Origin of the sequence: Paraburkholderia sp. EG287B (genome assembly GCF_040965595.1) — a bacterium.
Taxonomy (GTDB): domain Bacteria; phylum Pseudomonadota; class Gammaproteobacteria; order Burkholderiales; family Burkholderiaceae; genus Paraburkholderia.
Map to the genome: position 1 here is coordinate 1 of NZ_JBFRCG010000023.1, position 57,671 is coordinate 57,671.

Here is a 57,671-nt window from a genome sequence, read left to right on the forward strand (position 1 = left end):
TCCGACTCCCAGTAGCGAAACCGGCTCCAGCAATGGGGCTTTGAAAGGCTTGAGCGGTATGCGGCGAAAGTCGCACGTACCGTTCTTAGGGGAGGACGCGACGGCAACGTCGTGTCCTTACCCGACCGAACCGGAAGACATCGCTACTTCAATTGCAGCCGATCAGGAGCGTTTGCGGGCAGTGCGTTTCCGCGACGCTTCGGGCAACACATGGGACGGCAAAGGCGCTCCGCCACAATGGGTGGTTCAGGCAATCAGTGCCGGCCAGTCTCTTGAGCATTTTGCGATTGACGGCGCGTCGAATCGCGACGCGGACAAACGCACCGGCGCCGACTGGCGCAATGACCCGTTTGCCGGCTCGAGACTGGCCACAATCAAAACAGAGGACGTGAGCGCCTGAGAGCCGAAGCAATCCGGACCAGGGATCCGACGTCAGCTTCCTTGCTCCAGATGCCTGGACATTCACTTGACGTGACTCTCGCCCACTGAGGAATAGAGCTTCAGGCATGGAACGAACGGTTATGTGCCACGCTTCCCGCACAAACTGGCCAGTCACTGAAAGTTACGCACCGTAGACCAATCGAAGAGTTGCTTCACCTGGGACATGACGGCGCGCGAAGCACCTGTTTGCTGAAAATGAGCCCGTCGCGGGGAAAGCTGAAACCACCGTTGCCGGAATCTGGTCGCTTCTCCCAACCGGGTCCAGCAGACTCGTCGCCAGGGTACGCGACATTGCGAGATCCTCATCGTTTGGCACAATGGCCCACGCGAGCGTGACGAAGTCGCCCAGACTGCGGCATTCATGAAGTGCCGGAATCCAGACATGTCAATCGCAGACACAGCCATGAAACGCTATTACCACTCAAGTCGCGGTCGTCCCTCCCCCTTCGCCCGAACGTGATTCACGATACATTCAGTTATCCTTCACAGCGGGCATCGATGTGCCGCACGAAAGAAAAACGATAGCCGCGAAACCACCCGGTGCACGCAGGAACGGCCAGCGGAGAGCGGATTCTCCTTCGGAAACGGCTCTACTCTCTTGTCAATACATGAGAAAGCTGGCACAAAAAGGGCCGTTCATATAGATGGAGTTTGACCTGGCGGCGCAAAGCCCGGCCTGGACAAAGCGGCTAGACTATCTCGGTGAAAAGCTGATATGAGCGAATCCCTGAAGAAGCCCAAGCCGGATGTGGCGTCCCCGCCGACCGTCGTGGTGCATGTTTCGCGCTCCAGCAGGAAAAAGGTCGTGGTCACTTCCGGGACGAAGGCGCAACTGCGCAAGCGGGCGCAGACATCGACGCGAAGTGCATTTCCCGAGCTGCCCGAGTGGCGGCTTGAGCGCTGATCAGACAACGGGCTGCAAGGCCCGTTGTGCTTGCTGCGCCTTCCCCCCATCAGCAAGTGCAAATGTGACGCGCACCAGGGCGCGTCCTCCGCGAGACGTCATTCCTGACCGGCGTCGACCTGTTTTCCGGCCAGCCACCGACCGTTGCCCGATCTGCCGGTTGCCAGAGGGCGCTGCCCGATCTGCCGCCCCTCCGGACCGTCGGCAGCTTCATGCTCCGATACTCGTCGGCACTGGCCGAACTCCGTTTCAACCACAAGCCATTCCACAGCTTTCTTATGCTGCCTTGAGCGGGTGCTCTTTCAGGTAGGTTTTTAGCGCGTCATTCATGCGCGTCTGCCAGCCTGCGCCGGTCGCACGAAACGCCTCCAGAACCTCTGCGTCATAGCGCATCGTGACCTGCTCTTTCGGATTCTCCTTCGGCGGGCGGCCCATGCGCTTTTGCATGACTTCAGCGAATGGACGCGCCCTGGCGAAATCCGCAGCCGTCCATTCCGGGTTGTCCGGATCGGCCTCGATTCCGCGCTGGATTGCCGCTTCCTCAGCGGCGGTGTTGCGTGTCAGCTTAGCTTTGCTCATAAGCGTCAATCTCCGTGTTACTCGCCTTGCGCAGGCTGATGATGCGCATGGTTTCGTCGCGGGGCGTGAAAACCACGCTATACATCCTTCCCCCTAACAGGGCAATGCCCCTGTACCGATCCTCTCCGTACTCGTGCCGCATGTCCTGGACCACCAGCATCCCATCCCAGTCGAGCCGCGCAGCCTCGGCGAGCGATACGCCGTGCTTTTCCTGGTTCGACGCGTCCTTCGCAAGGTCAAATGTGATTCGCATGCAACTTATTGTAGTGTCGAAAAATAGGAGCATGCAAGGACTTTTTGGAGTTACAGAAAGTGTGCCCTGGCGCAAGATCGCATTTCAACATGATTTGAATACGAAGCAGTCCCGCGCGACTTTTGCGAGCAGACCCGATACGAAGACTGTATATATACAGGTATTTATTGGGGCGCCATGGCGCTGCCGCAACTGAACCTCGAGGCGATACACCCGGATCTCTGGGCCTATACCCGTGCTGTACATACTTTGTAGCTTGAGGGCGTGGAAGCGTTTTCTGGCTTCAGAAACACATAGTTCTGCGGAGCGCGGTCAGCTGCCGAGAATTTCGCGAATCGCTCGTGCAAAGCCGACATCGAAAACCACGCGGCCGCGTTCGTTCACGATCTCGCCATGGCTGCCCTCACGTAAGCCTTGTCGTTCCAGTATTCGGCGGAGACCGCCTTTTCCAACGCTTCGCGTTCCGAAGGCGTGAGATGCGCATCGAGGCCGTTTGTCGCTCCTGGCCCCAAGATGGCCGCCCACGGGGCGCGTACGCCGATTGGACGCCTGTCCACGATGATCTGGGTTCTGGTCTTCAAGAGGTTCACCTCGGCCTTGAGGCTCCGTCACAAACCGGGCGGCATCGAACGCAGTTGCGATTACCTCCCGGGACGGGAGCATGCTTCGCGTTGCTGAGAGAGGTACCAGGCAAAATCATCGGGCCGCCGTTTTGGCATCCACCGATTGCTCGATTCTCCATCGAGTGACTGGTGTTCCCGCCCACGTCGTAGATAGCCATACGGAAGCGGTGAATGCACGCTCTCATCACGCTTCGGCAAGCCGTTGCCGGATCAAGCTGCGCTGACCGGCACGTTGTTCGTGCCGAAGACCGGCAGCCGGTGGCGAGATCTGCCAGCGGCGATGGGATGCGGCTCCGGCGTCCGTCGCTGGCGCAGGCTGTCCGATTTCCAGGGGCTCAGTCCCGAGGTGCCGCCGAGCGAAGCAGCGCACCGCCTGCTCTTCGTCGATAGGATGTTGCCGCCCAGCTAAAAGCACTAAGGCGGTACCGCCTGGGATTCACGCTGCCCACCTCGGCCTGCAACGGCCATGCATGCCATGATGCGAGGCAGACCAGGCCGGCCCCATGCGCTCGCACCCATCCGGCCATATTCCCCACTCGGACGAAAGAGAATGGCAAATAGAAGTGACAACGTGAAAGATTGCCCGCACGCCGACCAATGGTTGCACGATCACCCGGATGTTGCAGAAAACCTCGGGCGAATTGTGGAGTTCATGTCGAGACGCTATGCGGGGAACAGCAAGGGCTACATCAACCGGAACGAAAAATTCGTGGAATACCGCTTTAGTCCGGTCGAGGGGGAGCGGCAATTCGGGTTCGCCCAGCTCCTCGCGCGTCAGAAGCACGTGGTCGTGCGCTTCTTTACGCCCAGACTGAGAAAGCGGGGCCCCGGGATCCCCAAGATGCTAAAAGGTGCGACGGCGGACCAGATCAATTACACCCTGGATTTTCAGGTCACAGCCGAAACAGACCTCGATCATCTGGACGCCTTTTTGCGTACGACTGTCACGTTCTCCGGCAAGGGCAAATCATCAACCGGCAAGCGAACCGCCGCGCCCGCACAGCCCACGGCACCCGCGAACACGAGCCGGCGGGCGAAGCCCCTCTCCGCGGCGGAGGCGATCGCGCAGGCCGACACGCTGGCACAGCAGGAGCGGGCCAAGCCCATTGGCCCGGAGGAGGATGCCCGCGTACAAGAACTGCGCACAGTCTTTCTGCGGCGCGGACAAGCGAAGTTTCGCAAGGCCCTGCTCAAGGCCTACGAGAAGCAGTGTGCCATCACAGGCTGCGCCATGGAGGACGTGCTCGAGGCGGCCCACATTAAGCCATACAAGGGTGAGGCCACACACCGGGTAGACAACGGCTTGCTGCTGCGTGCGGACATTCACACGCTCTTTGATCTCGGTCTGCTGTGGATCAATTCACGCAGGCAGGTCGAAGTCGCGCGGGAATTGCGCGGTACCGAGTATTGGAGTCTCCACCTGACGTCCCTGCGATCGCCGAAGGATCCCGCGTTGCAACCACATGCCAATCACCTGAAAGATCACGCGGCGTACGCCAAAGAGTTACGCGCAGCACGCCGCTGACCTTGCTCTGGTAGTCGACTTGTCGAAAAGGCGTCACCGTGCCGCGGTGGATCAGAGTCACCCAGCCGCTGCAGCAGCAGGCGCGACAACTGTCACCGTCAACGGACCCCGGAAGGACGACACTCGCCGCCAAGGTGATCGACGTGGATCGCGGGAACGACGTCATGGCCATGGACCCGCCCGAAAGCGGGCAATACGAGTGGAAGTCAGGTCTACGGATATGAACTTGTTTCGCTATGTCAGATTCAATCAGATGCCCTGCATCCCATGTGGGACAACGCTTTTCACGCGGTCAGAGTGATTCACGTGATGCCTTAGAGTCGACAACATCCGGCGGGGGTGTGGCCAGACACCCCAGTCCTTACCGAGTCGCCGCGAGCCTGCTTGCAGCCCCTCAACCATGCGGTCGAGCCAAAGCGTCAGGCCATACGACTCACCGACGGCCAGTCGCTAATCTTTCTTGTTGCGCCTGCTCTGGGCGGCTGGACGGTTGCAGCAGTTCAACGGTTGTCGCGTCCGCAGATCTCGCCGCGCCGGAGACTTATGTCGTACCTGGCGCCTGGTAAAGGCGCAATTGCGAAGCAGGAGTTCCGTTTTTGCAGCCAAAGTCGGACTTATCCAGGACTTTGTCCAATTTGGCCGGGACCGTGAGGCACGTGGGCTATCAAGTTGAGTGCAAAGTCCTGGTTAAGTCCTGGTTTTCTTCCGACTGATTTGCGAAGGACAGCCGATGACAATTGTTTTCCAGGCAATCGAGGCGAACTATCGCGCCGCGCCGGACATCACCGATGGATGCTCATAGATGAAATCGGTCTGGACCCCGGACGATCCGCGCTCGTCACACGCAACACCGGCCGCACTGCTCCTCTGCTGCGTCGCGTAGTACGGCTTTCTGCGCAACGGGGCTTGACAGGTCCCACGACTTGGTCCACCATCCGTCTCGCATATCCGCCTCTATAGGCATGAAGTCCTGATCGATCCCATGAAGTTGCACGCGCAGGGCCGTTCGGCGCGTGCCCGTAGTCACAGGTTTGCCAGAGCGCGCTCATGCGCGATGGCGCAGTGTCACCACCAGTGCGCATACTCAGCACTGGCAACTGACGCTTATCAACAGAAACCGCAAGCAGAGTTTTTTTGATCTGCTCCTGCGCGTCCTCGCTCCGCAACTCCAGCAGTTTCACCTGGCTTTTGGCCGGCACCCTTGCAAAGCAGGCTGTTATGAAGCCGTGCTCGCCACGCGATTCGCACAATCAACCCGAAAACCCGCGCCCGGACTGCCTCGCCGCAGACGCTCCAGGCCAGATCGCAGCATAGCGGCGAGGAGCGGGTGCGCCCACTCCGAGGGGCCCTACAGCCCCGATCTCTCTCCGAATTACTTGAACGTCCATTGGTCGCCAGACCCGCCTGGCGACTGTTCACAACGTGGCAGCGGGCAAACCCCTTTTCGTCAGGATACCGAAGTGACACTCGAGCTTGTCATCGAGCAGCTGGCGACGCGCTACGCCGTGTTTCCAGTTTCTCCAATCCCGCTACGTCGCAAAGGCTCCGCCCTCGACGAGCACCTGGATTACATGCGGCGCTTCACGTTGCGCCGTGTCTACTCGGAAAATCCCAGGCAATACAGTCTTCGACGGCTTGCCAAGGAGATCGAGCTTAAATCCGGCCGCCGGTTTAGCGCCGATGCTGTCAAGGACGCGCTCGTCCGGCATAAGCTCTATCAATTGTGGAGATAGCTGCCTATGCGAATTCAGGACCTTGCTCGCGACGCGGTTGCCGGCATTACAGTGCACGGGGCGTCAAAATCCCAACTGGGTCCCCTGAACCAGTTCGCGGTACGTAGCCTGCTCACCGAACGCGCCTACCGCGACGCTTACGCTGGCTATCTTCGGTGGCTGCGCGCCAACCGCATTCAACTGGACCATGTTCACACCAGGGGAATGATGCTCGAATGGCTTGATGATCTAAGTGAGACGACCGGGCAAAAGTCAGTCGACCGTGCCCGGCAGGCACTTCAGAAGATATTCTCGGTGTCGCTCCCTCATGTAGAGAGCTGCCTGCCGGAGCGAGTTCATGGGCGCGCCTACATATTCGATGACGTGCGTCGGGTGCTCGCCAGGCAAACGACCCGGCACCAGCTAGCCACCCTGCTCGCGTTTGATGGTGGCCTCCGCGCTCACGAATGTCTTACACTCCGCGAGCGCTGGCGCGCGGGACCATCCTCGCATCGCACGTGGTCCACTGACAGATTCAAGGGTAGATCGGGCTACGTAATATTTATAGTAATTGGCAAGGGAGGGCTTCGTCGTGAGGTGGCAATCTCGCTCGAATTGGCCACGGAACTGCGCAAGTACGCACGACCAGAGCCAGTCATCGTGTGCGACCGCGGTGTTGACTACATCAGCCACTTTGACATCCCCGGCGGACAGCGGCTCTCCTCATCATTTAGTCGCGCTAGCATGCTCGCACTCGGCTACAGCAACGGGCTGCACGGCCTAAGGCACAGTTTCGCCCAGAACCGTCTCAAGCAATTGCTGTTAGTTCTGGAGCCCAGACGTGCCCTTGAAGCCCTGTCAAACGAGCTCGGCCATTGGCGAGCTTCGATCTCATTGGTCTATCTGATGGGAGGGTAATCGTGAAGAAACCTCCACAGCCTCCTGGACTTCGTCCCAGGAAATCAAAATCTGGCCAGATCTACTACTACCTGAAGATCGATCCAGCGCTACGCGAAGTTCCCCTGGGCAAGAATTTGCAGGCTGCACTCGCCGCGTGGCAGCAGTATCGGATCGCCCGCCACATGAGGGAAAGCCAGCTGTCTGGAATCCTGAAAATCATCGGCTGTTTCCGGCTGGCCGAAATTCCAGTGCGCGATGGCGAATCCCAAATCATCCTCCTGAAACAGGTCGGCGCACTTGAAGATTACTTTTTGAAGCAAGGTAATCCTGGACTCAGCTCACCCATGCCGGATTCACGCGCCTATCTTGAATATCGTGGGGCGAATTTCAGACTTCGAGCCGGCGGGGAGGTGCGCCTGTTTGTTCACATCTGGTCGTGGGCAGCGCGACACTCGCTCGTTGTCGGGCCATGCCCTTGGACCTCGGATCCAGTAACAGACAATATCAGGAAGGACACTCAAAGGGAAATTGGTGATGCGCTGCGCTACTACGCCAGTTACCATACCACTGCAGTGGCGGCGATTCCCCAATGCATTGCTGGCACGCCAGGCGGCGCCCCGGTGATCAGTGATAATGACGCCCTTGAGTGGGTGCGAGCTATCGCGAAAATGCTGCAAGACGACGGAAGAAAAGACCTGGCGCGTGCTGTGAGGAAGCTCACTGCGCGCGAGTTGCGCGCGTTGCTGGCGACGTCTCACGAAGCCGGAGCCGGGAGTGGACAGCTCGTTCTCGGGACTCAGCGCTCCGTTCAACTGACAGCGCAGCGAACGACTCGCTCAAGTCGCCCGGCACCAGAGCGGGCTGCGAATGCTGGATCGGGGACTTCTTCCGACTCTTGAAATCGCCGACACCTGACTAGTCCAGCACGCTGCGAAGGCTCAGAAAAATCAATATGTCGCCAAATTGCCACACCACGCATCCTACCTCGACATCGAAAATGAATTAGTCCAAAATAGCACTTGGCCTCCTCTGAGGCATGATGATCTACCCGGGAATCTTCGCCAGTGACATCACTGATGTCACGCGCCGACGTCCCGCGGCTCCGAAGTAGACTGACCCGAGCAAAATCAGCTCGAATCGCTGGAACTTATGTTCCAGCGATCTCAAGTGCGAGTTGTAAGATCGGGAAACCTCCTTCGCCGGCTTGGTCACCAAAGGGTGACTCTGCAATGCACTCTCCAACAGCGGTGCGAATTCAATCGTTCAGTCTGATGTCGCGGCTCGTCCTGAGATACGACACGCAATAGTCCGTACAGGCGCCGCGTCCCGCGCAGGTCTGAACGGGCGGCGTGCGTGGCAGCAGCGCCCCCCTCGAAAGAAGTAAGGTATCAAGGCTCCACCCGTCGGCGGAAAACCAATCCTCTCCCCAATGTGAAGGTGCAGCCGACGCTGCCTGCGATCCGCAATCTTCGGCGGCATGGCTCCGCCAGCCACGCACGACACAGCCAATAAAAAATCGTCATGTGAGCAATTTGCGGTGCTAGCACCGCTGTAACGGTTCGACTCCACCAAACCTGCGCTCAGATACCCCACAGAAAAAGGCAGACAAAAGCAGACGCGTGTCCATGCGCACGCCCTGCTTTCGTGCGCGCTTTTTCGCTTCGCGCGTGAAGTGTCCGGTCGCAGAAAGACTGGTCCGTCCAACCCCTCGCCGCACCCAAGGAGAGCACGATGACTTCTTATCTGATTCCGCCGTTCTTCCGCAGCACGGGCACCTCTTCGCCCTCCAAACAGCGCTCCAACCCGGGTTTGATCGCAGAAGCGCTCGGCATGAAACGCCAGGAATTGCCCTCGCATGTGAGGCTCGGGCTCGCATGCTGTCACGCCATTTACAAGGAAAATAAACATTGCGGAAAGCATGAGCACCTTGAGGCGTGGCACGTCAAGGTCGGCGAGCCCGAGCATTCGGAACTTGTCCGCAAGCTTGAGCATCGTTTTGCTCGCCCCATCCTCCATCGTGTTTACCCGTGGGGAGTCGTTCTGATCGAGGATTCGAGTTGGTGGACGCGCGAAGAGTTCTTTTTTGGCGTGAAGCTGCACTTCGCGCTGAATGCCTTCCTCGAAAATCCGATGCTGGCAGACGACTTTACTACTGACGGGCAATCCTACTCGGTTAGTCATACGCTTATGGACGTGTTCCAGCGCAACGTCGTCGATATCTACTCAGGCCCGGGCGTCGCGTACCTCGACGAGGGAGACTACGATTGGGAGTTTTCGACCCTGGAGATTGTCGGCGACTACAACGAAGCGATCGATTCCGCGCGCGTGGCAGGCGAGCTTGCAAAGCTCCTCAACGGCAGGCTCCACCAGCACATCGAAGCGGTCGTCGAGTTGGCGAAAAGTGTCTATGCCCGGATCGGTCACCAGTAGCCACAAGCCGGCGATATGGCCTTGAAGGGTGGCTTCGCCGGCATCCAGTTTCAATACCGGCCTGCTGACTTGACGGTATTGAGGGAGTGGCGACGCGTCTCCACGAGCCGACCCACTTCATCTGATTAGTTAACCTAAGTGTTCTAATTCACGTTTTTGCATCTTTATGGTCTTGATCCCGACAGAATCTTTCCCGCGCAACAACGAGATTGTTGCATTGACTGGCGCCTGCTTCCAGAACGCCCTGACGATCCTGAAAGATTCGGATGGGAATTCTCGCTGGATGGCTTGCAGATATACCACTTTCACGGTGTTATGTGCCAACACTCGGAGGGCGACAACGTCCAGGATAACCGTATCGCATCGCGCACTAAATCACGGCATGAATCTATAGCGGAGTTGCCGCTTTTCCGCGAAATATGCCGCGCATCTCACTAACTGAAGGACTACTGATGCTTTTTATCGAACCAACCATCACCTCAGACGCTGCATGCATGGGGGTAGACCCAGGTTACAGTGCTTTGAAGGCCGCTGTATGTGGCATGTCAGGTCGCGACCAAATCCGGACCGTAAGTTTTCCTTCCGTTGTGACGCGTGCGACCGATACCCGCCTCGCTTCGAGCCTTCAGGGAATCGATGATCGCAAAACGGAACGTGAGATCACGGTCGACGGCATAACGTATGTCGTCGACACAAGCGACGTGGAACCCGTATCGTCCAGCACGATCCGTACTGAATTGGACGATTTTCCCAGGACCGCGGAATACACAAGCCTCATTTTTGCCGCAATGCTCATGAGCGGTTTCACGAAGTTTGAACAGGTGACGATCGGGCTTCCCCTCCACACATTCGACCGGCATGCCGGACACCTCGTCCGCAAGTTTGAGGGAAAGCACGACTTCGGTCATGGCGAGTTTGTAGTGAAACGCGTCGCCTGCGTCGCTCAACCTGTGGGCAGTTTCTACTCATTCGCAAAAGACACGCCTGGCGCATTGGACAACCGTACAGCCACATGCATTGTTGACATTGGCTGGGGAACCAGTGACGTGTACACATCGTCCTCCAGCTTCAAGGCAGACAAATCGCGCTGCGGGGGCGTGCCAAGCGGGGCAGCAATCGTTGTGCGTGAGATCTCGAAGTTGCTCAGGAAGAAACACAAAGGGCGCTTTGAGAATCTGGACCGTATCGACCGGGCAGTTTTCGAAAACCGGCCTCTGCGACACAACAACGCGGACATCCACCTCGACTCATTTGTTCAGGAAGCGCGTCAGGTCACTGTTCCGATCTGCCGGGCCATCCTTGGCATTATCAAGACCGCTGAGGATTTGACCGTCTACGCTACGGGTGGTGCGGCACATTACTACCTCCCCGATCTCCGCGAAACATTGGGTTGCGACGTGCAGACTGTTAAGAATCCGCGATTTGCCAACTCGATCGGGTTCTGTCAGGCAGCAGTCGACGCTTGCACCAGGCGAAGAACATGAAGTATTCTGGACAATTTACGGTTGACTCTTTGAGTCATCCTATTTTGTGCGCCGTCCTCGCTTCCGAGCCATCGGCAAAGAGGCGATCGGCGACCGTGGCCAGGTACGCGGAGCTCGGTTGCATGTTCCATAAACTGGTCCAAAGTGGACTGTTCGATGTGAATGGCGCCGCTCTTCCGTTGATTCAGGAGAGCAAGCAAAGTGCGCCCGACCAAAGTCAGGCCACCGATCGCCTCACTAACCAACTCCTTGATAACGTTTTTGATGATTTCAGTTGTTCGTCATCAGATTTGCAGGACACTGCATAGTCGAGGTCACGGCACGTGAATCCATAAGTAAGGTGAGCGTACCTGCTGCGGAATAAATGATACATGCGGCGCAGGAACGCGTGCCGCACCATCGATTGTTCGCGCAGCATATCGAGATGGTTGCCGACGCATTCACCCAGGCTGAGGCCTGACGCACCGCACATCTCGCGCTGAACAAGGCGGGGCGGTCATGGAGCTATCGTGGAAAGTGGTGTACGCGGCGTAGAGAAGAGGCGGGAGAAGGCGGTGGCGATTGAAGGAGAATGTTGCTTCTCACGGTAACAATTCCTCAATCGAACTCCACCACCATGGCGAAACATACGCAGGATATGAGCGGCAGTCAAACGGCAGACGCAGACATCAAGGGTACGCCCGGCCTGGAAGATCTGATCCAGCAAGAGGCGCGGCGGATCATCCAGCAGGCAATCGAGGCGGAACTGGCGACAATGCTCGAGCAGTATTCGAATGTGAAGACGATCGATGGCCTGCGGGCGGTCGTGCGCAATGGCTACCTGCTAGAGCCCGAGATCGTCACAGCTGTGGGCCCTGTGCCGGTCCACGCGTCGAAGGTGCGAGACCGTTCGGGTTCATGCGTGAAGTTCAATTCGATGATCGTACCGCCTTATGTGCGCAAGTCGCCGCGCGTATCGTTGTCGCTGCCGTGGCTGTACCTGCGCGGCGTCACGACCGGGGACATGGGTGATGCCCTGTCCGAGCTGCTCGGCGAGCAGGCCAAAGGGCTGTCAGCGAGCGTCATGAAGCCGCCTGAAGGCCGCATGGTCAGAAGAGTGTAAGCAGTGGAACAAGCGTGACCTCTCGACCTCGCGCTGGGTCTACTGGTGGGCCGACGGCATCCATACGCAGGCCCGCGCCGAGGATTCTGATGGTCAGTGCCTGCTGGTGATCATCGGCGTGAAGCCCGATTGCAGCAAGGAGCGCGCGGCGCTCAGCGGTGATCGCGAATCGAAGGAATCCTGGAAAGAGCTGTTGCTCGACCTGAAGAAACGAGGCCTGCAGGCGCCGCCGCTGCTCGCGGTTGGCGACGGCGCGATGGGACTATGGGCGGCGCTTGAAGAGGTATTTCCGCAGATACGGCACCAACGCTGCTGGTTCCACAAAATGGGCAATGTGCTCAATGCGCTGCCGAAGTCGCAACAGGCTCGCGCGAAGGCCGACATGCAGGCGATCTGGATGGCTGCGACACGCGCCGAAGCCCACACCGCGTTCGATCGTTTCGTGTCGATCAATGGGACGAAATATCCGAAGGCGACCGAGACGTTGAAGAAGGATCGAGAGAGCTTGCTGGCCTTTTACGACTATCCAGCGGAACACTGGCAGCACCTGCGGACAACAAACGCCATTGAGTCGACGTTCGCGACGGTGCGCCACCGCACGACGCGTACGCGCAACTGCGTTTCGCGGCCGACCTTCCTCGGTCTGGCATTCAAGCTGATTGAGGAGGCTGAGAAAACCTGGCGCCGTATCAACGGCCCGAAAAAGATCAAGCTGTTGCTTGATGGCATTGCCTTCAAGGACGGAGAACCGGTGCAGGACGATCAACCGGTTCAGCAGAAACCCGCCGCCTGACTTCGCCGGCTATCAACTGCTCATACACCAGACTTGACGATATCTCCCGCGCTGGCCGTCCGAACCGCGGTTGCACCAATGCTCTCAAGCATCGCGCACGCTCCGATCGGGAACATTTTCCCCGTCCATCTCCTCCCCTGCCAGGCAGAAGCCCCCTCCTGAGCGAAACTTGCATCCCGGAAAACGCGCGCGATGATGGGGGTATTCAAAACGTAAAGGATACCTGAACGATGAAAGCAGCCAATCACATCAAAATTACCGCGGCGCTTTCGGCCTGTGGGTACAGCGTCGACATGAGCCAGCACGCACGTCTACGGGCAGCCGAGCGAACGTCCGTTGCGCCAAGCCGTGTGCTGGAGATGGTCACGACACGCCGTGCCGTGGCGCTGCCGTTTCGCTCCGCAAATCGCTCCTTCCACCTCTTCCTTGACAAGGAAAAGATGAATTTCATGGTTGCGGTAGTCGCTATCGAGGGCGGCAGCAAGAGCAGTCCAGCGAGCGTCGTGACGGTTCTGACACGCGAGTACTTCGAGAATGACGCGGGTCCAATCGGGAAAAAGGCGCTACGCATCGCAGCGAGCCGTGTGCTCGATCCTGTCGATTTCAGACGTTGGGAGCAGAGAGAATTCGGGCCGGGCGGCACGCGCCGCCGATACCGCGTCCTCACATATTACAAGCGGAAAGACGGCACTACGGGATGCAAGGTCTTCAACGACGCTCCGGTATGTGAGCACTTCGTCGATGAGTATGCGCTCACGAACGCCGCCGGCCACCCTGGATTCTGGGACTGGTACGCGCGTCAGGCGAGCCGCGCCAGCCTGCCCATCGCGTCGGTTGTCTCGATGCGCATCGCGGACACTGACAAGACTCGTCTGGAGGTCTCCGCTCCAGCGCGCGAATGCCCATGCTGCGAGGCGAGGAAGTCGTACTAAGCGATTTTGCCCGATCGCACGATTGCGGCGTGCCCTGTGCCGCAGTCGCAGCGATCGGGCGCAAAAATGAGCCGGCGCCCCAATCACGGGAGAGACTGGGGCATTGTGCTTTCAGCGCAGTGCCGTCTACAGCAGCAGCCCCAACCTTGCGTGACACGGTCTGGTGCATCTACCGCACGCCCGACTGAAAACGGACACTCAGAGCACGCGGTCGCGAATGGTGGGCAGCGGATTGCCGCGCACGGTCACGAGACTATCGCCGCCCTGCGCCCGGAGAGGATGTCATCGTCCCTGAAGAGGACAATCCATAGGCTGGAATTCGCAAGGGCCATCAGTCCCTTCTCATTTCATCTAGATTGCCCTGCCAGTCGATCTTGCCGCGGTACCTGCGAATTTCTTCCTGGCGCTTGAGCCGAATGATCGTACGCAAGGCGAGTTCCACCACCTCCTGTTCGGTCTGCAAGCCGGTTGCTGCAAGGGCCTCAGCCATCAGGCGATCGTCAACTTCGAATGTAGTACGCATGGTGTATGTCCATTCGCTATCTGAACAGATGTTACGTCCGTTCGCAGAAGACCGCCCGGCGGACCTCACTATGCAGCCTAAATTGCACCCGCAGTTTCCACGCCTCATTCCCGGACCCGAGTTCCGGCGACGATCACGCGAAGTATCCCTCGTCGAACTGAACCAGCGTGTCCTCGACAAGGCGTGCGCCGTGTTCCGTTGCTGTGATCTCGAGCGGCGTTTTCCCGGCGAATCGCTCCTTGCTGGCGCGAAGCCAGTTCATGGCTTTTACCGGGCTTCCAAACACCGTCTCGGCCTGTGCAACTATCCTCGCGAGACGGATGGCCTTGTCGGACTCATCGGTCGAGAGGCGCTCGCCGTTCTGGCGGCGATGTGAGAGCGTTCGGCGAGGAATGATGAAGAGGAGCTCTTCGGCCTTCAGACCATGCTCCCCGAGACGGTCAAGCACCTCCACGCCGATGCGCTGTGTCGCCAGCGCGGCAAGATCACGATCGGATCGGATAGGTGCCTGGAGCAAACCTCCCAGAAGCGAGAATTCGGTATGCCGCGGGTTGAAGCGTCCAGTGGGACGATACTCAGCGGTAGTCATGGACCCTCCAGGCAAAATGCCCAATCGCCATGGGCATTTTTTCACAAATTGTGCTTGCCTGTTGTAGCAGTCCGCGCCGCGCCAATCGCGTGCGATCCATCGACTACGGCAAATCCGTTCCCCGCAGCCAGTCACAGCTGACCGGCGCGCGTCGACCGGCAGTGGTTCGAGAAGTCCAGGCGTACGCCCCCGATCGTAAGCCAGCGAACCCCAGAAGGGCCCACTCCCGTCCGGTAACACTTGTCGTGTCCCGGCTCGCAAACGGAAGATGCAGCGGGAAAAGTCTCAACGTAGCATTGGTGACCTCCGCAGCACCTCGCGCTTCATCGCATCCAGGGGGCACCGCGGAGTACCTTAATACGGACCGTCAGGAAGCATCCGCTTTCCCGCGAGCGCTTGAGAAGCGATCTTCAGACCAACCCGTCAACCCCGAAGGATGCAGTCTTCGTTCAGGTCAGCATCAGTCAATGCGGGCATGCAGTTCGACGTGCGCTGCCGTGGCACGAACGATTTCGCGCGCCCCACGACCCGGATTGGGCATGTTTTCCACGATCACAAGCCCGGCATCACGCAAAACATCCACATCGCGCCTAACAGCGCTCCGGTCACGATGCAGGCGCCTCGCGATTTCCGAGACCGAGGCCGGCTCAGCTTTCACGGTTCGAAATACCCCGAGGCGCGCCCGTGTCAAAAGCTGCAGAAGATCTTCCGGATCCTCAAACTCGACACTGAATGTCTCGGCGAGGGACTTTCCCCGATCCGCTGCGCGGGCAATACGCCTGCCTTGCGCAAAGAAATCGTCGGGCGTCCCGAGTCCGATACGCAATTTCTTCATGCACATCTCCCAAAGTCGATCCAAGGCTTCTCAAAAAAACCCAATGGTTAAGTCGACGAGAGACCCGATACTATTCTCCCTCCGATTCCTACCGGTGCAACTCGCGACTCTTCAAAGTTACAGTTCCCCGCTCATGGACAACGCATTCGCACAGGCGCATATCCTTCTTCGCTGCTCTGTCCCTTTCTCGCATCGGGACCAGCTTTAGCCCGCCACTCGGCTGGGCTCGGGCAACAGCGTACCCGTACAACAAGGTGGACTAACCGTGAGTTCGATCGTGTCTTTAAAAAGTCAATCTTCCAGTGGCCTGCTCATTGTCCAATTCCAGCAACTGGCCCGGGCCTTACGGTTACCGGGTTACCTAGCCGAAGTTAGGCGCAGCGTCGAGTCCTTTTGTATCGGTGGAGACGAACCGAAGCGCATCCCACTGCCGTGATGGTCTGGGTAAAGGTAGCGCTCGTACTTGGTTAAATTGCCCTCGTCCCGGGTTGGGATAGGGGAGCCCTCCGCCTGTCTGTCGCCGAAATGCGATGAGTCAGCGGCCCGTCACGGGGACGGCAAAGGCCTCTTTGTGCGTGGGAGTTTGGTGGAATCCAAAAATCCAAAAGGGTCTGGGATGTTTTGGAACACGGCCCGGGATGCCCGCTCGGCAAGGGTTTGGCCTTACCTCAGTATTGGATAGTATTTGGATTCGAGTGCTTCTGAAAAAAACGCCGTGAGGCGTTTGAGTACTTCAATTTCACAGAGGTCAGGTGCGTCGCGAACCTCTTTAGGGGTGCCCGCTCGCGAGAGTTTGGGCTGCCGCAGTAGCGGCTTGGGTGTTCCTTGCGGCCGGAAGAAAGTCCAATCCGACTCGCTGGGCTGAAGTTGATCATATCGGCGGCAGGTCCGCAAGCGCCATGCTGATAAAAGAGCACCTTTGTTTCACGGCGGTGCGGACTTTTCAATGATTTAGGCATTGCGCGTCGCCACGTCGGCGGCGGATATGCACACAGCTGTGTGATTATTGTTGCGAGTATGCAAATACTGAACCATTCGTTGTTTCTTTCGAACCTGCGAGCCTTTGCCGTGTTGCGAGACTCGAACGGTCAATTTGCAGGTGTGTGCAGGTATTCACGGGCGCATGTGCAGCTACTTGCAGCCACGGCTTGCATGTACCCGCAGGCGCGCGCATGTACGTGCACGCTTGCAGGTACATGCCGGAATGTGCAGGTACGGTTATGTGCAACTACCCGGGTGACCATGCGGGACCACCAGCGTGACCATATGTGAGACTACCCGGGTCACGGGTCACTATGCGGGACCACCAGTGTGACCATATGTGAGACTACCCGGGTCACTATGCGGGACCACCGCAAGCACCTCGCGACGGCCGTCGTAGACGCCAACGCGGAGCGACATCAGCATGCTGTCGGCCGTGCGCCGTGCACTTGACCTGATTTCGGAAAAACGCGGTGAAGTGTTCGAGCTGCAGGACATTCCGGCCGAAGATCCCGCCACCTACGAGATGATCTGCCGCGCGGATACGATCGTGAATTCGCCGAACAGATCTTCGCGCAGATCCAGGGCTTCGGAGAGTATGGCTTTCCTGAAAGCCATACCGCGAGCTTCGCGCTGATGGTCTATGCGAGCGCATGGCTCAAGTGCCACGAGCCGACGGTATTTGCATGCGCGTTACTGAACAGCCAGCCGATGGGCTTCTACTCGCCCTCGCAACTGGTACAGGACGCGAAGCGCCATGGCGTGCGCATGCTGGCCGTCGACGTCACTGTGAGCAACTGGGATTCTGCGATTGAAGGCCCAACGACGCGCGATCCGTTGCGGCTCGGGATGTCGCTGATACGTGGCATGAAGGAAGAGTCCGCAGCGCGCATCGAGATGGCCCGCGCAGTACGGCCGTTCCGTGACGTTTCCGATCTCGCGCGCCGTGCGCAGCTCGACCGGCGCGATCTCGAAGTGCTGGCGGCCGCCAACGCCCTTCGCACGCTCGCCGGCGAGCGGCGCGCTGCCCTCTGGCAGGCCGTCGCGGCGGTACCCGACCGCGATTTGCTGCGTGGCGCCACCGAAGACGACGAGACGCCGGAGCTCGCGCCGATGAGCGAGGGGCAGGAGATCGTGAACGACTACCGCGCAACCGGCCTCACGCTCGGCCGCCATCCGCTCGCCCTGCTCCGACCGCGGCTCAGCAAGATGCGGCTCGTGGCCGCCGATGCTCTCATGCGCTATCGTAACGGGCAGCTGGCGCGCGCCTGCGGAAGCGTCACGGTCCGGCAGCGCCCGGGCACGGCGAAGGGCGTGATGTTCATGACGCTCGAAGATGAAACCGGCACCGTGAACATCATCGTCTGGCAGTCCGTGCTCGAGAAGTTCCGGCGCGAGGCATTGGGTTCGTCGCTGCTCGCCATCTACGGTGTGTGGCAGCGAGAGGGCGAAGTGAGGCACCTGGTTGCAAACCGGCTCGTTGACGTCAGCGCGCTGCTTGGTGAGCTTCCGACCGTGAACCGCAACTTCTGCTAGTGAGGCAACTGATGAACACTCACATGGGAACTGCGCTGATGCTCAAACACTTTCGGGCCGCCCGGGAATTTGCGTGGTAACCACAACATGGCAAGCCAACAACCGCGCCGGATTGCACACCTCGACATGGACGCGTTTTACGCGTCCGTGGAGCTGTTGCGCTATCCGGAACTGCGAGGCAAGGCGGTCGTGATCGGTGGCGGGCGCAATGCAGCGCCTGAAATGCTGGCGGACGGCACACGCCGCTTTGCACGGCTACGGGATTATGTCGGGCGAGGCGTAGTCACGACTTCGACCTATGAGGCGCGCGCCCTGGGCGTTTTCTCCGCAATGGGCATGATGAAAGCCGCTCAGCTCGCGCCTGATGCCATCCTCCTGCCTACGGACTTCGATTCCTACCGCCGCTACTCGCGACTCTTCAAGGACGCCGTTCACACGTTCACGGACCAGATTGAAGACCGCGGGATCGACGAGATCTACATCGATCTCACTGACGTGGAGGGCGAATCGCGGGATCTCGGCGACCGGATCAAGGCAGCCGTGCGGCAGGCGACCAGCCTCACCTGTTCGATCGCGATCGCGCCAAACAAGCTGCTCGCAAAAATCGGCTCCGAACTCGACAAGCCGGATGGCCTTACCATCCTCTCGATGGCCGATCTCGAGACACGCATCTGGCCGCTGGCGGCGAAGAAGGTCAACGGGATCGGTCCGCGCGCAAACGAACGACTGGCCAGCATCGGAATCGTGACGGTCGGCGAGCTTGCCGCAGCTGACCCAGGCCTCCTGCAGGAGCACTTCGGACGCACCTATGCCGCGTGGCTGGCGAGAATCGCTCGAGGCCTTGATGATCGCGCGGTCGTGGTGTCTTCGGAGCCGAAGTCGATGAGTCGCGAAACGACGTTCGAAAGGGACATGCATGTAAGCCGGGACCGCGCGATCCTGACGCCTGCACTGACACGCCTTTGCGAACGTGTGGCGGAAGATCTTCAGCGGAAAGGCTATGGCGGTCGGACCGTCGGTCTGAAGATCAAGTTCGCGGACTTCAAGATCGTCACACGCGATCTGTCGTTGCCCGAGCCGGTCGCAGATGCGGCGGCGATCCGCCGGGCCGTAGGTGAGTGCCTGAAACGGGTCCCGCTGGATCGGCGCATTCGCCTGATTGGCGTACGCATTGGCTCACTCGACCGCAACACAGGCGACGCTCCTGCCGCGACGCCGGCGCAAACGGAGTTGCCGTTTGACCGGTAACGACGTCGGATTCAACGGGACTTTCCGCCTGCCTTCCCGCTTTGGGATCAACACGCGGACGGTACTGGCGGGCCCGCTGCAACCGCCACTCACTGATGTTAATGGGTGAAGTTGGCATCCGGGGCTTGCTTCAGAACCGGCCGCGGCTAGTATTGAGAATCGATCGGCCGTGACTGCGTCGCAGGCGATGCTGCACCTCGGCAATGTCAGGCGAAGCCGCCCAGGCTATCCCCATTCAGAGGAACCCGCAATGAAAAGACGAAAGCGCCCTACCCCGCTTCCCGACGAGACATCCGGCGAGCTCCAGGCACGCCTGCGGCGTTTCGCCCTCGCCACACGTGAAGAAGCCCTGCGCCCTGCCACTGTTCCATTTCCGGAACACGTCACCGTACTTGCTGGCCCGCTGCGCAAGGTCCGTACGAAACCGGCTGACGCACCCACTGAATCTGGACAAGACTGCAGTGGTGACGAGGGATCGGATAAAGATGAATAGCGGATCCGCAGACGCTTTCCCGCCTCTGGCTTGACCTGGGCTGCGTGCGGGTCGCGCACTAAATCTGCCATATACCGCACGGCTTCGTGTGCGGTTCCAGCGACCACCGGATCCGTGATCGAACGGCATCCATCACGTGGTAACCATTTGATGGAGCACAGGTCCAGCGCAGGTCTCTGCTTCCATGGGACAAGTCGCTGTCGTTCATGTGCGATCCGGCATCGATGATGCATCTCGACCTGTCAATCAAACCTGCGGGGTCATGTATTGGGCAACATGCGTTTGACGTGCACGCATTCTCCTGAAGGTAACCAATCCCATGGACGGCGACCTTGCCGCCCCGCCGCCTCCGCGCATGTCTCAGGGAATGCAGCCTCGCGACGCTGAGAACGCCCCGAGTCAGCGTGTCATGCGACGCGTTCTTTGCTTCCCGCGATTCTGCATCAAGAACACGGATGAGCAGACCTAGCGCGCCTGCCCACAATGGTTTTTGTCGCCGTGCTCAACCGCTCCTTCCCGACGCACCAGTTGCTGCCACTGGTGTTTCAGCCGTCCGTTCGGGAAGCTGGTGTGCCTTGCGAACGTCATGCATGAAGCTTGCGGTTGCGCCATGGTGATGCTCTGTTACCTGCCGGCGCTACACATCTCCGGCCACGTTCTGCACCCGGATCATTCCCCGGTGCAACTTGCGCTCTAAAAAACTCATGAGAAGCTGAAACTGTCACGAACGTCAGTCCATCGTGACAACGCGGTTGACGCGCTCCACACGCGCGTCTTTGCAGCCACCACGTTAAACACGCGATATCACGCGCATAAGCTCAACAACATGTGAATTTGGAGTACGAACCAATGAACCGCAGAAGCAAGCTCTGGAAAATTGCCCTCGATGAGGCGCACGGGTTTCTCCTTGATGTCGTTGCCCCTCTTGTCGCTTTGGTCAGGTGGCTACGCCGTCGCAACAGGAAATGAGTTCACTGCATCCCAAATCAACGGCCACCGCCTTCGGAGTCAGCTTATGAAGATTCGCCGGTTTACCTACAAACCCAACGGGAAATCCGTGACTCGAATTTCGAGCAAACGGATGACGCTCTATGTACCCGACGAAGTTCCTGTCGAGGTACTCCGGTTCTGGCTCGCGCGTCTTACCGTAGATCTGCCTCGACGCCTGTCGACGCTGCGTTACGTCCGACGGCGCGAAACCAGGAGAAAACGCGTCCCTGTTTGCCGGATCAAAAGACGTCGCATCCGGCGCAGGCGCGTCCGCGTGCCGGTTCGCTTCTGGCGTCACGAAGCCGCCAGGTAGGCGCCCCCGCGGATATTCCTGCTTCTCGCTGTCGACTTGCGTCGCGAGGCGCGGGTCACATACTGGATCCAGATCACCCGGACGACAATCCTCGTGTGGTCCGAAACCCTCTCTCATGAGATCAAGATGAAGACCTTACATTTCGCATTGCTTACCATACTGCGTGTTACCGTGGTTATCGCCTGCCTGGCTTATCTGCATCACGAATGGCACGCGCTACTTCACCATGAAACGGTGCATGCTCTTGCTGTTTCGGTTGTGGCGCTCGTTGCAGCATCACTGGTCTGGATTCCAAACCGCGACGTGCGTGGCTGGACCTGGACAGCATTCGTCGTGCTTGTCTTTGGCATGACGCTCGCCACGCTCACCTTCACGACATGGAGTCTCGCTGCCATTACCGCCATCGCAGCCGCTTCTTTCAAGCTTTGGCGTCTGCACCAGCGCCGCATGCCTGTCGGGATGATTGTCGAGGGCACGCGTGTCTTCATCCCGCTTGAGATGAAGATCACGCCCCAGCAGCCTGTACAAGATGTATGTCCCGAGAAGCTGGCACCCGCGGCACGCACCAGGCTGGCGGCTTATGCAAACGAGTTGCCTGCCGCGCAGAAGTTACCGGTTGCTCCGACGCCGGCACCGCAGCCGGTCGCCAGTCACGAGCCGCGTGCAGTACCGGCTGCGCAGGTACCCACGCCCGTCTGGGATTTCAGCGAGAACGTTCGAAAGCCGCGACATGACTTTTCGGCTGTCGTCGGCATGGAGGATACAAAATCGCGCCTGTTACGCTCGGCTCGGGAAATTATTGAAGGCACGTCAAAAGCGCACCGGAACGGCATCCTGCTGTTCGGTGACCCGGGGAATGGTAAGACCCTCTTCGCGGAAGCGCTCGCGGGTGAACTGGACGTGCCCTTTCTCTCAATAAGCTACGGTGATATCGCGTCGAAGTGGGTCAACGAAACCCCTGCGAAGGTCAGGGCAGTCTTCGCCGAGGCACGACGAATCGGAACCTGCCTCCTCTTCATTGACGAGATCGACTCATTCCTCAAGCCGCGCGACGGAAATGTTCACTCGATGGACCGTGACTTGACCAATGTAATGTTGACCGAGATCGTTGGACTTCGCGGCGCAAAATCAAATGTGATCCTGGTGAGCGCCGCCAATTTTCTCGAGGGACTTGATGGTGCCGGCAAACGCGACGGCAGGTTCGACTACAAGATCGAAATTCCCGCGCCTGATCTCTCTGCTCGAGTTGCGCTTCTCTGGCGCTCAATCGCAGATGAACTGGGTAACAGTTTTGCACAGCGCGAGCCAATCACGGCGCTCGCCCGCCGATGGGAAGGATTTAGCGCCGCACGACTGACAGCATTGGGAGGACAACTGCGCGAGATGCATCGTGATGGCAAATTCACGGGCCCGGTAACGTTCGAGGTCGGCATGCAGGCGATGCGCCTTCTGCAGGGACGCAAGGGACGCCTGCCTGAGGACGTCAAGGACGTCTCTGAAATCATCATGCCTGATACATCCCGCGGTGCGCTGCACAGTCTGGCTTACCGTATGAAGGAAACAGAAAATCTTGAGAAGCTCGGATCGACACTTCCGCGCGGCGTCCTGTTTGTTGGACCACCCGGCACCGGAAAGACACAGGCCGCAATGGCCCTTGCCAAGACAGGGAATTTTGCATTCCTAAAGATAACTGGGGCAGACATAATCGCGGATCCACGTTCGTGGGACAAACTGTACCGCGAAGCGTGTGACATCCGTCCATGTGTCCTGTTCATCGACGAGGTAGATGGCATCCTGCAGGATCGACGACACAGCGGCCATGGCATGCTTACCGAAAAGCTCCTCGACACTCTCGACGGGGCTTCCGGCCGGACACCCGATGTGCTCTTCATCGCGGCCAGCAACCACATCAGCCGCATTGACACGGCCGCGGTGCGTAGCGGCCGGTTTGAGGAGAAGATTCTATTCGACGTTCCTACGAACAAGGCAATGTCCGCGTACGTGCGAACAATACTCGCCAATAAACTGGATGGCGCCTGGAAGGTGGAACCGGAAGCCGTCGTCCAGATGATCAGGTTTCTCGGCGGCCGGACTATCGCCGACGCCGACGCGCTCCTGCGCAAGTCGATCACCATCGCGGCGGTGCGGCGCACGCGCGAACGTACGGTGGATTTCCGGGCCACAGACGTGATACATGGGGCGCAAGCAATCTTCCCCTGATGACACGAAGACAACCTGAATTCTGTCTCCGTCGCGACACTACGTGTGTCGCGACGCGGTGCCGACCGCGAACTGCCGTTGTCGGCGGCGGATTCAACCGGTCGATGCAACACAATGAACGCTGCGCGAGCAGCGGGAGTGTTGCAAATGAAACAGAGGCGCCGGATCTACTACAGCGAGAGCCAGAAGGCGTTGATGTGGGCGCGCTGGCGTGCAGGCGAGTCACTGCAGCATATCGCCCAGCTTTTTAATCGCAATCATTCGTCGGTAGAGGGAATCCTGGCGCAAACTGGGGGAATCCAGCCTGCGCTACGGCAACGATCGAGGCTGGCACTCACGCTTGCTGAGCGCGAGGAGATCTCGAGAGGCCTTGTGGCGGGTGATTCGATCCAGTCAATTGCACGGCGACTGTCGCGATCACCTTCCACGATCTGTCGCGAGATTAAGCGCAACAGTGGAGCGAAACGCTACGGGGCGAGCCATGCCGACCAGTTTGCATGGGAACGCGCACAGCGGCCCAAGGTCTGCAAACTGGTCAGGCATCGGGAGCTGGCCCATATCGTTGCCGGCAAGCTTCAGTTGCAGTGGTCGCCTCAGCAAATTGCTGGATGGCTGAAACGCGCCTGCCCGCGCGACGAGGATCACCACGTGTCACACGAGACCATCTACCGCAGTCTCTTCATTTGGGCGCGGGGCGCCCTGAAGAAAGAACTGCTGGAACATTTACGGCGCACCCACGCCACGCGTCGCTCGCGGCATCACACCCAGAAGACGGACGATCACGGCAGGATCCGCGACGCAATATCAATTAGCGAACGGCCCGCCGCGATGGAAGACCGCGCGGTGCCTGGTCACTGGAAGGGGGATCTGCTGCGTGGCAGCAGCGGCAGCCAGATTGCGACACTTGTAGAGCGACAGACGCGCCATGTAATGCTGGCGAAGCTCACCAGCAAGGACAGCGAGATGGTAGTCAATGCGCTAATCAAACATGCCAGTAAGCTCCCGCACGAACTCTATAGATCGCTCACATGGTACCGGGGAACGGAGATGGCAGGCCACAAGCGATTCACCATTGCCACCGACATTGCCGTGTACTTCTGCGATCCGAAACATCCCTGGCAACGTGGTTCAAATGAAAATACCAATGGTCTCTTAAGGCAGTACTTCTCGAAAGGTATCGATCTGTCGGTCTACTCATAGGCCAAACTCAATGCCGTGTTAAGAAGGCTGAACGAGCGTCCGAGGAAAACGCTGAATTACGAAACGCCAGCTGAACGGTTCCAGCAAACTATTGCATCGACCGGTTGAATCCGCAGCCTTTCGGGTGCCGTTCCGGGCAGTCGCCTTGCAACTGTGTAGAGTCCGTACGACTCCATCCTCCTCCTCGTACGTCGGTCCGTACGAGGCCGTTCCACTTGCCATACGTCCAGTCGTACGTCCTTTCGTACGCTGTGCACGTCCGTGTGATCGAAACTATGGAGCGTACGAAGCTGCGTCGAGAGCTGGGCTGGTCTGGTTCTTTGCAGGCCGAGCACTAACGCCCCCTGCTTTTTCCGGTTCGCGATTTGTTGAACACGAATCCGGAGAACCCGTCCCGTAGGTCTGGGTACTTCGCGAACATCTCTTCGGCCAGGTCGGATGCCACGTCCATGCCGAGGCGACGCAGCGTAAGTTTCCCGGCAGCGCTCGCCTTATACGCTCGTCGCCAGTCCTCCCGCTGCTTTGCCGTCGCCTCCTGATACACCTCCCAGCCCCGACGCACTTCGTCCACGATGCGGTTTTGCGCATGTATGTCTTGCGCCGCTAGCTGTAACGCCAACCGCGTCTCGGCGTTCCCCTTTGCATCGACTTCGCACTTGTCCGTCAATGCAAGGCTCTCCTGAACCAAGACCATCTGACGCTCAGCGTCCGAAACGATCCACCCTTCTTTCAGGGCCTTCATGAAAAAGCCCGCCGGACTCTTTGAAACCTTGCCAAGCTTAAGGCTTAATCGGGTTCTCTCGACGGCTTGTTCGAGTCGCTCGTCGTTGTATGTCTCCCTATCCGACGCGATCTGACTGAACTGGGCACTCGACAGCCCGAACTCTTGCTTCAGGGTCTGGTAGAGGACTTGGGCTTGCTCGTGCGAATGCAACAGTCGCTCGGCCATCTCCTTACGCTCGATGCGAAAACGCAAGCGACCTATCTTCCTCGATCCTGGCTCATTTCGCGTCTCATACGACAAAGCTAAATCAGAGACGTTATTTATTTGATCGACCGCCGGAGCAAGCCAATCGCGCTTGAAATATTTGAACTCGCTGGCTTTCGCGCCCATCGCGCCCTGCCACGAGCGCAATTCTTCGAGCGTGAACCAATCTGTCAGGCCCTCGTCTGCGTAGGGCAACAGGCGATCGTACATCACACGTGCGTAGCTTAGGCTGAAAAGTGAAGTGATCCGCAGACTAAGCCAGTGGGACTTGCCCGGCCCACGAATTATGCCAATGAGGTCTGGCGGCACACGGAACTGAAATCGCCCGCCGGTATAGGAAATGCGACCGATCAACTGCACGGATCCGAATGGTTTTGTGCCATCTGCCTCGACCTCTGCAGTAGCTTGGATCAGTGCCCGTTGCGCTTCGGTAATAACTTGCTCAAGATGCGAGTTATTCCGACTGGAATAGCGCATTAGCCACTTGAAATAGTCGAGCTCCACGTCGTAGAGATCACGGGCATCCTTCTCTTGGGCGACGATGAAGTACGCAGCGTCAATCAAGCGACGAGCGGCAACACCTAAATCGACGATACGGATAAGGACGTTCTTTCGTGCAAAGCCTATATCGGACCGAGCGGCGTCAACTGGCAAGTCCTCGGCGCTGGCGTCGTCGAACAGAGCCAAGGCCAATTGCCTAGATGTGGCCACTTGCCCTGCTGTCGTCATCCGACTCCCCCTGTGTCTTGTCAGCTATTCGAGCGGTACGGTACCGACCGCAAGGTGCGCTGTCAACACAGAACACCTCACCTTTCTCCCGGCACCTTCACAAAATTCCTCACCTTAGGTTTTCCCGAACACAATTCGCCTCACCTGTGTCGCCCAAAGACTTCACCTTGCGAGCCAAATTTCCTCACTTTGACGTGGTAAACGCCTCACCTACGCGCTCAATTAACAGCACCACAGACACATAACGCCTCACCTTGCGTCGCTAAGTATCTGATCTTACGAGAAACGCCATCTCTCGTTTGTGGTTGGTAGGTTCTTTCTTTTAAAGAAAACAAACAACGGCGTCTCGAGAATGACTGTGCGATTAGCGTTGGGAAGAACCTTGATTTCCGGCGAGACGGGAGGGTGCGGATACAGCGAAGGCGCACAAAGGGCAAATTCACGGTGAGGCAAATTGTGTTTCGCAGCGAAAGCCGCTGGCAATCGTTAGGCTTTTGGCCTTCTAAGGTGAGGTGTTTTGTGATGGCCCTGGTGAAGTGTGCGACGGAGGCCCGGGTCGATTGGCCGAGCCCGGCAGCGACGCGCTCTCTTTTTGGGTCGTAGCTCGCTGAAAACGCTATGTTTTTTACGTGGATGCACCCGAAATACGTCCGTGCGCACAAATGTAATAGCAATTCTGCGGTGTCGCTAGTATTCTACGGTTCGGTAGACGTATGAAGCTAAACCGTAGAAATGCTCGGTGGGCGAGTAGAAATCACCTCACCGTGAACAAAAAGGAAATTTCTGTATGAACCTAAGCGAGCTTCCGGGCATCGATCGACGCGTCAAACTCTCGGACTTCGGTGAGTTCGCGGAACGGCTCAAGGTGATGACCGACGAACTTCGTGACCAGATCTTGGCACCGCGACCGCGCAAGACCGCACCGGTTTTCACGATTGGTGAACTCTCGGATCTCTGCGGCTTGGATCGCCAAAAGATCAATTATCTCGCGACGAAGGAAGGTAGCGACCTGCCAGCCGGAGAAACGCACGGAACTGGGCGAGCACGAATTTTTTCCCTGAAGGACGCGCGGAGTTGGGTGCAGCAGGTCTCCGCGATCTACCAGACGCCCCTCGTAACCGGCACTCGCGAACAGCGCGGGCGCGTATTGACCACGGCAAACTTCAAGGGTGGCTCGTGCAAGACCACGACATCAATGTGTCTTGGACAGGGTCTCAGTCTGCGAGGCAGAAAGGTGCTTATGATCGATCTCGATCCTCAGGCATCACTGTCGGAACTTTGCGGACTGTATGCGGAGAAGGATATTACGTGGGAAGACACCGTCCTGCCCTATATCTATGAGCCGAATATTGAAGGGGGGTTGGCATCCAAAGTGCAAAGCACCTATTGGGATGGACTTGATGTAATTCCGGCCCACAACTATTTGCACGATGCTGAGTTTCAACTGCCCGCGGCCCAGAAGACAACCCCAGGGTTCGAGTTCTGGTCGGTGCTGCGAAAAGGTATTGAGCCACTCCGCGCGCAGTACGACTACATCATCCTGGACACAGCACCATCGCTGTCGTACATGACGCTGAATGGTCTGATGGCAGCGGATTCTATGGTGATGCCGCTAGTCCCGGAGAGCCTGGATTTCATATCCTCGGCGTCCTTTTGGTCGCTGTTCGCCGAGGTTGCAAATGGCTTTGCAGAACACGAAGTGGATAAGACGTATGACTTTGTTTCCGTGCTGCTATCGAAAGTGGACTACGGCACCACGTCGTCGGCACCTGTGGTGCGATCGTGGTCGCAACGAGCTTACGGCGACTGGCTTCACACTACGGAGATTCCGGCGAGTTCAGTTATGAGCAATGGGGCGCTTGCTTTTTCGACGGTGTTCGATTTGTCACGCGCGGACACGGTTGCGAAAACCCTTGCTCGGGTAAAACAGCCGCTTATGGATTACTGCAAGTGGATCGATGACCAGTACGTTGCACAGTGGAGGGCGGGACAATGAGTAGCCTGCGTGATCGTATGATGGCTAAGACTGCAGATGTTCGGGCAGCGAAAGATATCCAGCTCGAGGCACAGCAGGAAAAGAACAAGGCTCCGCTCACCGCACCCGGAATGGCTGGTGCCCTTGCTCAAGCTCAAAAGCGAATAACGGAACTGGAAAAGGCAGGGACGGCATCCGAGTTCAATGTCAGCGACATAGTCCCAAATCCTTGGCAGCCTCGGCAAGTTTTCGCTGAGGGTAAGCTCACGCAGCTGGCCGAATCGATTCGGGAAGCGGGACTTGTTCAACCGATTGTTATTCGTCGGAACGGCCCGGGCTATCAAATAGTTGCAGGTGAGCGACGCTGGCGCGCTCACAAGATGATCGGGAAAGAGACCATCAAGGGGTTGGTGGTTGAGTTGTCGGACGAAGAGATGGCTATGCTTGCTCTCGTCGAGAACGTCGCGCGAGAGGACTTGTCGGATTACGAGATTTCTCGCTCGATCCGCCGAACGGAAAAGGAATTTCCTAACCGTAAGCGGATGGCCGAAGCGTTAGGGATCTCGCGCTCTGAACTCTATCGTTACTTGGCATTTGCGGAACTACCAGACTTCGTGATTAGGGACCTGGATGTTCAGCCTCGCTTGCTTGGAGCGCATGCTGCGCAAAATGTGGTCTCTGCTCTTCGTGAGCAGGAGCCGCGAGCATTTGAGGTTGCGAGGGAAGTATGGACTAGAGTCGTTGCCGGAGATTTGGATCAAACGAAGCTGGCTAGAGCGATCAAGCAGGCTATTGACGATGATGGAAAGGTGGCCGGGAATGTCAGCGATCGCAGCATCGACAAGATTTTCGCCGGAGGAAATCAGGCCGGCTCGATCACAAAAGACTCTGTCGGGCTCACTGTGAAGATCAGGGCCGGGATGCTGACTGACGAAAAGGAAAAGCAGATTCGTGAACTGATCACCCAACTGTTTGCCACCGCATCCTAACCTGCTGGCGATTCGCAAGAAAGAAAGCCCGACGTGTCGGGCTTTTTTTTCGCCTGCGAGTTCTGTCGCGCAGAAGGCACCGGGCCTCCTTGCATGCGCTGCGCAATGTGAACTGTTCTCGTAGCCTGCGATCCTTATCTGAGGATTATTTTGAATTCTCGACAGCCTCGATTCGGCATCAACGTTGTCGGCGAAAGGACTCGGTGGCCGTGGCGCTGGTACAGCTGTCTCCATTGGAGACACAGGGCCCTCGACTGGCACAAGGTGCCGCGGACGGGCAGCTTGTCGCGCGCTTCATGACATTTCAAGGCGCTTGCGCTTCTGGTGGAGAAACATCGTGTGATAGGCCGCAACGTCTGAATGCAACGAGCAGCAATATCGTTTCCGCTTTCTTACATGGAAGTGTCTCCATTAGAGACACAGGGCGCCTGAGGAGCAGAAGGTTGTCGCGAACGGGCTGACACCTCGTCGCCTGATTCGCGGCATTTCTCGGCGCTCGTTGGGGGTGTCTCCATTGGAGACACGAAGTCGATCACAGAACAAAGCCGGTATGCATGAGCGGACGACAACCGCGCGGGTGGGGGCTCCCTGTCGGGTGAAGGAGTCGTGGCCACGGCGTGTGTCATGTCCCGCGATGGATCGTGCAGTTGATAAAGCACGTGGATTCGACGGTGTGTCTCCATTGGAGACACACACGTGGTCTACTCTCCGGCTGTGGCGCGCCGCGTGGAAAAACCGTACGGTCCGCGCGGCAAAAGAAGTCGGACATCAACCCGGAGATTTTTCGTTACTTCCCTGGAAACCCGGAGTTCATCCCGGGGTTTGCGAGCAGGCCCCGGGATCAACTCCGGGTTTTACCGGTACCGGGCCCCAGCTTGCTGCCAGCGCGGATAGATAATCACAGGACCCCCGCCGGCAAAGGCGTAATGTCTGCATTGATGTAGACCGCCCTAGTGGTGTCGCTAGTGGGATCCGGAAATCGCTATACAGTGTCACACACTGATACGCTGATTCGCTTCGGTCGCTTGCAGCCAGCGGTCGCCTTACCAGACGCCAGCTGGACCTGAGCGGAGTCATCAGGATGCCGATGCGCGGGTGGGAACTTTGTTGTCAAGCTCTGTGAGCGCGTCGAACATCACCGCATCGCCATTGCGGTGACCGGCGAGCCACCTCGGGGTGCCGTCATCAGTAATCGGTGCTTTAGCACCACGGACAGTTACGCGCCGAGCGCGGCGATTGGCTGCAGACGCTCCGCTGCGGCGCGCATGCGTGGCATTGTCCCCGGGCCGTTGGTCCAGGCCCCCGGTAGCGAAACCCTCGGGCGCCGCGAGTCGCCGTCATAGAGCGGTCTCCCAGCCAGCCCTGGCTTAGGGGTTGATCACATCATCGGCTGGATTTGTTAGTGATACGTCTTGGTTTTTGAGGCACTTGGATGGCTACCGCGAGCATCTCTATTTGATCAGCTACTGCGAACAGGCGAACCGGCTGCCCAAGATCCGATGGCTTGCCGGTTCGAGTCCGGCCTCAGGCACCGTCGCGTTCTAGGATCAAGGCGGTTTCAGCACTCGTTCGTTGAGTCGGCGGCCAAGCTCTAGATTAGAAGCTCTGCAAGTTGTGTCTGGCATTTTTTGATAGGCGGACGCCACGCCACCTGTGTTCAAGGTCGCTGGCGACCATTTGGCTTTCAGCCATTTTCCCCCTCTAGGCTGCAAGCTTATAAAACCGCAGCAGGACTCACGCGACCACTGAGAAGAAGAGCGAGTAGTTCGCATCGGTCATCTTGTGCGTAACGGAAGATACGCCCAATGGTTAGCGAACGATTCACGAGCAACGTGCACTTCAGTAAATCGACTAGTTCGAAGCTTGAGGTTGCGCGTGGACGCGAACCTTCACGACGACATTGGCAATCGTTCTGACGCACGTGCGAAGAGTCAGGATGGCTGGTCGCCAAGCTCAAATGTCGGTGACCAGAGGCTCCGGAGCGACAGAAAATGCAACTAACAGTTTGTGCGACAAACGTTTGATAGACGACTTACAGCGTAATGAACTGCTGCTAGGTAGGAGCGAAGGCGGACGCGCCGGAAGATGCATGGCCGGTAGTCGAACCGAACGAGGCCCACGACTCCTCACTCGCGAAGGCGTAAGGAGGTGTATGGTCAACAGGTTTGATTTCTAGGGCGCAGACCATTTCGATGGTCCGGACCGGAAGACTAATAGCGATATCCCAAAGCGTCCGGCACACGCACATCAGATGCCCGCGTGAAACATGCGTGAGCAAAAACTAATGACGTCAAAAGCCTTGTGCAGTGGGCATTTGCGCCGAAATGACCCATTATGTTTCACGGCGCGGAGACACTGGAATCAACAAAGAACGTTAGTAGGGAGCGAAATTGGCGAGGTACCGTGTCTCGCCCCGATCATGTGTATCAAATGTTACGTAATCTGTACCTTTTGTCAGAGCGCGCAGCGCAGTGCGGTCTTGGAAGGCGGAAAGACGCAGGCACCTGATCGAGTCCCTGCTAATACAGATAATCACCCACGCGGAGCGGATCATCGACCCGCTGACCGGCGTCACAAAGGCCGGCCTCGTGAGCTACTACGCGAGTGCCGCCGAGTGGATGCTGCCGCATCTGCTGTCTCGACCTATCGCGATGGTCCGCGCACCAGACGGCATAGCCGGAACGCTGTTCTTCCAGAAACACGCGGATTGCAAGGGCATGCCGGTGCTCGCCGCAGTTACAGGCGTTGCCTCGAGCGGGATACATTATGCGCACATGCGCGCCACAATCTGGCAATCCTGCTCGAGAGACGCGGCGACCAGCAGGTCCTTGTGCGTCAGCTCAACGCCTACCTATCGCCGGCTGATCACGTGAATGCTCATGCGTCGTCTGATGGAACGAGTTGTGGCGGCGGCGATGACCGACGATGTTGTGTGCGCAACTAAGATGGCCGTTGCGAAAATCTCGCGAGGGAGGGGTTACGGCAGAACCTGCCGGAGAAGGCACGCGCTCGTCAGCTACGGCTCCCGCTTGAGCCAAGGACCGCTGATAAAAGGGGGAGCGCAGCTTGAGCCGGTTAGCCGACAAAGCTGACCGGGCGATGCCTTTGACAGATAGCGCCACGCCCTGTCACCGGGCGGGACGTTCAACATTACCGGGCCAACTGTCAAATCCCGTCTGCTGCCAACCACGATGGTCGTCCGGCCGATAAATGCGACTAACGGTCTTGCGCCGCCCAACCTCCCAACAGAGGCAGACGGTGCAAAACCCCGTCTTCAGCAACTGGGGTAACTGCGGGAGTGGTGTACCTCCTGACGTGTCGGGCTCGTATCGATCCGATGGCCTGACGCTGGGCAGCGAGACGGGCTTCCTGAGCGGCGAGGGGCGGAACTGGTCGCGAACGTGCGGCGGCCCGGCGCGCCCGGGCGTCGCTGTCCCCGGTGCGGGACACGCGGCAGGGCGGCCTTTTCTGATCAGGATGGCGCGAGTGCGGAGTGACCGGTGGTGGTGGCCGTGAATTCTCTCCGCCGCGGAGAGAATCCGGCGGCCGCGGACCGGGGTGTTCCGCCCGGACGGCGTTTCCCGGTAACGTGCCGTGTGTGCCGACCCAAGGCACCCATACTGGCTTCATCCATGACACAGTTACTTCCCGGCTCCCTGTTCGAGGACGTCAGATCGCGGATTGGCCGCTCATCAAGTCCGTGGCTTTGCGACCATCAGCGCTCGCCGCCCGGGTCAATTTAAACTTCCGAGTCTTGACGACACCCCGAGTACGGACTGACGGAGACGGGAAACGTGACGGTCACTCGGCGCTCTCGACGCGCGCGCGGCTACCTGCGCGTGCGCATCTGCAGGATGAGCGCGATCGCAAGCAGCGACGTCATCAGCGCGCGCGTTGCGCCTTGTCCCCATCCCGCGTTGACCGCGAGAAAGTCGGCACCAGTCTCGCCGACCGTGGTCGACATGATCTTGATGATCCAGAACGCGAAAGTGATCGCGGGAACCTTGTTGAGCCAGCGTGTCGCCGGTCGATCGGATGTGTATGTCATACGGCGACTCCTCAGAAATCGGGTGACGGACCTGCAGTCTGATCGCTCAGACTTAGCAGATCCTTAGCCGGGTTCTTCTGGAGCCGCCTCCTGGCTCATACATTGACTGCAGGTGGGCTGTTAGACAGGGGGAGATATCGACACTTGGCCCGGTTCGTCACTTTGCGGTGGGTCGCCGCCAACGGGCGCTCAATCGCCGGCGCCGGACTTCGGCGACGGCACGTTCGACATGGGGCTTTTCCTCGGGCAGGTCACGTCGCCGTCTGGCGGTCTGGCGAGCAATGCCAACGGATGCGGTTTTCTGATCTGTTTCCCCCGACGTAAGCGTTGACGACGTGTGGGCACACTTCGCCAGGGTCGTTCGTCGGCGGCTTGCGCCGGATTTGGGAAAAGGTATAGGAGTTCAGCGTTTGACGAAGTCCAGACATTCGGCAGTACCCGACCCGAAGCTGCCTTTCGACGAAGCCGAAAGCGGACATTCAACGCTTAAGTTAAGAGGCGTCCTTGCGAAGCGGGCACATCGCCTTGAACCGATTGTTGGGCGACCGATGGAATTGGAGCGGCAGGAACGAGCCCGTAGTCGGACATGACCGCCAACAACTTCTGGCGGTCTGGCGGCCCGCCGGCATTCACTACCGCTTGTATATCCAGAAAGTACTGCGCACCCACGTCCGGGGTAAGGACGACAAGTGCCTTGGCAGTGGTTTGATGAGGGTTGCTAAACGAATGGACGGAGCCCTTGGGGGTATGCATCCACTCACCCGGTGCCAGGTCCCTCACAACACCGTCAACGGAATAGCGGATGAGCCCCTCCAGGGCGTACACGCATTCTTCATTGTGGGTGTGACTATGAGGCGGCGGAACGTTTGCTCCCGGCGCGACCGTCAACTCGAATACGCCCATGCCCTTCGTGGCGGATCCGTCTATGAGATAGCGAACTGTCACGCCGCCAATTGTGATTGGCCCAAGATTGTATGCGTCTGTGGTCATCGTGAATACTCCGAACAGGTGTCGGCCGCAAAGGGGGATGTAGCAATCTGTCACGACAGTCAGTATTACCGAAACAAGACTAATCCGGGCAAGTTGTTGAGCTGCAGTTTCTGGCCCGACGGACTCTGCCACTGATCTTCGGGCCCGGTTCGACCCTGAAGAGCCAGTCGCGACTTCAATTTCGCCGCCGCAAACCGGTCACTGTTCGGGTTGCCGGATTTGCTTTAGCCGTTCCGGAGCGTGCGTAAATCAAACCCTAATTTTTCTTGAAGATTGCGATGGTGAACAGCGTGGCGAGCGTCAACAAGGCGAGTGTAAGCGCAGCACCAGTGCCCCAGACGACCCACAGTGCTTCGCCGAAGTAGGCGGACAGTCTGTCAATCAAGCGAGGAGAAGGGTCGTCGAGCAATTTGGTTGCCTTTCCGAGTATCAACTGGCGTCCCTCAATCACCTTCTGACGGTCCTCCAGCTTGCTCATTTCCATGTTTGCCGAGATCGCACGCTGTTCGAACTCATGGACGGCTCTGCGAAAAGAGTCTCCGCCATCGAGCGCCATGATGTCTTGTACGCGCCTGTCGCCAGCAGCAGTGGTCTTCTTAATCGCTTCCGATTGCGCGTCGTCAAGCGCGGTCCGCAATTTCGTTAAGCTCTTGTCGGCTTCGAGGCTCATAGCGCCGGATGCGTCAGCAGTAAACTTTGATAGCGTGCGCTGTGCAGAAACCTGCAACTGATCGAGTTGATTGCCAACATCCGTCGCCTTTGTTCCAAGCGTCTTGAGTTGACTCGTGAGGGCGTCGCTCTCCTTGCGCCTAGCGTCGAGAACGCTTTCGATGTCAGTCTTCTGTTTGGCGAATTCGGCGTTGAGCGCTTGCTGCTTCTTTTGCATTTGCTCATTGAGATCGAACGATAGGCCATAAAACTTAAACACGCCGATGCACGCGAAGACGACCAATGCGACCAGCGCAGAAACAATAATTTTGAATACCGGGTGTCGATACACTATCTCGGGCAGCGCACGCTCAACCTCGGAATACGGACTGCGTGTGGAGGGCAGGTCTCCTGCTGACTTGCAAATCGAGTCCCACGCCACTTTTTCCAACGCCAACCTGTACATTTCCAATTCATACGGGTCGATGCCGTTTTCGCGCGGGGGCAGGTCAGTCGGTGTCACGACCGCCTTCGCATACGTCGCGTACAGAGTCGAATCGGGCGGCAAGACGCGCTTCATGACGTCCCGCGCAAGAGACAACGCGACGTCGCGTCTGGCCTGCCAAGGCACGTCGCGTCTGTCTTGGGGGACCGAGTCGAGATTCGAGAGTTCGTGAATCTGCTGTCGGAGAAGCGAACGCTCGCGTTCTGAGCTGCCTTCGAACAAATCGAACATAGAGAGACTCCCGGATTCGTCATTAGTCGGCGCGCACGCCGGTCCCGAGTGTGCAGCACATGGAAAAATCTGTCATCAAACAAACAGCGCGGGTTTGCTGACGGAAATTCGCGTATGCCAAGAGCCGCCGTTCGCGAATGCCGGCTTCTGGCCGGACTGCGTCCCACGACCAGCACGTCGCTCGCCCCCGCCCGCATCTCATGCAACAGGCATAACCGACCCTGAGCTGCCTTTCGACCTGCAGAGCCGTAGGCGGCGGCTTTCAATTCCTGAGCGGCCATTTCCACGCAACCACTGAGGGAGCAATACATGCGGACCGAGCACCATTCCTGGAAACGGTCGCAGCGAGCTTCGCCGCCCGTCGGCCCGCATGGCAAGCGCGGGGATCTCGCTGGTGTGCCCTTCGAGCGTCGCTTCGCACGCGCCATTGGCTGGTTTCCACAGCCTGATCGTGTGGTCCGTCGACCCGGAGGCAACCCGGCCATCGGCCCGCACCGCGTGGGCGGAAACGGGCACACTGTGTCCGTAGGGCTTCGCTCCGTTTGCGTTGCACGCCGGATTCCAAAGTCTGATCGTCGATCAGCACGGCACCGGACTACGACGGACCGCCCGCGACCGCCTTGGCCCTGCGCGATGTGTTGCGTTCCAGTCTCATGTACAGGTTCGCTGCCACGATACCGAAGACGATGTGAACGATCACGCTCGCCAAGTTGCGCGCTTCTGCGAACCACGGAGAAAGCCGTGTCATGCCGTAGAAGTTGATCAGGTATACGGCTACAGCGAATGCGCAACCCGCCAGTGAAGCCATCCCCATGCTTGAGTCAAGGTTGAATGACGTCATGATCAGACCGAGGACAAGCGCGAATGCGATGGCAAGGGCAAAATGCACGACAAAGGCCGCGAGCACGATGCCAAGCGAGAATGCTTGCGGCGATTGCAATGCGCCTCGTCCCAGAATGATCGCGGCGACCATGCGTGGGGGCTCCAGCAGACTGCCACCAGCCGTCAGTGCCATCAGGACGACTCCTAACACCAGGAACACAGTGCCGGCGATGACGCCTGCCAGCACGGCGGCCCGCCTGTCGAGCTGGCCGTGGGTGAAATGATGGGAATCCATGTGAAGTTGCACAATTTGTCTCCTGATTGACTCGGAGAAACTCTCAGCGAAAAACTCCTTTAAATCAGGCGTGCTTCGCACTGAATTCGTTGAGCGGCACAGGCTGCTTGAGCGGATCGAAGTCGGCCCACCGCCCTTGTTGCCAGCGGCCGGTCGCGCGTTCGATCGCCGCGCCTCCCGCATCGCGCAGAACCCGTGCGGCGTCCAACTGGCTGTCCGGCGTCACGTGTACGGCCACCAGCACGCCGGATTCGCGGGTTTCTTCGTTGCTGGCTTCACGCGTGCGCGCCATCGCGCCGACCAATGAGCCGACATACGCACTCACCCCAATCGCGATCAGCGAAACTATAAGCGGCGGCGAAAACACTACGAAGATACCGACGCCGGCCAGGGCGCCAACCACTGCGCCAATCGTGACGCCTATCTCGGCACCCTCCGGCGCCTCCCTCGCGTTTGCGTCGCTGGTGCTTTCGAATCCGTGCTGGCCGGACGGATTGACGAAAAACAGTGTGACGTCCTCCTCGACGAAACCGGCAGTGATGACCCGTTGTGCCGCGTCTTCAGCTGCGGGGAATGTCGTAAAGCGTGCTGCGACGATGAGTGACATGTGGCCTCCCTTTCGGCTGTCGCGCAAATTGCCTGTCGCGAGCGAAAAACGATGGACTCACCGTGTCTCGTCGGCACGGGTGTTCAGCGGAGCACTGCCAAGTGTGGTGGCGGCGAGCACGAGCGCAGCATGATATCTATCATGATGTTTCTCCTCGAGAACCTGACGAGATCGCATCTGCATTTCGGCTCCGCTATAAGAACGTAGGTTGACTTCGAAATATTCCGCTACCGGATCGGGGCACTCGGTGTGGCCAAGGTCGCTGCGAACGATTTTCGCGATTACCGTTGCGGGTGATTTAAGGCGACACATGGCGATGCCACGTCGACGGAAGGGGTTACGATCCAGTACGCTTTACCTCCACTTTTCGGGATGCCCGCCTAGCTCGCTGCAGACGTCGACAGCTATCGTTCCCAATTGTCCCTCAGCCAGCTGCCCGGAGAGCGCGTAACCGATGTGGTCGTTTGCCCAACTGAATGTGCGGCGATTGCCTTCGCGCAGGAGCTGGATCGGAATTTCGCGTTGTGAGGCCGGGCTCACGTAAAGCGTCAGCCGCGCGCCGGCCCCGTTCTCGTACATGAATTGCGCGGCTGGCCCGGCTATGCCCGGCAAAAGGCGCCCCCCCAGCAGCGCATAACCGTACTCCTGTAGCGACGGTGCTGAGAGCGGACGATTCAGGCGCTGCGAGAGCCAGTCGAAGAGCGCCCCCTTGCGCGCGGCGGTCACCTCAACCGGATGACGGCGCTCGGGCGCGTAGACCACGTAAGCGAGGTCGGCTTGCTCGGCAAATTCCATCTGCGCAGATTGCGGCGCAACAGGCGTTGTAATCACGCCGCCGAGCCCTGCGAGGGCAGCGCCAGCGGCGAGCGAGCTGACGGCGAGCGCCGTGCGACGCCACCAGGACGTGCGCGCGCGCAGCAGCACGTACGACGTGGTCGTTTGTGCGTCAAGATCCGCGCACAGTACGCGCAAGGCTGCCCGCTGCGCGCGATAGCAGGCGACGAGGCTTGCAGCACGCCGGTTGGCGACCAACCGTGCTCCGAGTGCCTGGTGTTCTGCTGCCGTCAACTCACCATCGACGAATGCCGATAGCGCACGCAGCTCCGGTTCGCCGAAGCCTGACGCTGTACCGGGATCAGGATCGTCGCTCATCGTGCTAACTCGATGCTGCCAACGAGATGGCGCTGTGGGGCTACCCCCCGCGAGCAGCAAGCGCATGCGCCAGGCCGCCCACAAAAGACGTGACGTCGCCGTACCGACAGGTAGGCGTCAGTTCGGGTGCCAGCGAGCCCATTGATTCAGAGAGATTCTGTCGAATCTTCATCACGGCCTCGTAACGTACTGAGGACACCGAGAAAACGTTCTAAATGCGCCTATATTCCGCGGTGATTGAAAACAGGATTTGCTCAGGTGATTTTCGCATTCGTGCCACGGAAAGGCAGCGCACGTGCCAGTGGACGTTCGTCCGGCACAGCCCCTTTACTTCGAGGAAGAGGTGTCGCTGTGACGCCTGATACAGCGTCCCTTGCATCGGGCTTCGTGGTGCACGCTTGCCTGTTTACGCCGTCCGACACGGCGGCGCGTTGCCAATCACCGTGGTCGCAATTCTGCACCTGTACCCACGTGGATGGGGCGATTACTGCTCGTCGTCATCCCCATGGTGATGTTTGTACCACCCACGATGACGGCCGTTATCATGCCAGCGACGTCGCTCCCAGTTGTCGCCCGAATATCCGTATCCGTATGTGGGCGCATAGACGATCGGGGGCGATTCGTAGACTACCGGTGGCGGGGCCTGGTACACACCGACCGGAGCACCGAGAAAGACGCTGACATCGGCGTGCGCTGATGCAGCAGCAGAAAAGCATGCAGCGCAGACGCCAAGTGCAGAAAACACCATTGTGCGATTCATGATCCTCGTCTCTTCAGTCAGGTTATGCCGCCTCGCAGGGACCGCGTGTCTTATATCGATAGCCTAGGTGAGAATCGAAGAGCCAGGTGATAGCGCGCAGTCTCCGCTGTAACCATCTGTAAATCGCATGTCCTTGATTTTTCCGCGCAAAGCCAAACCCGCGTCATAGATGGCCGAGGCATCGCCAAATGAGTGCCCTGCGTGGCATCACAGGACACTCGAAGCGTCTTGGATGCTCGTGTTCGAGCAGCACTTTTGCTGCTCTTTCCGCCGAGTACAGTCGAACTGCGTTGGCATCAACCTACGGCGTCACGACAAGCTCCGTATGCATTCCCGCTGCATAGTGTCCCGGCTTGTTGCAGATCAGCGCGTAGTGTCCCGGCGCAAGTCTGAATGAAACGCGCTTGCTCTTGCCCGGGGCGATATCTTCGACTTCGCCAATCTTGTTCAGCCTGCGCTCAAGCACCTCTCCCTTACTGACGGGGAGTGCATCGTCCGAGAGATCTGTCTTGAGTACAACGAGTTCGTGTTCCATGTTGTTGTCCGCAGCATTCCTGACTTCAAGTGTGATGCGGCCCGCCCTCACGTTGTGCGTTCCGAGCTGGATCGAGTTCGATAGCAATGTCGCGTTGACGGTTTGCTCCGCCCAGCTTGCATGCGATGTCATCCCGAGCGTGATCACACCGGCGAGGATAGTGAATCTGCAAGTGGCATACATGGTCCCCTCCTTTGTACCGACATATCGTGCGTGCCTCGCGTCGGGCGATTGCCGAGCGCGATATTTTGAGTGCGCAAATGCCCCTTCCTGTGCGAGGACATGAATGCTCTCTGCGGCGCACGATATGTGCAGTAAACGTGGACGGTGGCAGGCCTATTCCGGGCGTGGCCCCCGTCACGAACCCGGGATGGTGATCTTGCGGTTGTCTCGAAGATACCGGTACTCGTGCCATGTGAGGGCGATGACGACGACGTCCAATGCCGTTACCAGCAACAACCAGACCGAATGGGTGTACGTGAAGCGGTAGGCCTGGTAGGCAATGAACAGCGCGAAGACGACAATCGAGACAGGGAAGTACCAGAGTCTCTCACGCAACAAGCCGGCCACGAGCCAGAGCTTCACCACACCGTGTGCAAGCAGGTAAATCCCGGCGAATCTCTGGGCATCGACGGACAGGTGTTGCACCGTGTGAAGCAGAATATTCGCCACCAGATCGTGCGGGTCTTCGGCGAACTCATCCCGGGTGACCCACAGCACAAGCGCGAGAAAATACCGCTGCGGCACAAGGTATGTGGCGACGCCGGCGACAATTTCTGCAAGCGCGAAGACGGCCTTGAACCCGAGGGTCAACTCGAACAGCAGGTGCAGGTTCTTCTCGCCCAGCAACCGCCTTTTACCCGGCTCACCCATTCGCTGTCCCCGGTTCGGCGACTTCCTCGCGCGCGAAGCGCCCGTAACGCAACGCCAGCGTGGGCAGCACGATCAGGTTCAGCGCGGTCGAGGTGATGAGCCCGCCAAGAATGACGATGGCCATCGGCCCTTCAATTTCGTTGCCCGGCGCGCCACTCGTCGCAGCGAGCGGCGCCAGCGCGAGCGCAGTGACCAATGCAGTCATGAGGATCGGCACCAGCCGTTCCGAGGCGCCACGCACGGCGGTGTCCGTGTCCCAGGCCAGGCCGTCGGTATGCACCAGATGCTCGTAGTGGCTGATCAGCATGATCGAATTGCGCAGCGAAATGCCGAGCAGCGTGACGAAGCCCACCATGCTGCCAAGTGACAGGTTCCCGCCGCTGAGGACCACGCCCAGGACTCCGCCCACCAGCGCGAAGGGGAGGTTGATCAGCACCAGCAGCACGGCGCGCCGGTTCTTCAACGCCATGAACAGCAGCAATGCGATGCCCACCAGCGCAATCCCGCCGTACGCGAGCAGGTCTCGCTGCGATTGCGCGCGCGCTTCGCTCTCGCCGCTGAAAACGGCATACGTACCCGAAGGCATCCTGATCTCGCGATTCACACGCGCCTGTGCCTCCTTCACGAAGTTGCTGACCGGCCGGCTGCCGAGATTGACCGATACCGTCTGCACGCGCTGGCCGCCGTCGTGAGTGATCTGGTAGCGGCCGGCGACCTGCCGGATCGTCGCCAGCGTGGAGAGCGGCACGGCAAAGCCGTCGGCGTTGCGCACCATGAGCTTGCCCACGTCGCCGATCGACCTGCGCTGTGCCAGGTCGAGCACGACGGCGACGTCGTAGGTGCGGCTGCCCTCGTAAATCTGCGAGACGGTCACGCCGGCGTAGGCGGCCTGAATCGCATCGAGCACTTCGACCGGGCGAAAGCCCCAGCGGCTCAGTGCGTCGGGATTGAGCCTCACGTCAAGTTCGGGAATCCCGGGGGGAGAGTCCACCCGCACGCTGGCGACACCGTGGATCGTACCGATGAGCCGGGCGATCTGCTGCGCCGTGCGATCGATGACGTCGAGATTGTTGCCGAAGACACTCACGACCACGGGGGCTGTCGTCCCCGAAATGGTTTCGTCGATGCGCTCCTCGAGAAACGTGTTGACCGAAGTGGAGAGGCCCGGAAAGCGCGCCAGCGCCTGGCGAATCCGGTAGAGCGCCCAGATCTGGCCCGATGCGTCCATCGGCTTCAAGTCGACTTCGAATTCCGAGAGCTGCACGCCGGTCGGGTCGACCACACCGTTCGCGCGGCCGGCGCGCTGCGCCACGAGCCGCACGCCCGGCACCTGCAACAGCGCCTGCGAGACCTGGGTGCCGATGCGCATCGATTCGACAAGCGAGGTGCCCGGCGCGAGCCCCATGTGAACGGTGTAGTGGCCTTCGCGCAGTTGCGGAATGAAGCTCCCGCCCATGAACGGCAGGGACGCAAGCGCCGCGGCGCACATCACCGCGACGATGACCATAACGCCCTTCACGTGTTGCTCGACCTTTGTCAGCAGCGCGATGTAACGTGTCTTGAGGCGCCCGATCAGGCGCGGCTCCCGCTCGGGCAACGGACCCCTCGCCAGGAGGGAGAGTGCCATCGCGGGCGTGAGCGTGAGCGCGACGCCCAGCGACGCGAGCACGGCGAAAATGTAGGCGATGCCCAGCGGGGCAAAGAGCCGTCCACCGATACCCGTGAGCGTGAGCACGGGCAGGAAGATCAGCATCACGATGAAGGTGGCGAAGACCACGGCACTGCGCACTTCGAGCGAGGCGCGCAGCACGACGCGAAATGCGGGAAGCGGCTGGGCCAGCATGCGATTCTCACGCAGGCGGCGGTAGATGTTCTCGACGTCGATGATCGCATCGTCGACCACCTCGCCCAGGGCGATGGCGAGGCCGCCCAGGGTCATCGTGTTGAGGCTGACGCCGAACGACGTGAGCACGATGATCGCGACCAGCAGAGACACAGGAATTGCCACGGCAGAGATCACGGCGGTGCGCACGTTGAGCAGAAACAGGAACAGCACCGCGACGACCAGCAAGGCGCCGACGATAAGCGACATGCGCAGGTGACCGACGGAGGCCTCGATGAAGTTGGCGGGCCGGAAGACGTTCGTGTTCACGTCCACGCCCTGACGGGCGAGCACCGGCGCAAGCCCGGCGAGCGTCTTTTCGATGTCGCGCGTCACGGCCATCGTGTTGGTCCCGTACTGGCTTTCCATTACGACCATCACGCCGGGCTTGCCCATGATCGATGCTGCGCCGACGGCAGGTGCATTACCCCAGGTCACGCAGGCAACGTCGCCAAGGCGCACGGCTGCGCCGTTGCTGGAACGCAGCACGACACCCGCGAGTTTGGGTGGCGTCGCGATCTGGCCATCGGCGTTCACGGCGATGCGCTGATTGCTGTTCTCGATGAACCCGGCGCCGCGCACGCCTGTGGCCTGGCGCGCCGCGGCAATCACATCCTGGACCGACAGGCCGTGACGCATCAGCCTGGCGGGATCGACCTGGATCTGCATCTGGCGCGTCTGACCGCCGAACACGATTACATCGGCCACGCCTCGCGTACCCAGCAACGGCGGTTTGACGGTCCACTGCGCGATGTCGTAGAGGTCCGCAAGCGAGCGCGTCTTCGACGTCAGGCCGATGGTGCGCACGACGCTCGTCGTCGTCGTGAGCGGCAGGAGCTGGGGTGCCGAGACACCGGCCGGCAGCGTGCCCGCGAGTCCGGCGATGCGCTCGGTGACGAGCTGCCGGACCTGCATCACGTTGGCATGGTCGTCGAACACGAGCGTGACCGAGGAGAGGCCCTGCATGGACCGCGAGCGGATCGACTGCAGGCCGGTCATGCCGCCGAGGGCATTTTCAACCGGCTGTGTCACGAGGGTCTCCACCTGTTCGCTCGTCATGCCCGGCGCGGCCGTCTGCACGATGCTCATCGGCGGTGCGAACTCGGGAAAGACGTCGAGCTTCGCGCGCGTGAGGGAAAAGAGCCCGTAGCCAGCCACCATGACGGCCAGCGAGAAGATAACGCCGCGAAAGTGCAGCGAAAAGCGGATGATTGCGTCAAGCATAAGGCTGTGTGGGGCGTTGTTCCGGGCGGGGCATGCGAGGCTCAGTCGCGGGATCAGTCGTCACACTCGGGCGGATCCTTGCAGGCTGTGCCGATGCCCTGTGGTCTGGTCTCTTCGGAGAGCAGCAGTTGCGCGCCCTGTGTCACGATCTGGTCGCCGGCCTGGAAGCCCGCCGTCACCATGAAACCGTGATTGCCTTCATTGGTCGCTGCCACGTAGCGCCGCGTGAAGCGGTCGTGCGCCGTGCGCACGTATGCCCAGGTCTGGCCGCCGTACCACACCACCGCCTGCTCCGGGATCAGCAATCCGGACACGGCCTCGCTCGATGTCGGCACGCGCGCGCTCGTGCGCAGGTTCGCGGGCAGCGCGGTGCCGGCGACGTACAGCCATGGCGTACCCTGTATGGCGGGATCGGCGACGGGCGAAGCGGAAAGCCTCTGGGCGGGCACCGTGGAGCCGCTGGGTGTATCGACCGCAATACTCTCGGGCGGCGTCCTGCCAAAGCTGGATGGCAACGTCACACGCAGCACAACCGACTGACCCGCCTGGAGACGCTGGAACAACGTCGAGGCCGGTGTCGCTGCCGCGTTCGCGAGTGCCTCGCCGAACTGCTGCCGCATCGTGCCATCAAGACCGTTCAGTGTGACCCGGGCGGATTGCAGTTTGGCCGCATCGCCCTGCATCGTCGCCTGCGCGGCCTGGAGCGTCTTCTGCGAAACATTGCGGTCGTCGGCGAAGAGCGTACGGCTGCCCTCGTACTGCGTGCGTGAACTGGCTGCCTGTGCGGCGAACGTGTCGACGTCGGCGCGTGCGCTGGCGAGGCGGTTGCGCAGATCGAAGAGCGGTTGCAGATCGATGACCATGGCATCCGCGCGGATGCCGGACTGGCTCGTGACGGCCGCGAGCGGCGCGACTTCGATGTGGCCGGCGCGCTGCGCGTCGGGGCTCACGACCACGACCGTCTCGCCGTTGACCGTCTGCACAGCGGCCTGCGGCGCAGACGGTGCTGCGGTGGCTGTCGATGCACCGGAGTCGTCGAACGCCTGGTTGATGATGTACCAGCCAGCGCCGGCGCAGAGGGCCAGCGAAAGAACGCTAAGGAGGATCAGCCGGTATTTCATCGTGTTGTTCCCCCGCTGAGGGTGGGGCGCGTTGTCTCGTGGACAAGGGGTACCTGCATCGCGTCTTCGAGTGCGCCGGCGGCCTGCTGGACGGCGACTTCTGCGTCGAGATGGACGGTCTCGCTCGTTTGATAGTCGGCTTTCGCCTGCGTGTAGGTCAGCCGGTCCGCATTGCCGCTCGCGAATGCAGCCGCCTGGCTGTCGAGCTGGCGACGGGCGCTCGCCAGATGGGCGTCGGAGATCTGCAGCGCCTCGCCGCTCGCCTGATAGCGCGCCAGTGCGTGCGCGAGGTCGCCGATGATCTTGTCCTGCAGCGCGCCGGTGCGGACCGCCGCTTCCTTGCGCCTCGCTTCGGCCTGTTTGATCCCCCCCTGGTTCTGGTCGAAGATCGGCAACGTGATGCCGGCCAGTCCAAAGCCGATCTTGTTGGTGCCGGTGTCGTAGGTGTAGCCGGGACCGAGATGGATGTCCGGATACTGTTTCGCGACCTCGAGCTGAAGCGCCGATTCGGCCGCGGCGTAGTCGGCCAGCGAGGCGCGCAGATCGGCGCGATGGAAGATCGCCGCACGCTGCGCGTCCGCCGCCGGTGGCGCAGGGGTAGCGGTGCCGAAGTCGCTCAGGTCGAGCGTCACGCCGTCGAGCGCGGTGACCGGCACGCCGATGGCGGCGGCCAGTTGCGCGCGCGCGTCTTCTTCGGCAGTGCGCGCGGCGGCCAGGTCGCTCTGGGCCTGGGTGTCGGCAAGCACCGCCGCATCGACATCGGGCTGCGAATACTGACCGACTGCGAGACGGTGGCGGCTCATGGTCGTGATCTGCCGCTGGGCTTCGGCCTTCGTGGACAGGAAGGCGATGCGCGTACGGGCGGCGTACAGGGCGAGCATGGCATCCCTGACCTGCGCACTGACCGTCCATGCTGCGGTGATGATGTTCAACCGGGCAGCCTCAGAAAGGTGGCTCGCCTGGTCGACGCGATAGCCGCGCTTGTGCGCGGTCTCGATCGGAATATCGAGCGAAGGACCCCAGGTGAAAGGCGCCCCGGGCCCCGGGTTGGGCGTATTGAACTGGAACGGCAACTGCAGGACCGGGTTGGGAATCGCGTTGGCGACATCGATGCCGGCCTTGGCCGTGCCCCATTGCGCACGGGCCAGGTCGAGGGCGGGGCTGTAGTAGAAGGCCGCGAGGGTAAGCAGCTCGCGGTTCCAGGTGGCCGGCGGCCACGGGTCGACATCACGGCCAGCTTCGCGCGCGATCCAGGCATGCAGCTCCTCGCCCGCAAGCGAGCGCTGCTCGAATTGCCGGGCAAGCTGGTCGGGGGCGATCGGCTGGGGATGATAGGTCGTACAGCCGGCCACGCCGGTTAATACGATGAAGACAATCGACAACGCGCGGCGCATTCTGGCATTCCATCCCGGACGATAGGCCGCCCACGCGGGCGGCTTTCGGGCTGGAGATTACGCCACCGGTTGTGAAGTTTTCGTCAAGAGCCCACCCGATCCGGGGGAGACGGGCTCAGGTCCGGCTCACAGCCGGCAGCCGAAGCGACACGCTGGTTCCTCTGCCGGGCTCACTGCCAATCTCGATTGCCCACCCGTAGCGCTCGCACAGCTTCCTGACGATAGACAGGCCGATCCCGACCCCGGGCGTCGGGGTATCGGGCGATGGTGCCTGGTAGAACCGGTCAAAGACATGCGGGATTGCATGCGCCGGAATACCGGGTCCCGTGTCCTCGATGTAGAGCCAGCCGTTGGCGTAGCGAAAGTGCAGCTTTCCGTGGTCGGTATGCCGCACGGCATTGTCGATCAGGTTGGATAGCACGATCGCAAGCGCAGGGCGGTTCGCCACGACACGAAGTTCGCCGTCGATATCATTCACCGACTCGAGTCCTTTTTGCTCGAGCCGGGCGGCAAACGGTGCCAACGCGGTTTCGATCATCTTCGCGACGGCCACCGGCTCGACCTCGCGCGCCGAGTCCTCCCGCGCAAGCATGAGCAGCGCGTTGGCAAGTTCGCGCATGTTGTCTGCTGCCCGCTCGATCTGCTGCAGACGTGCGCGCGATTTGCCCTGGATCGCCGTATCCTGCTCGAGCAGTTCGCAGCTTGTCTTGATGGTCGTGAGCGGTGTGCGCAGCTCGTGGCTGACATTGCCCGTGAACTCCTTCTCGCGCGCCATCATGTCGGCCATGCGCTGATGGTAGTCGTTGAACGCCTCCACGAGTCCGATGAGTTCCGTTTCGTCGTATTTGCCTGGATGGATCGCAGCCGATTCACCCAGCCGCAATGTCTTGACCTGCCGGGCGAGTCCCGCGACCTGCCGCACCAGCAGTCCGGAAAGACCAAAGGACAGCCAGATCGTCAGCAGTGCAAAGATGCCGGTGCCGCCCATCAGGGCGTTGATGACTTCCTTGAAATGCTTTTCGTAGATATTGAAGTTATAGACCCGGTACAGGCGTGCCGTGCCCATGGACGCAATGGCGACGTGGATCTCCCGGTCGTCGATAATGATTTCGTGCGTACCGAAAGGCAAAGTCCTGACGGTTTCGGGCAGGGCAATGGGCACGCGGTCCGCACTCGAAACATAGCCATTCAGTCGTACGTCGAACGGTGGCAGCAGCGCGGGATTGGCCTGGTAGCTCTTGAGCACACTCGCCATGTCGTCGCGGATGAGCGCCGCGATCAGTCTCTCTTCCTGCGCTTCGGCCAGTGCTCGCACGCCCAGCGCCTGGGCGACCAGCAGTGCAATGGTCAGCACCGAAAAGACCAGCGCAACCTTGAATCGCAGGCTATTTCGCATCATCACCACTCGTCACGAGCCGGTAACCGACGCCATGCAGCGTTTCAATCACATCCGCTTCACCGGGCCCACACAGCGCCCGGCGCAGCGTATAGATGTGCGTGCGCAGCGTGTCGCTGTCCGGCAGCTCTTCTCCCCAGACTTCGGACTCGAGCTCGGCGCGGGTGAAGGTGCGATGGGGCGACTGCATCAGTATACGCAGCAGGTGTAGACATTTGGGCGGTAGCTTGACCGGGCGTCCGGCGCGTTCGACGGTCATCGTCGACAGGTCGAGGCGCACATCCGCGAACCGGAGTTCCATGGTGGCGACATGGCCGCGATAGCGCTTGATCATGGCGCCAAGCCGCGCGCCTACTTCCTTCAGGGAGAACGGCTTGACCAGGTAATCATCGGCGCCATGCACGAATCCCGCGAGTTTGTCGTCGAGCGCGTCGCGCGCGGTCAGCATGAGCACGGGTGTGTCCCGGCCCGCCTCCTCTCGCAGCCTGCGGCAGAGCGTGAGCCCGTCCATGCCGGGCAGTGACAGATCGAGCAAAATGGCGTCCCATGAGTCGGCGAGCGCCATCTGCAGCCCCGCGTTGCCACTGGAGGCCACGTCGACCTCGTAACCGCCTGCCTCAAGGTAGTCGTAGAGGTTTGCAGCGATCGCGGAGTCGTCTTCGACAATGAGTACCTTCATGGACATCCGATTAACACGCGCCGGCTGGAAGAGAGGTGATGCTACCGCAGACTGTCTCGTGCCGCGGTTGCGAAAGTCCGGTTGCCTCTCGATCTCGCGTGCGCGGCGCTTATGCACGTAAGGTTGCGTCCAGATTGCAGGTAAAGTTGCTGATATAGCGTCAGGACGTCCCGAGCGCCAGATCCAGCGGACACTTGGGCCTGACCTTCTCACAACGCGGGCCGGCGGAGGCATGGCGACCGACGCGTGCCGCAGGTTGTGTCCAGCACGGGTTACCGGAGGTTCCCGATGAAGCCGCTGAGCACGCTTTTCAGCAAGTTGTTGCGACGCTTTTCGGATATGGAGCCTGGGGCTGTGGTTGGCGGTAAAGAGGGGTGGCGATTTGTGCTTCGCCGTACGGGTTTTACGAAGTTGGCGGTGGCCGTCATTCTTGTACTTGGCGGCATCTGGCTGTTTCTCGGTATTCTCGAAGACATCCTCAGCGGGGACCCCCTGGTTACCGTCGACCAGATGCTCCACAAGGGGCTGCAGGGGCTTCGCACTCCGCTTGTTGGCCACGTGATGGTGGCCGTTTCGGAGCTTGGCGATGCTGCGGTCACGATTCCCGTCTTTCTGACCGTGCTGTCTGTGCTCCTGCTTCGGCGCGAATGGCGGACGGCCGGGTACTGGATTGTCGCAATCGCGATGGCTGAAGCATCGGTGAAATTAATCAAATTTGCTGTGCAACGGTCACGACCGGTGTCTATCTACGAAGGTATTGAAAGCTTTTCCTTTCCCAGTGGCCACGCGACACTGAGCATTGTCATCTATGGCTTCCTCACGTACCTCGTCTGTCGCGGCCGTCACAAGCACACGCAGTTCAGGATTGCCGTGATAAGTGGTTCGGTAATAGCACTGATATCCATTTCCCGCCTGTACCTCGGTGTTCACTGGTTTTCCGACATTCTGGCCGGTCTAAGCCTCGGCACGGCGTGGATCGCGTTTCTTTCCGTCGCCCATCATCTCAGGGACCGCGACACGCGAGGTTCGCCCGTGCTGTGGGTGGTCGCGCTTGTCACATTTCTGACGACTGCTGCGATTCACATCTCACTGCACCACAGCGCTGATCTTGTTCGCTATGTGATCTAGCTGAAGACGCATACGTGGTCAAACCGGGTCACGAATTGGATCCGGTCAGGGAACCTGCCAGCAACACAACGATCGTGGACGGGATGCCAGGGATCGCGTCGGGCCGCCCACGCGCAGGCGGTTTCATGGTGACCGCTCTTCCTGGTCTTCGACGCTGGACCGAAATTGCGCAGAAGAACGCGGCATCCGGCCAGGAATTCGTCGGTTCAAACGGGATTTTGGTGGATAAAAAGTTAACTTGTAGATGACGCTACACAGCAGTAGCATAATCTACATGAAATCATTATCGACCTGGTCGGTCCTTGTACTGACATTGCCCACCGAGAATGCGACGGCGCGTATGCGCTTCTGGCGCGCACTCAAGGCAAAGGGCTGCGCCGTTCTGCGCGACGGCATCTACCTCTTGCCTTATACGGAAGCGCGCGAGGGCGTGCTGCGCGAGCTTTCGGTCGCGATTGGCGAAAGCGGCGGCACAGCCCACCTGCTGCGCGCGCCTAGTCTTGACGCGTTGCAGGAGGCCGAATTCCGCGCGCTGTTTGATCGCGCTGACGAGTACGACGGCCTCATCCGCACGCTCGCCGATGCCCGGAAGACGGTCTCGGGCCAGTCCGCCGCGGAACTGACGAAGGTGATGCGGCGCTTGCGCAAGGACTACGAGACCATCGTCGCCATCGACTTCTTTCCGGGCGAGGCGGCAACGCGCGCCGAGGCCGCCTGGCAGGATTTTGTTGCGCACGTCGACACGGTGCTCTCGCCCGGCGAGCCACACGCGGCAGACCGCGCAATCCGCTCGCTTTCCGTTGAGGACTATCAGGGGAGGACCTGGGCGACCCGCAGGCGCATGTGGGTCGACCGTGTGGCGAGCGCATGGCTGATTCGCCGTTTCATCGACCGCGACGCGCGCTTCATCTGGCTGCCATCGCCGGACGTCTGCCCGGCGGACGCACTCGGTTTCGATTTCGATGGCGCCGTCTTTACCCATGTGGGAGAACGCGTCACATTCGAAGTACTGCTGGCGAGCTTCGGCCTCGACAGGGACCCGGCACTCGTGCGCCTCGGCGCCATGGTTCACGCGCTCGACGTAGGCGGCGCAAGCGTGCCGGAAGCCATCGGGTTCGAAGCGGTCATGGCCGGTACCCGGGAGCGCGCGGCCGGCGACGATGAATTGCTCGATGCCATGAGTCCAGTGCTCGATTCGATGTACACGCACTTCGCGGCGAGCGAAAAAGGTGGCGATTCAGGACGACGCCCATGAGCACAACGACCGCACACGTGCCGGGCTACACGCTCGGACAGATGGCGCTCTATATGCTGAAGCTCGGTACGGTTGGCTTTGGCGGACCGGTTGCGCTCGTCGGCTACATGCGCCGCGATCTGGTCGAGCATCGCGGCTGGATTGCGGAGGAGGACTATCGCGAAGGCCTGGCACTGGCGCAGATGATGCCCGGTCCGCTTGCCGCGCAGCTTGGCATCTATCTCGGCTTCGTGCACTACCGCCTTTTGGGAGCGACGGTCGCGGGACTCGCCTTCGTGCTGCCTTCGTTCCTGATGGTCGTCGCGCTAGGCTGGGCCTACGCGCATTTCGGTGGGCTGTCGTGGATGCAGGCGGTTTTCTATGGCGTAGGCGCGGCGGTAGTCGGCATCATCGCGATGAGCGCGTACAAGCTGACAACAAAGACGCTCGGCGCAGACCGGCTGCTCTGGATCATCTTCCTGATCCTCGCAGTTGTAACGATCGCCACGGAATCGGAAATCGCCTGGCTCTTTATCGCGGGTGGTGTCGTCAACTGGCTGCGCCGGTCGCCGCCCGGATGGCTCAGTAAAGGCGGTTTCAACGTACTGGCCGCGACGCAGGCGCCTGCACTTGCTGGCGTCTTCAGCGGACTGGATCTCCCGCTGCTCGGCCAGATTGGTCTTTTCTTCACGAAGGCGGGTGCGTTCGTGTTCGGCTCGGGTCTGGCGATCGTGCCGTTTCTCTACGGCGGCGTCGTGACCGAGCACCACTGGCTCAACGACAAACAGTTCGTTGATGCGGTCGCCGTCGCGATGATTACGCCGGGGCCGGTTGTCATCACCGTAGGTTTCATCGGCTATCTGGTTGCGGGACTGGCCGGTGCCTGCGTTGCCGCGCTCGGAACGTTTCTGCCGTGCTACCTGTTCACTGTGTTGCCCGCACCGTACTTCAAGAAGTATGGGCGGCTGCCTGCTGTGAAGGCGGTTGTCGATGGCATTACGGCTGCTGCCGTAGGGGCAATTACCGGTTCGGTCGTCGTCATTGCCAGACGTTCGGTCATCGACTGGCCAACCGCGCTGATCGCACTCGCAGCCGTGCTGCTGCTGTGGCGCTTCAGGAAACTTCCAGAGCCCGTGATCGTCGTCGCAGCCGCCCTGATCGGCCTTGTGCTCTATCCGCTTCTCCATCTGTACGCCTGGTAACCCGCGTGCGGGACAACTGCGAGGAATGCATATGAAGTCGCGACGTACCTTTCTGCACGATACCGCCGCAGTCGGTGCAGGAATGATGCTGTCCCGGGCGCAAATGGTCCACGCGGCCAGCGTTCCCGGCTATGTCGACAGACTCGTCAATGCGGATGGCAAGTATGCGGCGGCGCCGCTGCCATTCGCCTATGACGCACTCGAACCGGCCATTGATGCCCGCACGGTTGAACTCCATTACAACTTTCACCACAAGCCAGCCGCCGCTGCGGCAAACAAGGCCGAAGAAGCGCTGGCCAAGGCGCGGGAAACGAACGATTTCGCGCTGGTGAAGTTTCATACGAAGGAGCTGGCCTTTCAGTTGTCGAGCCACATCCTCCACACCATCTACTGGACGAGCATATCGGGCAAGGGCGGCGAGCCGAAGGGCGATCTGGCAAAAGCGATCGACACCAACTTCGGCTCATACGAGAAGTTCAGGACCCAGCTCATGGCAGCGACGATTGCCACTGAAGCGTCAGGCTGGGGCGTCGTTGGATACCTGCCTGCGACCGGAAAGCTCATGATCCTCCAGTGCGAGAACCACCAGAAACTCACGGCGTGGGGCATCCAGCCGATCCTGGTTCTCGACGTTTTCGAGCATGCCTACTACCTGAAGTATCAGAACCGCCGCAATGAGTACGTCAACCAACTTTTCAGCATCATCAACTGGGATAACGCTGCAATGAGACTTCAAGCCGCGATGCCGTCACGCGCGACGGTGTGAATGCACGCGCCTGGCACGACGTCGAGGCGAATACGCGGGTACTGAAATGACTGCTGCCCGGGCGCCACTCTCAATCCTGCTTCCTCCGGCGGGCGTGGACCGGAGCGCGTGGCTGCTGCTCGTAGCACGGAGTCTGCGCGGGATCTGCGACGGCTTCGTTGCCGTACTGCTGCCCGCGTATCTGCTGTCGCTTGGTTTCGGGAAGCTCACGGTTGGCCTGATCGGCACCGCCACACTGCTGGGCTCTGCCGTCGCGACGATCGCTGTCGGCTTGATGAGTGGCCGTTACCCGCAGCGCGCGCTGCTGCTCTTCGCTGCGGCCCTGATGGCAGCAACCGGCCTGGCGTTTGGATTCCTGTCGTCACTTTGGCCGCTGCTCGTAGTGGCGTTTGTCGGCACGCTCAACCCGAGTTCGGGTGACGTCAGCCTGTTTCTGCCGCTTGAGCACACATGTCTCGCCGAATCCGCGCGGGGCGACGTCCGAACCGCGCTCTTCGCCCGCTACAGCCTCGCGGGTGGGCTTTCGGCTGCACTAGGCGCGCTGCTCGCCGGATTACCGGACTGGGTTGCAGTCCATTCCGGCTTTTCCGCACTCGTCGTCATGCGCGCGATGTTCATCGTCTACGCAATCACGGGCTTCGTCGTTTTCCTCCTGTATCTCCGGCTACCAAAGCGTACGGCGCACGCGGCAACTGCCCGGGCGCCGCTCGGCCCGTCGCGCGCGATCGTCACGCGGCTCGCGCTGCTGTTCAGCGTCGACGCGTTTGCGGGAGGTTTGCTCGTGAACTCGCTGCTCACGCTGTGGCTGATCCAGCGCTTTGGCCTTTCGCTCGCGTCAGCAGGACAGTTCTTTTTCTGGTCCGGGCTGCTCAGTGCAGGCTCGCAACTGGCCGCCGCACCGATTGCCCGCAGGATCGGCCTGCTCAACACGATGGTGTTCACACACATTCCGTCAAGCGCCTGCCTGATCGCCGCCGCCTTCACGCCGACGCTACCACTGACCCTGGTCCTTTTGCTTGTGCGCAGTGCGCTGTCGCAGCTCGATGTGCCGACCCGGAGTGCCTATGTAATGGCGGTGGTGACACCACCCGAACGACCGGCGGCAGCGAGCTTTACGGCGGTGCCGCGCAGCCTTGCGGCGGCGGTAGCGCCGACAATCGCCGGTGGGCTGCTGGGAGCCGGATGGCTCGGCGCACCACTGATAGCGTGTGGCGTGCTCAAGATTGCCTACGATCTCGCGGTGCTCGCCGCTTCCCGTCATATCAGGTTAGATAGAGGATCGTCGTGAATCGCACCAACGCACTCCGTCGCTTCGTCGCACGGCTCTTCGGCATGCTTTTCGCAATCTTGACTGTGGCCGGTAGCGTCGCTGGTTGCGTCGCACATGGAGCGGATGACGCAGTAACTGGCAATCTGCCACTGAAGCACGTCGAGGATGTTCCACTGCCTGGGCGAGTGTCACGATTCGATTATGAAAGCTATGACCCTGACAGGCATCTGCTGTTCATCGCTCACCTGGGTGACAGCGAAGTTGTGGTGTTCGATACAGTCGCGTCGCGCGTTGTTGCGCGCATACCGGGTATCTCCGCCGTGCATGGCGTGCTCGTGGTGCCGGAACTGTCCCGGGTGTATGCGTCCGCGACCGGCACAAACGAGGTTGTCGCAATCGACGAGCGCACGCTGAAAATAATTGCCCGGGTGCCCGGCGGCATCTATCCGGACGGCATGTCGTATGCGCCCGATGCGCGCAGGCTCTACGTCTCGGATGAGACGGGAGAAACCGAGACAGTAATTGATGTCCCGGGCAACCGGCGGATCGCGACGATACCGCTCGACGGGGAAGTGGGCAATTCGCAATACGATCCGGTTTCGCGACACATCTTTGTCAACGTGCAGACGAGGCGACAACTGGTGGAGATCGATCCGGCAGCCAATACGATTGTCTCCCGTACCGATCTGCCTGGCGCGAAAGGCAATCACGGACTGCTGATTGTCCCGGAACTACGCCTTGCGCTCATTGCCTGTGAGGACAACGCGCGCCTGCTGGTGCTCGACATGCGTTCGATGAAGGTTGTCTCGGCGTTCGATGTCGGCGGCGAGCCGGATGTCATCGCGTTCGATCCCGCATTGCACACGGTCTTCGTGGCTGGCGAGGCAGGCGTCGTGTCGATGTTCAGCGTCGACGCGTCCCGTGTGTCGAAGATTGGCGACGGGCGCGTGGGACCGAATGCACACGTTGTCAGTCTCGATGCGGCGACGCACCGGTCGTACTTTCCGCTGAAGGACGTCGGCGGGCATCCCGTCCTGCGGATCATGGCACCGCGATAGGGGCGCGCCTGGTCAGTCCTGTTTCGACGCTTGCGGCGCTTCACGTGTCAGCTTTGACTGCCGCCGGGATTTTTCATTGAGGATCTGATGACGCCTGTGGTCCGTCATTTTTTTCCAGCTGCGGGCTTCCTCTCGCGTCCGGTAGCAGCCGGTGCAGAGCCCGGTCTTGCCATCGAACGCGCACAGGTCGATGCAGGGAGATTTGACTGCCATGGCTCAGGCTACGGCCCGATTGGGATTCACTTCGACCGTCACATGCGACAGTCCCTTGAACCGCTTGAGCGCCGCGTGATAGAAACCCGGGTTGCGCTGTGCTTCACCTGTGGCGACCGAAACGACAGCGCTCATGTGCCCTGGGCCTACGCGCCACACATGCAGGTCAAGCACGGTGTCGCCGTTGTCTTCGATGACGTGGCGGACGTTCTCGGCCATGCGGCGGTCCGTGTTCACGTCGAGCAGGATGCCACCCGTATCGCGCATGAGACCCCACGACCAGTTTGCGATGACGAGCGCGCCAACTATGCCTGCAAGCGGGTCCATCCAGACCCAGCCAAACGCGCGGGCCAGCAACAGGCCGATGATGGCCAGCACGGAAACTGCAGCGTCTGCAATCACGTGAATGTAGGCTGAGCGGATGTTGTGGTCGCGGTTCGCGGCAGCCTGCGCGTCGTCGTGATCGTGCTCGTGTTCTTCGAACTCGATTGAATGCTCGTCATCAGGCAGGCGGACGACGGCCTTGAAGGCATGCGGCTCGGGAATGTCGTCCTTCGACTCGAGATAGCCGCCGCGATCGATAAATGCGAAGGTTTGCTGCGCCCCATCGGGGCGGATTGTCGTCACTGAAACAGCATCGGCGCCAAGATTCGAAGCAGCCGTTTCCGGCTTGATACGGAAGACGGGCGGCACGCCATCTTCGAAGATCGAAACGGCAAAGACGCCGGCGCTACCGAAGATGCGTTGCACCTCTTCTTCGTGGCCGTGGTCGCCTTCATGCCCATGCGCGTGGCCATGAGCGTGCCCGTGACTATGTCCGTGGCTGTGCCCGTGATGGTCGCCGCTCAGCAGCCAGACGCTCGCCAGATTGACCAGCAGGCCAAGCACCGCGATGGGGATCGCCTGGCCGAAGTGGATCGGCACCGGCGAGAGAAAGCGCGAAACGGCCTCGTACCCAATCAGCAGCGCAATCATCGCGAGCACGATGGCGCTGGTAAAGCCTGCGAGGTCTCCGAGCTTGCCGGTCCCGAATACGAAGCGCGGGTCGGCCGCGTGCCGGCGTGCGTAGGTATACGCCAAAGCAGCGATCAGCATTGCGCCGGCGTGCGTCGACATGTGGAGTCCATCGGCGACGAGTGCGAGCGAGCCAAAAAGACTGCCGCCGACAATTTCGGCCACCATCATCGCGCTGCACAGCGCGATCACCATCCAGGTTCTGCGCTCGTTCTCTTCGTGGGCTGCGCCCAGAAAGATGTGATCGTGTCCCGCCCCGAAAGCGGCGTTCTCGAATTGACTCATGTTTCTCTCACTTGAAGTAGCTGTGCACTACCTCGATCAGTTGCTCGGTGCCGCTGCCGTGCTCGTCGTCGTGCGGCTCTGCGTCGACGAGGTGCGTACGGATATGGTCTTCAAGAACCACCGCGAGCAGGCCGTTCATTGCGCCACGGCTACTCGTAATGAGCTGCAGCACGTCCATGCAACCGCGCTCTTCCTCGAGCGCACGCTCGATGGCCTCGACCTGTCCCTTGATGCGGCGTACCCGGTTGAGCAGTTTCTGTTTTTCGCGAATCGTATGGCTCATGCTCCGCCTCCAGTTATAGCGTAGGGGGGTATATTAGCAAAATAGGGTGGAGGGGTATACTAAAATATCCTTGCAGGAGCCGGCGCGATGCTTTTATAATCGCGCCACTCTTCGGGGAGTAGCCGCTCCAGGCGCGATGTCTGGAGGCGCACGTCAACATACTTGTCCGCTAACTGGCGACATGGCGTGTGCAGCGCAAGCCTGGCAAGACCGATGACGTGCATCCCTACCTGGCCGGGTCGCGGGGGTGTGTGTCATCGCGTGTTGACTGCGCGGCCCGGAACAACAAACCCAATGGAATCCTTCCTCGTATCGACCAGCGTGGTCGCACTCGCTGAAATCGGCGACAAGACGCAACTCCTCTCCCTCGTTCTCGCTGCCCGTTATCGCAAGCCCATTCCGATCGTGCTCGGCGTCTTCGTGGCGACGCTGGTCAATCACGGATTTTCGGGCGCGCTGGGAGCGTGGCTCGCAAACGTCATCAATCCCCATGTCATGAACTGGGCCGTTGTCGCGTCGTTCGCGCTGATGGCCATCTGGATTCTGATTCCTGACAAGCTTGACGAGGCCGATGCCGTTACGAAGGGGCACATGGGCGTGTTCGGTACGACCGTGGTGACGTTTTTTCTAGCGGAAATGGGCGACAAGACGCAGGTGGTGACGGTTGCCCTCGCGGCCCGCTTTCACGAATTTTTTTGGGTCGTTGCAGGAACGACACTGGGCATGATGCTCGCCAACGTCCCGGTCATTTACCTTGGGCACAAGTTTG

Annotated in this window: 46 protein-coding genes, 5 pseudogenes and 1 riboswitch (1 of these 52 running past the window's edge); of the genes and pseudogenes, 27 read left to right on the top strand and 24 right to left on the bottom strand. The window is 60.0% G+C overall.

Features of this window, described 5'->3' with window-relative positions; translation table 11 throughout:
• A partial coding sequence (locus tag AB4Y40_RS34170; protein WP_368691603.1) for an H-NS family nucleoid-associated regulatory protein occupies window positions 1-400 on the top strand: 400 nt, incomplete at its 5' end.
• Between the two features lie 756 nt (window positions 401-1,156).
• On the top strand, window positions 1,157-1,345 hold the full coding sequence (locus AB4Y40_RS34175) for a hypothetical protein (protein WP_368691604.1): 189 nt from the start codon (window positions 1,157-1,159) through the stop codon (window positions 1,343-1,345).
• Between the two features lie 276 nt (window positions 1,346-1,621).
• On the opposite strand, the gene AB4Y40_RS34180 is transcribed toward AB4Y40_RS34175, so the two are convergent.
• The 3 genes from AB4Y40_RS34180 to AB4Y40_RS34190 all read right to left on the bottom strand — a co-directional run bounded on the left by AB4Y40_RS34180 (window position 1,622) and on the right by AB4Y40_RS34190 (window position 2,758).
• Window positions 1,622-1,924: a BrnA antitoxin family protein gene (locus tag AB4Y40_RS34180; RefSeq protein ID WP_266232702.1), complete on the bottom strand. Its 303-nt coding sequence runs from the start codon at window positions 1,922-1,924 to the stop codon at window positions 1,622-1,624.
• The gene (locus tag AB4Y40_RS34185; RefSeq protein WP_368691605.1) at window positions 1,911-2,177 is read right to left on the bottom strand and encodes a BrnT family toxin; all 267 of its coding nucleotides are present in this window, start codon (window positions 2,175-2,177) and stop codon (window positions 1,911-1,913) included. Before AB4Y40_RS34185 ends, AB4Y40_RS34180 begins: the two co-directional genes overlap by 14 nt.
• Window positions 2,178-2,557: 380 nt before the next feature.
• Window positions 2,558-2,758, bottom strand: a complete 201-nt coding sequence (locus AB4Y40_RS34190) for a hypothetical protein (RefSeq protein ID WP_368691606.1) — start codon at window positions 2,756-2,758, stop codon at window positions 2,558-2,560.
• Window positions 2,759-2,999: 241 nt separating this feature from the next.
• Between AB4Y40_RS34190 and AB4Y40_RS34195 the strand changes: the two are divergent.
• The 10 genes and pseudogenes from AB4Y40_RS34195 to AB4Y40_RS34240 form a co-directional block, all read left to right on the top strand.
• Window positions 3,000-3,131: pseudogene (locus tag AB4Y40_RS34195) on the top strand (IS5/IS1182 family transposase); the annotation flags it as partial.
• A 219-nt stretch (window positions 3,132-3,350) separates the two neighbouring features.
• Complete coding sequence (locus AB4Y40_RS34200; protein WP_368691607.1) at window positions 3,351-4,325, top strand: HNH endonuclease; 975 nt, start codon at window positions 3,351-3,353, stop codon at window positions 4,323-4,325.
• Window positions 4,326-5,785: 1,460 nt separating this feature from the next.
• Window positions 5,786-6,058, top strand: a complete 273-nt coding sequence (locus tag AB4Y40_RS34205) for a hypothetical protein (protein ID WP_368691608.1) — start codon at window positions 5,786-5,788, stop codon at window positions 6,056-6,058.
• Window positions 6,059-6,064: 6 nt separating this feature from the next.
• Window positions 6,065-6,955, top strand: coding sequence for a hypothetical protein (locus AB4Y40_RS34210; RefSeq protein WP_368691609.1), 891 nt, complete (start codon window positions 6,065-6,067; stop codon window positions 6,953-6,955).
• Complete coding sequence (locus AB4Y40_RS34215; RefSeq protein WP_368691610.1) at window positions 6,913-7,836, top strand: hypothetical protein; 924 nt, start codon at window positions 6,913-6,915, stop codon at window positions 7,834-7,836. The genes AB4Y40_RS34210 and AB4Y40_RS34215 overlap by 43 nt, the downstream gene beginning before the upstream one ends.
• 832 nt (window positions 7,837-8,668) lie before the next feature.
• Window positions 8,669-9,367, top strand: coding sequence for a hypothetical protein (locus tag AB4Y40_RS34220; protein WP_368691611.1), 699 nt, complete (start codon window positions 8,669-8,671; stop codon window positions 9,365-9,367).
• Between the two features lie 452 nt (window positions 9,368-9,819).
• Window positions 9,820-10,851 (top strand): hypothetical protein, encoded by a 1,032-nt coding sequence (locus tag AB4Y40_RS34225; protein WP_368691612.1) that lies wholly within the window; start codon window positions 9,820-9,822, stop codon window positions 10,849-10,851.
• Between the two features lie 122 nt (window positions 10,852-10,973).
• Entirely contained in the window at window positions 10,974-11,159 is a 186-nt protein-coding gene (locus tag AB4Y40_RS34230) for a hypothetical protein (RefSeq protein ID WP_368691613.1), read from the top strand.
• 329 nt (window positions 11,160-11,488) lie between these two features.
• Window positions 11,489-12,746: pseudogene (locus AB4Y40_RS34235) on the top strand (IS256 family transposase).
• A gap of 230 nt (window positions 12,747-12,976) precedes the next feature.
• Window positions 12,977-13,678, top strand: coding sequence for a hypothetical protein (locus AB4Y40_RS34240; RefSeq protein WP_368691614.1), 702 nt, complete (start codon window positions 12,977-12,979; stop codon window positions 13,676-13,678).
• A gap of 331 nt (window positions 13,679-14,009) precedes the next feature.
• Here the strand turns inward: AB4Y40_RS34240 and AB4Y40_RS34245 are convergent, their stop codons facing one another.
• The 3 genes from AB4Y40_RS34245 to AB4Y40_RS34255 form a co-directional block, all read right to left on the bottom strand.
• Window positions 14,010-14,201, bottom strand: a complete 192-nt coding sequence (locus AB4Y40_RS34245; protein WP_368691615.1) for a type II toxin-antitoxin system VapB family antitoxin — start codon at window positions 14,199-14,201, stop codon at window positions 14,010-14,012.
• A 133-nt stretch (window positions 14,202-14,334) separates the two neighbouring features.
• Window positions 14,335-14,790: an antitoxin Xre/MbcA/ParS toxin-binding domain-containing protein gene (locus AB4Y40_RS34250; RefSeq protein ID WP_368691616.1), complete on the bottom strand. Its 456-nt coding sequence runs from the start codon at window positions 14,788-14,790 to the stop codon at window positions 14,335-14,337.
• Between the two features lie 460 nt (window positions 14,791-15,250).
• Window positions 15,251-15,625 (bottom strand): helix-turn-helix domain-containing protein, encoded by a 375-nt coding sequence (locus AB4Y40_RS34255; RefSeq protein ID WP_368691617.1) that lies wholly within the window; start codon window positions 15,623-15,625, stop codon window positions 15,251-15,253.
• 1,405 nt (window positions 15,626-17,030) lie between these two features.
• On the opposite strand from AB4Y40_RS34255, the gene AB4Y40_RS34260 reads away from it, so the two are divergent.
• The 5 genes and pseudogenes from AB4Y40_RS34260 to AB4Y40_RS34280 all read left to right on the top strand — a co-directional run bounded on the left by AB4Y40_RS34260 (window position 17,031) and on the right by AB4Y40_RS34280 (window position 24,714).
• Window positions 17,031-17,243, top strand: coding sequence for a hypothetical protein (locus AB4Y40_RS34260; RefSeq protein ID WP_368691618.1), 213 nt, complete (start codon window positions 17,031-17,033; stop codon window positions 17,241-17,243).
• Window positions 17,144-18,142: pseudogene (locus AB4Y40_RS34265) on the top strand (OB-fold nucleic acid binding domain-containing protein); the annotation flags it as partial. The gene AB4Y40_RS34260 and the pseudogene AB4Y40_RS34265, both read left to right, overlap by 100 nt.
• Window positions 18,143-18,229: 87 nt before the next feature.
• Entirely contained in the window at window positions 18,230-19,390 is a 1,161-nt protein-coding gene (gene dinB, locus AB4Y40_RS34270) for a DNA polymerase IV (RefSeq protein WP_368691619.1), read from the top strand.
• Window positions 19,391-21,312: 1,922 nt separating this feature from the next.
• A complete protein-coding gene (locus AB4Y40_RS34275; protein WP_368691620.1) occupies window positions 21,313-23,406 on the top strand; it encodes an AAA family ATPase in 2,094 nt (697 codons plus the stop codon).
• A 147-nt stretch (window positions 23,407-23,553) separates the two neighbouring features.
• Window positions 23,554-24,714, top strand: a pseudogene (locus tag AB4Y40_RS34280) (IS30 family transposase).
• 226 nt (window positions 24,715-24,940) lie between these two features.
• Here AB4Y40_RS34280 and AB4Y40_RS34285 read toward each other — a convergent pair.
• Window positions 24,941-26,323 (bottom strand): replication initiation protein, encoded by a 1,383-nt coding sequence (locus AB4Y40_RS34285; protein ID WP_342949635.1) that lies wholly within the window; start codon window positions 26,321-26,323, stop codon window positions 24,941-24,943.
• A 787-nt stretch (window positions 26,324-27,110) separates the two neighbouring features.
• Between AB4Y40_RS34285 and AB4Y40_RS34290 the strand changes: the two genes are divergently transcribed.
• From AB4Y40_RS34290 to AB4Y40_RS34300, 3 genes are all read left to right on the top strand, one after another.
• Window positions 27,111-28,319 (top strand): AAA family ATPase, encoded by a 1,209-nt coding sequence (locus tag AB4Y40_RS34290; protein ID WP_324148175.1) that lies wholly within the window; start codon window positions 27,111-27,113, stop codon window positions 28,317-28,319.
• Window positions 28,316-29,287, top strand: a complete 972-nt coding sequence (locus tag AB4Y40_RS34295; RefSeq protein WP_368691621.1) for a ParB/RepB/Spo0J family partition protein — start codon at window positions 28,316-28,318, stop codon at window positions 29,285-29,287. Before AB4Y40_RS34290 ends, AB4Y40_RS34295 begins: the two co-directional genes overlap by 4 nt.
• A 2,618-nt stretch (window positions 29,288-31,905) precedes the next feature.
• Window positions 31,906-32,160 carry a hypothetical protein gene (locus AB4Y40_RS34300; protein WP_368691704.1) on the top strand — a complete coding sequence of 85 codons (255 nt, stop codon included), beginning with the start codon at window positions 31,906-31,908 and terminating at the stop codon, window positions 32,158-32,160.
• A gap of 959 nt (window positions 32,161-33,119) precedes the next feature.
• Here the strand turns inward: AB4Y40_RS34300 and AB4Y40_RS34305 are convergent.
• The 14 genes and pseudogenes from AB4Y40_RS34305 to AB4Y40_RS34370 all read right to left on the bottom strand — a co-directional run.
• Window positions 33,120-33,335: pseudogene (locus AB4Y40_RS34305) on the bottom strand (hypothetical protein); the annotation flags it as partial.
• Window positions 33,336-33,821: 486 nt separating this feature from the next.
• The gene (locus AB4Y40_RS34310; RefSeq protein ID WP_368691622.1) at window positions 33,822-34,325 is read right to left on the bottom strand and encodes a cupin domain-containing protein; all 504 of its coding nucleotides are present in this window, start codon (window positions 34,323-34,325) and stop codon (window positions 33,822-33,824) included.
• A gap of 256 nt (window positions 34,326-34,581) precedes the next feature.
• Window positions 34,582-35,709 (bottom strand): hypothetical protein, encoded by a 1,128-nt coding sequence (locus AB4Y40_RS34315; protein ID WP_368691623.1) that lies wholly within the window; start codon window positions 35,707-35,709, stop codon window positions 34,582-34,584.
• A 198-nt stretch (window positions 35,710-35,907) separates the two neighbouring features.
• On the bottom strand, window positions 35,908-36,225 hold the full coding sequence (locus AB4Y40_RS34320) for a WD40 repeat domain-containing protein (RefSeq protein ID WP_368691624.1): 318 nt from the start codon (window positions 36,223-36,225) through the stop codon (window positions 35,908-35,910).
• A 79-nt stretch (window positions 36,226-36,304) separates the two neighbouring features.
• Window positions 36,305-36,826 (bottom strand): hypothetical protein, encoded by a 522-nt coding sequence (locus AB4Y40_RS34325; protein ID WP_368691625.1) that lies wholly within the window; start codon window positions 36,824-36,826, stop codon window positions 36,305-36,307.
• 64 nt (window positions 36,827-36,890) lie between these two features.
• Complete coding sequence (locus AB4Y40_RS34330; RefSeq protein ID WP_368691626.1) at window positions 36,891-37,433, bottom strand: hypothetical protein; 543 nt, start codon at window positions 37,431-37,433, stop codon at window positions 36,891-36,893.
• A 354-nt stretch (window positions 37,434-37,787) separates the two neighbouring features.
• Entirely contained in the window at window positions 37,788-38,585 is a 798-nt protein-coding gene (locus AB4Y40_RS34335; RefSeq protein ID WP_368691627.1) for an anti-sigma factor, read from the bottom strand.
• A 1,061-nt stretch (window positions 38,586-39,646) separates the two neighbouring features.
• Window positions 39,647-40,063: a plastocyanin/azurin family copper-binding protein gene (locus AB4Y40_RS34340; RefSeq protein WP_368691628.1), complete on the bottom strand. Its 417-nt coding sequence runs from the start codon at window positions 40,061-40,063 to the stop codon at window positions 39,647-39,649.
• 174 nt (window positions 40,064-40,237) lie between these two features.
• The gene (locus tag AB4Y40_RS34345) at window positions 40,238-40,753 is read right to left on the bottom strand and encodes a DUF2127 domain-containing protein (protein ID WP_368691629.1); all 516 of its coding nucleotides are present in this window, start codon (window positions 40,751-40,753) and stop codon (window positions 40,238-40,240) included.
• Window positions 40,746-43,859, bottom strand: a complete 3,114-nt coding sequence (locus AB4Y40_RS34350; RefSeq protein WP_368691630.1) for an efflux RND transporter permease subunit — start codon at window positions 43,857-43,859, stop codon at window positions 40,746-40,748. The genes AB4Y40_RS34345 and AB4Y40_RS34350 overlap by 8 nt, the downstream gene beginning before the upstream one ends.
• A 53-nt stretch (window positions 43,860-43,912) precedes the next feature.
• A complete protein-coding gene (locus tag AB4Y40_RS34355) occupies window positions 43,913-44,980 on the bottom strand; it encodes an efflux RND transporter periplasmic adaptor subunit (RefSeq protein ID WP_368691631.1) in 1,068 nt (355 codons plus the stop codon).
• A complete protein-coding gene (locus tag AB4Y40_RS34360) occupies window positions 44,977-46,374 on the bottom strand; it encodes a TolC family protein (protein WP_368691632.1) in 1,398 nt (465 codons plus the stop codon). Before AB4Y40_RS34360 ends, AB4Y40_RS34355 begins: the two co-directional genes overlap by 4 nt.
• A gap of 115 nt (window positions 46,375-46,489) precedes the next feature.
• Window positions 46,490-47,770 carry a sensor histidine kinase gene (locus tag AB4Y40_RS34365; protein ID WP_368691705.1) on the bottom strand — a complete coding sequence of 427 codons (1,281 nt, stop codon included), beginning with the start codon at window positions 47,768-47,770 and terminating at the stop codon, window positions 46,490-46,492.
• Entirely contained in the window at window positions 47,760-48,449 is a 690-nt protein-coding gene (locus AB4Y40_RS34370; protein WP_368691633.1) for a response regulator transcription factor, read from the bottom strand. The genes AB4Y40_RS34365 and AB4Y40_RS34370 overlap by 11 nt, the downstream gene beginning before the upstream one ends.
• 288 nt (window positions 48,450-48,737) lie before the next feature.
• On the opposite strand from AB4Y40_RS34370, the gene AB4Y40_RS34375 reads away from it, so the two are divergent.
• The 6 genes from AB4Y40_RS34375 (at window position 48,738) to AB4Y40_RS34400 (ending at window position 55,107) form a co-directional block, all read left to right on the top strand.
• A complete protein-coding gene (locus AB4Y40_RS34375) occupies window positions 48,738-49,577 on the top strand; it encodes a phosphatase PAP2 family protein (protein WP_368691634.1) in 840 nt (279 codons plus the stop codon).
• Window positions 49,578-49,851: 274 nt separating this feature from the next.
• On the top strand, window positions 49,852-50,832 hold the full coding sequence (locus AB4Y40_RS34380; RefSeq protein WP_368691635.1) for a chromate resistance protein ChrB domain-containing protein: 981 nt from the start codon (window positions 49,852-49,854) through the stop codon (window positions 50,830-50,832).
• Window positions 50,829-52,013 carry a chromate transporter gene (locus AB4Y40_RS34385; RefSeq protein ID WP_368691636.1) on the top strand — a complete coding sequence of 395 codons (1,185 nt, stop codon included), beginning with the start codon at window positions 50,829-50,831 and terminating at the stop codon, window positions 52,011-52,013. The genes AB4Y40_RS34380 and AB4Y40_RS34385 overlap by 4 nt, the downstream gene beginning before the upstream one ends.
• Before the next feature lie 31 nt (window positions 52,014-52,044).
• Window positions 52,045-52,779, top strand: a complete 735-nt coding sequence (locus tag AB4Y40_RS34390) for a superoxide dismutase (RefSeq protein ID WP_368691637.1) — start codon at window positions 52,045-52,047, stop codon at window positions 52,777-52,779.
• A gap of 46 nt (window positions 52,780-52,825) precedes the next feature.
• Complete coding sequence (locus AB4Y40_RS34395) at window positions 52,826-54,067, top strand: MFS transporter (protein WP_368691638.1); 1,242 nt, start codon at window positions 52,826-52,828, stop codon at window positions 54,065-54,067.
• Between the two features lie 44 nt (window positions 54,068-54,111).
• Complete coding sequence (locus AB4Y40_RS34400) at window positions 54,112-55,107, top strand: hypothetical protein (RefSeq protein ID WP_368691706.1); 996 nt, start codon at window positions 54,112-54,114, stop codon at window positions 55,105-55,107.
• A gap of 12 nt (window positions 55,108-55,119) precedes the next feature.
• Here AB4Y40_RS34400 and AB4Y40_RS34405 read toward each other — a convergent pair whose 3' ends face one another.
• From AB4Y40_RS34405 to AB4Y40_RS34415, 3 genes are read right to left on the bottom strand one after another with little or no spacing between them, the layout of a single operon-like run.
• Window positions 55,120-55,320, bottom strand: a complete 201-nt coding sequence (locus AB4Y40_RS34405; RefSeq protein WP_368691639.1) for a DUF1289 domain-containing protein — start codon at window positions 55,318-55,320, stop codon at window positions 55,120-55,122.
• A 3-nt stretch (window positions 55,321-55,323) separates the two neighbouring features.
• Window positions 55,324-56,619 (bottom strand): CDF family Co(II)/Ni(II) efflux transporter DmeF, encoded by a 1,296-nt coding sequence (gene dmeF / locus AB4Y40_RS34410; RefSeq protein WP_368691640.1) that lies wholly within the window; start codon window positions 56,617-56,619, stop codon window positions 55,324-55,326.
• Window positions 56,620-56,626: 7 nt separating this feature from the next.
• The gene (locus tag AB4Y40_RS34415) at window positions 56,627-56,902 is read right to left on the bottom strand and encodes a metal/formaldehyde-sensitive transcriptional repressor (RefSeq protein ID WP_017234408.1); all 276 of its coding nucleotides are present in this window, start codon (window positions 56,900-56,902) and stop codon (window positions 56,627-56,629) included.
• A 101-nt stretch (window positions 56,903-57,003) separates the two neighbouring features.
• Window positions 57,004-57,179, top strand: a riboswitch (yybP-ykoY riboswitch).
• Window positions 57,180-57,196: 17 nt separating this feature from the next.
• On the opposite strand from AB4Y40_RS34415, the gene AB4Y40_RS34420 reads away from it, so the two are divergent.
• Window positions 57,197-57,671, top strand: partial view of a TMEM165/GDT1 family protein gene (locus tag AB4Y40_RS34420; RefSeq protein ID WP_368691641.1) — the 5' portion only. Its footprint extends 113 nt past the window's final position; 475 of the gene's 588 nt are visible here — the first part of the coding sequence; it begins with the start codon at window positions 57,197-57,199; its stop codon lies beyond the right edge, outside the window.

What these genes read in the sequence shown, in the direction of transcription:
- AB4Y40_RS34300 (WP_368691704.1), top strand. Translation starts at nt 31,906, where the DNA reads ATGCTGCCGCATCTGCTGTCTCGACCTATCGCGATGGTCCGCGCACCA.
- AB4Y40_RS34245 (WP_368691615.1), bottom strand. Translation starts at nt 14,201, where the DNA reads ATGCGTACTACATTCGAAGTTGACGATCGCCTGATGGCTGAGGCCCTT.
- AB4Y40_RS34355 (WP_368691631.1), bottom strand. Translation starts at nt 44,980, where the DNA reads ATGAAATACCGGCTGATCCTCCTTAGCGTTCTTTCGCTGGCCCTCTGC.
- AB4Y40_RS34250 (WP_368691616.1), bottom strand. Translation starts at nt 14,790, where the DNA reads ATGACTACCGCTGAGTATCGTCCCACTGGACGCTTCAACCCGCGGCAT.
- AB4Y40_RS34370 (WP_368691633.1), bottom strand. Translation starts at nt 48,449, where the DNA reads ATGAAGGTACTCATTGTCGAAGACGACTCCGCGATCGCTGCAAACCTC.
- AB4Y40_RS34310 (WP_368691622.1), bottom strand. Translation starts at nt 34,325, where the DNA reads ATGACCACAGACGCATACAATCTTGGGCCAATCACAATTGGCGGCGTG.
- AB4Y40_RS34405 (WP_368691639.1), bottom strand. Translation starts at nt 55,320, where the DNA reads ATGGCAGTCAAATCTCCCTGCATCGACCTGTGCGCGTTCGATGGCAAG.
- AB4Y40_RS34275 (WP_368691620.1), top strand. Translation starts at nt 21,313, where the DNA reads ATGAAGACCTTACATTTCGCATTGCTTACCATACTGCGTGTTACCGTG.
- AB4Y40_RS34295 (WP_368691621.1), top strand. Translation starts at nt 28,316, where the DNA reads ATGAGTAGCCTGCGTGATCGTATGATGGCTAAGACTGCAGATGTTCGG.
- AB4Y40_RS34220 (WP_368691611.1), top strand. Translation starts at nt 8,669, where the DNA reads ATGACTTCTTATCTGATTCCGCCGTTCTTCCGCAGCACGGGCACCTCT.
- dinB (WP_368691619.1), top strand. Translation starts at nt 18,230, where the DNA reads ATGGCAAGCCAACAACCGCGCCGGATTGCACACCTCGACATGGACGCG.
- AB4Y40_RS34230 (WP_368691613.1), top strand. Translation starts at nt 10,974, where the DNA reads ATGTTCCATAAACTGGTCCAAAGTGGACTGTTCGATGTGAATGGCGCC.
- AB4Y40_RS34380 (WP_368691635.1), top strand. Translation starts at nt 49,852, where the DNA reads ATGAAATCATTATCGACCTGGTCGGTCCTTGTACTGACATTGCCCACC.
- AB4Y40_RS34255 (WP_368691617.1), bottom strand. Translation starts at nt 15,625, where the DNA reads ATGAAGAAATTGCGTATCGGACTCGGGACGCCCGACGATTTCTTTGCG.
- AB4Y40_RS34340 (WP_368691628.1), bottom strand. Translation starts at nt 40,063, where the DNA reads ATGTATGCCACTTGCAGATTCACTATCCTCGCCGGTGTGATCACGCTC.
- AB4Y40_RS34400 (WP_368691706.1), top strand. Translation starts at nt 54,112, where the DNA reads ATGCTTTTCGCAATCTTGACTGTGGCCGGTAGCGTCGCTGGTTGCGTC.
- AB4Y40_RS34390 (WP_368691637.1), top strand. Translation starts at nt 52,045, where the DNA reads ATGAAGTCGCGACGTACCTTTCTGCACGATACCGCCGCAGTCGGTGCA.
- AB4Y40_RS34395 (WP_368691638.1), top strand. Translation starts at nt 52,826, where the DNA reads ATGACTGCTGCCCGGGCGCCACTCTCAATCCTGCTTCCTCCGGCGGGC.
- AB4Y40_RS34330 (WP_368691626.1), bottom strand. Translation starts at nt 37,433, where the DNA reads ATGTCACTCATCGTCGCAGCACGCTTTACGACATTCCCCGCAGCTGAA.
- AB4Y40_RS34285 (WP_342949635.1), bottom strand. Translation starts at nt 26,323, where the DNA reads ATGACGACAGCAGGGCAAGTGGCCACATCTAGGCAATTGGCCTTGGCT.
- AB4Y40_RS34240 (WP_368691614.1), top strand. Translation starts at nt 12,977, where the DNA reads ATGAAAGCAGCCAATCACATCAAAATTACCGCGGCGCTTTCGGCCTGT.
- dmeF (WP_368691640.1), bottom strand. Translation starts at nt 56,619, where the DNA reads ATGAGTCAATTCGAGAACGCCGCTTTCGGGGCGGGACACGATCACATC.
- AB4Y40_RS34360 (WP_368691632.1), bottom strand. Translation starts at nt 46,374, where the DNA reads ATGCGCCGCGCGTTGTCGATTGTCTTCATCGTATTAACCGGCGTGGCC.
- AB4Y40_RS34185 (WP_368691605.1), bottom strand. Translation starts at nt 2,177, where the DNA reads ATGCGAATCACATTTGACCTTGCGAAGGACGCGTCGAACCAGGAAAAG.
- AB4Y40_RS34315 (WP_368691623.1), bottom strand. Translation starts at nt 35,709, where the DNA reads ATGTTCGATTTGTTCGAAGGCAGCTCAGAACGCGAGCGTTCGCTTCTC.
- AB4Y40_RS34345 (WP_368691629.1), bottom strand. Translation starts at nt 40,753, where the DNA reads ATGGGTGAGCCGGGTAAAAGGCGGTTGCTGGGCGAGAAGAACCTGCAC.
- AB4Y40_RS34375 (WP_368691634.1), top strand. Translation starts at nt 48,738, where the DNA reads ATGAAGCCGCTGAGCACGCTTTTCAGCAAGTTGTTGCGACGCTTTTCG.
- AB4Y40_RS34180 (WP_266232702.1), bottom strand. Translation starts at nt 1,924, where the DNA reads ATGAGCAAAGCTAAGCTGACACGCAACACCGCCGCTGAGGAAGCGGCA.
- AB4Y40_RS34415 (WP_017234408.1), bottom strand. Translation starts at nt 56,902, where the DNA reads ATGAGCCATACGATTCGCGAAAAACAGAAACTGCTCAACCGGGTACGC.
- AB4Y40_RS34290 (WP_324148175.1), top strand. Translation starts at nt 27,111, where the DNA reads ATGAACCTAAGCGAGCTTCCGGGCATCGATCGACGCGTCAAACTCTCG.
- AB4Y40_RS34365 (WP_368691705.1), bottom strand. Translation starts at nt 47,770, where the DNA reads ATGCGAAATAGCCTGCGATTCAAGGTTGCGCTGGTCTTTTCGGTGCTG.
- AB4Y40_RS34335 (WP_368691627.1), bottom strand. Translation starts at nt 38,585, where the DNA reads ATGAGCGACGATCCTGATCCCGGTACAGCGTCAGGCTTCGGCGAACCG.
- AB4Y40_RS34200 (WP_368691607.1), top strand. Translation starts at nt 3,351, where the DNA reads ATGGCAAATAGAAGTGACAACGTGAAAGATTGCCCGCACGCCGACCAA.
- AB4Y40_RS34325 (WP_368691625.1), bottom strand. Translation starts at nt 36,826, where the DNA reads ATGGATTCCCATCATTTCACCCACGGCCAGCTCGACAGGCGGGCCGCC.
- AB4Y40_RS34385 (WP_368691636.1), top strand. Translation starts at nt 50,829, where the DNA reads ATGAGCACAACGACCGCACACGTGCCGGGCTACACGCTCGGACAGATG.
- AB4Y40_RS34350 (WP_368691630.1), bottom strand. Translation starts at nt 43,859, where the DNA reads ATGCTTGACGCAATCATCCGCTTTTCGCTGCACTTTCGCGGCGTTATC.
- AB4Y40_RS34225 (WP_368691612.1), top strand. Translation starts at nt 9,820, where the DNA reads ATGCTTTTTATCGAACCAACCATCACCTCAGACGCTGCATGCATGGGG.
- AB4Y40_RS34210 (WP_368691609.1), top strand. Translation starts at nt 6,065, where the DNA reads ATGCGAATTCAGGACCTTGCTCGCGACGCGGTTGCCGGCATTACAGTG.
- AB4Y40_RS34260 (WP_368691618.1), top strand. Translation starts at nt 17,031, where the DNA reads ATGCTGTCGGCCGTGCGCCGTGCACTTGACCTGATTTCGGAAAAACGC.
- AB4Y40_RS34175 (WP_368691604.1), top strand. Translation starts at nt 1,157, where the DNA reads ATGAGCGAATCCCTGAAGAAGCCCAAGCCGGATGTGGCGTCCCCGCCG.